Here is a 57,671-nt window from a genome sequence, read left to right on the forward strand (position 1 = left end):
TGCATAAAGCACAATGATAAAAGATGCAAAACAAAACCAGGAAAATGCTTTGAAATAGTTTTTTACTATAACATGGCCAAGATTTTTAAAGGCCTCAGAATAAATTTCTTTAAAAAGTAAAATATGTTTCATAGGTTGGATTTTAGGATCTAAGACTATATTAATAACTAAATTTTATTTTAATACGTATTTTGGGCGGTAGGTTTGTTGTGAAAACGCTACATAGGGTTGTGAAAATCAATAGATTAAAGAAAACTCCTTAAAGAAAATCAACGTGTTTAGGAACTCGAGCGAGTATATAAAAACACAATACTATCGATTAATTGTTCCTATTTGAACTACATCTTTACAATTATGAACTCTGAACGCCTGTTGAGTTGATGTTTGGCTGAACTACACCTCACCGTACCATCACATTCGTTGAGTAATCTTTCTTCTCCATATCCTATAGCGCTTTCTATGCGATCAGGAGAAATTCCCTGGGATATCAGATATTCCCGCGTGGACTTAGCCCTTTTATCTGACAGGTATTTATTATAGGCTCTTTTACCCCTGGAATCTGTGTGAGATTCAATTTTAATAACCATAGTTTTATGCTCATTCATTACCTCAACCAGTTTATCCAGTTCACTGGCAGCATCATTTCTGATATAAAACTTGTCAAAATCAAAGAAGATCATATCTATTTTTAACTTTTTGATCCCATCTTCTATTACAATCAGCTCCTTAAGTTTTTTCATCGATATGTCAGCCTGCACTAACTCATTTTCCTTGGTAATTACAGATTGTTCATCAATAAAATAGGTGTCCTTAACGGCCTTTAGGATGTATTTTGTAGAGCTTTCAAGATCCTCGAACACAAAACTTCCATCTTCACCGGTAACTACTTCTTTTAGCTTAATATTATTTTCATCTAAGAGCATTACCAACGCTTCAGGCATTATTTCTCCTGTCACTAATTCAGTTACCACCCCGGCTATTGCATTTTCGTTTGCTTCTTCTGGTAGTAATCTTTGAAATGAATAAATATCGTCATCCCCTTTGCCTCCCCTTCTGTTTGATGCAAAAAAGCCTTTTTGAGTTTCTTCATCTACAATGTAAGAGAAGTCATCTTTTTTACTATTTACCGGTTGGCCTGCGTTCCTTACTTCCAAAAAACCCGCTTCGCTATCATAAGCCACCTCGTATATGTCCAGTCCCCCTATACCAACATGTCCATCTGAAGAAAAATAAAGCTTTTTATCGCTAATAAACGGAAACATCTCTTTTCGTTCGGTGTTAATTTCCGGGCCAAGATTTCTGGGCTCGGAAAATTGACCATCACCAAGTACATCTACTACAAAAATATCCGTCATGCCAATACTTCCAGGCATATCGGACACAAAATACATTTGTTTTCCATCCGGGCTCAGGGCGGGATGGCCGGTAGAGTAATCGTCGCTATTAAAAGGCAGTTCTTCCCCTTCTGTCCATTCGCCATCTACTTTTTTGGACATGTATATTTTCAAATTATTATTACCGTTTTTGTCTCTTTTTAATTTTTTTCCGTAATTATTGCGGGTGAAATACATGGTTTGATTGTCCGGTGAAAATGTCACAGCCGCTTCATGGTATTTGGTATTTATCTTTTTAGAAAATTTGATAGCATCTCTAACTTCCTGTGATTCCTGATTTATTTTTGCAACATAGAGATCAAGATAGGGTTGGTTGTTATATTTATACCGCCTGGTATTAAAATATGATGAATCGTTGGCTGAAGCAAACACCAACGCGTTATCATTATAGAACATTGGAGAGAAATCTGAATACTTAGAATTTATAGCCAAGTTAAAAAGGTCTATTTTTTCCTCGGCACTAAGTATATTGTCTAAAATTATTTCATCGCGTGTTGCCCTGGATAAATCTTGTAGTTCACGCGTATTTCCTTTTTTCATTTCTCGATCATATAATCGCATCAAACGCTTGGCCCTGGCGTACTTCCCGGTGCCTTTTGAGGAATTGGCATATTTAAAGATATTCTCTGCAGACATCTCATTTTGGTAATTCGTATACAGCTTATCATACCAGTAATAAGCTCTTTCCATATTAGTATTGTAATAATGTGAATCCCCGGCTTTTTCTATTATTTTAAAAGATTGATTATTGGGATTCGATTCCAGTACCTGTTCGTATAATTCCGCAGCTTCTGCGTACCACATCTTACTAAAATATGCATCTGCCTTTTGAAGCAGTTTGTCATTAGGAAAAATGGAGGCATTTTTTTTAAGTATTCGGGAAATAGTAAGTTCTTTAAAATTCTCAGGATTGACTTTATTGGAGGATTCTGAAACAGTTTTCTTATTCTTCTCCAGGGTATTCAAATCTTTCGCAGCTGCCACTTCGTTTGGATCAAAGACATTCATGATCCACAATTTATCATTATAGTTTCCATTTAGATTTGACTTACAGGTATTTATTGCCGCTTCCCAATCCTTAGATTCTTCAATATATACATAGTTTAAACCACTTTCAGGGTGAGTTGCTACTTTGGAAGCCAGATTTTTTTTACTTAGCTTTTCCCGGAAAGATTTAACATTGTCAATGTTCCCAAATACACCTGCAACTATATAATAGCCATTCCTTAAACCCTTGAACCCGGGAACTATCCTGGCCGCAATTTTGTATTCCTTTGCTGCCTTAATAAACTCTTTTGATGTTTTAAGTGAGTTTTCTTTTAATTCGTCGCGATCAATATCTGTCTTCTTATTGACTTGGTCCGATTTACTTCCCTGAACATTCATAATCCAAACCTCTGACCGATATTTCCCATTCATTGCTGTGGAACAAGAGCTAATGGCTTCTTGCCAATTCTCATGCTGAGCAAGGGAAACATAGTTTAGTTTACTAACGGGATGCGTAATAATAATCGGATTTAGTCGCTTAAGTCTCAATTTTTGAGCAAATTTATTCGCGTTCGCTCGATCTCCGTATACCCCGGCAATAATGTAGTAACCATTTTGTGCAACTGTAAAATCTTTGACTAACCTTGTAGGAATGCCGTATTCTCTGGCCATTCGTCTAAAATCAACATCAGTATTGGGTTTTGGAGCCTCAATATCATTATTGGTAACTTCAATGTTTGTATTATGATAAGTTATTTCATCTGAAGATGTCAATTCCTTTATTGATTCACTCCAATGCGCACTTACCCCAATTGTTGTTAGAAATAGTATAGTAAGAAAAAGCTGTATTAATTTTGTATTCATTAGTTCAATGGCTTGGGAAATATTATTATCGGCCTTAGGTATTATTGTTTTAAATGTTTAGGCAGAGTTTCACCAATATGATTGTTTTAACGACGAAATTAGAGGTATTAATACTCCTTGTTTATTTTTTGTTGTGAAAGAGATGTTTTTTGTCGTGTACGATCAACTTATGTATTTCATCGATAAAAAGGAAGGTGGATTGTCTATTATATTCTGTATGGAAAGTACTACAAAATGGCCTGAAGCGTTATTTCAAATTGTCTGTTAGGCCAATAAAAAAGGGAGTATATAAACAAAACGATAGGTATAATATAAAGATATAATCTTTTCATATCCCATAAAAAAAGGCGCCAGTGATGGCGCCTTTTATCTATTAAGAAATTTCTTAATTATTCTTCTTTCTTCTCCTCTAGTTGATCGTCTTCTTTAGAGGCATCTTTAAATTCTTTAATTCCACTCCCCAAACCTCTCATCAATTCAGGTATTTTTTTGCCTCCGAATAAAAGTAGCACGAGTACCACAACTACGGCTATTTGCCAGGGACCTATTACTAAAAAGGTAATTAATGATACCATAATTTTATAATTTAATGGATTACAAAGGTACTAAAAAAGTACTTATATTATTGTTAATAGTAACGGGAAGATCTATTTTAAATTGTAAACGTCAAAAAATGGGTCTTATCCGTAAATTAAAAGTAGGTTAAATTTTTGAATACTATAAATTTAAAAGGTATTTACTGCTTAATTCAAATCGAAGTTTATCTTTGTGTTTTATGGCTAAAAAAGGAAAAAAGAGAAAAGAAATTCGGAGAAAGCTGCTACATAAGTATCGACTGGTGATACTTAACGAAAGTACTTTTGAAGAAAAGATTTCTTTTAAACTTAGCAGACTCAATGTGTTTGTCACCGGATCCCTTTTTATTATCGGACTTATCGGGCTAACAACATTACTTATTGCTTTTACACCTTTAAGAGAATATATACCCGGTTACTCTTCAACTAAGCTTAAAAGACAGGCAACAGAATTAACATATAAGACAGACTCCCTGGTCACGGTCCTAAATTATACCAACAAGTATTTAAATAATATTCGAATGGTCCTGCGAGGTGATATTGAAAACAATCAAATTAATAGAGACTCCCTTTTTGAACAATTTAAAATAGACCCCTCAACCGTAGATCTTTCTCCAATCAGAGAGGACTCCATTCTAAGAGCAGAAGTGGCATTAGAAGATAAGTACAATCTTTTTGAAAATAATAAAGAAGGCGAGGGACTTGTCCTGTTTTCACCCGTAAGCGGCACAATTTCTCAGGAATATGATGCTCAAATCAAACACTATGCGGTAGATATAGTTGCCCTTAAAGATACTCCGGTAAAAGCAGTTGCTGCTGGAACCGTAATTTTTTCTGAATGGACTACTGAAACGGGCTATGTCATAATTATGGAGCATAAAAACGGCATACTTTCAGTCTATAAACACAACGGTTCATTGAACAAGAACCAGGGAGACTTTGTCAGGGCCGGAGAGGTTATTGCCTCGGTGGGAAACACCGGAGAATTAACTACTGGGCCTCATTTGCATTTTGAGTTGTGGAACAATGGTAATCCGGTAAATCCGGCTGATTATATCGACTTTAACTAGAAAGGATGTCTTTAAAATCTTTAGCAGCCAGAATTTTTGCAAAAAACATCGCCCGTAAAACCGCTAAGTGGGCCGGTGAACCTTTAAAAAGTCAGGAAAAGGTTTTCAAACATTTAATACGGTATGCTCAAAACACAAAATTTGGAATTGATCATAATTTTAAACAAATTAAGAGCCACTCAGAATTTGTAAATGAAGTTCCAATAAGAGATTATGAAGCTTTACGCGAGTATGTGGAGCAAGCGGTAGCGGGCAAAGAAGATGTACTTTGGCCCGGAAAACCAATCTATTTTGCAAAAACCTCAGGAACGACCTCAGGGGCCAAATATATTCCCATTACTTCCGAATCTATTAAAGAACAGGTTCTTGCCTCAAGGAATGCAATTCTGAATTATATCCATGAAACGGGTAATTCCGATTTTGTTGACGGGAAGTGGATTTTTCTACAGGGAAGTCCGGAGTTACAAGAAAAAAACGGGATTAAACTAGGTAGATTATCGGGCATTTCGGCACATTATGTGCCCAACTACCTTCAAAAAAACCGCTTGCCCAGTTGGGAAACAAATTGTATTGAAGACTGGGAAACCAAGGTGGAAAAGATTGTAGAGGAGACAATAAAAGAAGATATGACACTGATTGCAGGTATACCTTCATGGGTTCAGATGTATTTTGAAAAATTAAAATCCACGAGCGATAAAAATATAGGGATACTATTCAAAAATTTTAAACTATTTATTTATGGTGGGGTCAATTATGAGCCCTACAGGGCAAAATTTGAAGAACTTATAGGCCGCAGGGTGGATAGCATAGAATTATTTCCGGCAAGTGAAGGATTTTTCGCGTATCAGAACTCTCAAAAGGAAGAGGGCATGTTGTTATTGCTCGCCTCAGGTATTTTCTATGAATTCGTTAAGGCAGATGAATTTTTTGAGGATCAACCCAAACGGCTTACCATTGGAGAAGTAGAACTAAATACAAATTATGTAATGATAATTTCTACCAATGCAGGCCTTTGGGGATACAATCTTGGAGATACCGTTCGGTTTATTTCAACTAATCCATATAAAATAGTAGTTACAGGGCGGATAAAACATTTTATTTCTGCATTTGGAGAACATGTTATTGCAAAAGAGGTTGAGGTTGCAATGCAAAAGGCCGTTGAGGCATGTGATGCTTCTATTAATGAGTTTACGGTAGCACCGCAAATTACACCTGAAGAGGATGAACTGCCATACCATGAGTGGTTTATTGAATTTGAACGAAAACCTTCCGATATGTCTAAGTTTATAGAGATTCTGGATACAACTCTTCAACAACAAAACAGTTATTATTTTGATCTGATTGATGGTAAAATACTACAGCGTTTAAAAATTACCTCAATAAAAAAAGGTGGTTTTCATGAGTATATGAAATCTATTGGAAAATTAGGAGGTCAAAATAAGGTACAACGCCTTTCTAATGACAGGTCAGTTGCGGATAAGTTAGCATTACAGAGAGAATAATAACAGTAATTTTAGTTTTAGGGCGAAGAGTTTTAGCCATCAATCAGTCTTAATTTCATAGACCCAACTAAATCATAAATTTTAAAATGTAATTTTGCTATTGTCTATGGAGATAGTTAAAGATAATACCAGAGCACAGGAGTCTACAAATGCGATTGAGCGGATGTATATTACCATGCGTCATTTATTCAACAGAGGCTTTTATAAGCCAACGGGGATTTCCGGGGAAACTTTAAGAAATGCCCTTTTATCCTTGCATCCCGAAATTTATGGTTCAGTAGCTGAGGATAAGGCCGAACTTAACGGGCTTGTTTATGTATTGGAACGATTACCCTCCGGAATAGAGCAGTGCAGATATATTAATCTTACCTCAGATGAAGGATATGGAAAATCTCACTTTAAGGCAATTATACCACCCAAGAGGAGAAGAAATTGCTATCGAATAGATAGTGAGCAGATGAATATTGAAATCACAAGAGGGCGCTCAGATATTTATGATATACTTACACATCTTACCTTTTTGTATATAGAAGCCGATAAAATATGCCAGCGAGTATTAATTGAGGACTCAAATAAGACTATACGTGATTGGAAAAAACTGGAAAAGGCAGCTACTAAAGCCAGGCTTACAAGGGAGGAAAAGGAAACTGCATTAATCCATACTGCAAACATCCTTGGAAGATCATTTGTTGAGGTGTTAGATGTATATGAAAAACTGGCAACAAAGAAGGAACCTGAACGATTTTTGAAGATTCTGTATTGGTTAGGTAAATTATCGCTTGAGGAGGAAACGGGGGGCGAAAAAAGAGTGATTACGTTTAGCAGTATGTTAAGGGATCGCCTGGGGCATCATGTTCACGGTGAAATATGGGCCGAAACCATAAAGAAAACACTAAAAACGCACAATTTATTAAAAAGGCCAATTCATATTATTAGTGCCAATATGCATAGTGTGGTAAATTCCCTATATGCCAGAAAAGCGCTTAGCAAAGAGTTTCCTTCAAACGGATCCCTTGAGATATATGAGGCTTTAAGTTCCACGGATAATATTGCTTTACGCAATAAAGTGATTGCCACAGCAAAGCGGAACGGCATGATAGCTTTAGAGGACACTTCAGGAACAAATATTGATGTTCAGATATTTGATATGGCTAAATTAGGACAGGACGCCTGTTGTTATGAACTTAATATGGCACTTCCTGATGATAAAAAACCTGTTATATTTGTAATGGACTATGCCTTTGGGGAACAGGCATATGAAACAATAGATGAACTTTTAAAACCCTATGTTCTGGAAAATGGCAAAAATATCTTTTTAGATGTGGCTTCAATTTCAATTATGGGAAAAGCGGGTATTCTTGAAGGTGGTAAAGGAGATTTAATGATCCCGTCTGCGCATATTTTTGAAGGCACAGCTGATAATTATCCTTTTAAGAACGAACTTTGCGCCAAAGATTTTGAGGGGAATGGTTTAAAAGTTCTTGAGGGTACAATGGTCACTGTTTTGGGCACTTCGCTACAGAATAAGGATATTCTGCGATTCTTTCACGAATCTACCTGGCGGGCAATTGGGCTGGAAATGGAGGGGGTACATTATCAGAAAGCAATTCAGGCAGCTTCTAAAATCAGGAAAAGCATAAGGGAGGAAGTTAAGGTAAGATATGCCTATTATGCGTCAGACAATCCATTAGAATCAGGGAGTACACTAGCTTCGGGAGGCCTGGGAACTACAGGTGTAAAGCCTACCTACCTGATAACAGATAAAATACTTAAGCAAATTTTTAATTCCTAAACATGGCAGATCAGCAAACATCGAAAGAAACCACATCAAATGATGAAATAGATTTGGGACAATTATTTAATATGATTGGCAATGGCTTTAATAGGCTATTCAGATGGTTTTTAAGAATTTTCCTTTATTTTAAAAAGAATCTCCTAATTCTACTTGCCCTTGCAGTGGTAGGTGCCTTAATTGCCTTGGGTTTAAATCAAATTGTAACCAAAAAACTTAAAATAGAGGTCATTGTAAAACCGAATTTAGAGAGCAAAGGTTATTTATATGATGTGGTTAATGAGATCGACGCCAATATTAAGGCCAATGACACCACTTTTTTTAGAAAAATTGGTTTAAATATTCCAAATTTAAAAGGTTATGCGATAACAATAAACCAGGCTTTGGATAAAACTAGTTCCGGAGATGATCTTGAGTATTTAGAGCTGTTGGAGAAATTTCAGGAAAACGGATTGGTATCAGACATCATTAGAACCGAAATATTGAATAAAAGTTCACTAGATCATAAAATTACGTTTTCGTTTAAAGAAACTGATAGGGGTCAGGAATTTTCTCGAAAGGTTATGCAATATATTAATTCCAATGACTATTATACGGAATTGACTCAAATCCAAAAGGATAATGCACAGGACCGAATAAAACAAGATGAAGTCCTTCTGGGTCAAATAGACCAATTGATTTCAAGATATTCAGATAAAATGGCAAGTACAGAAGGTCAAATTACTGAACAACGGATCATTTTGGATAATGAGAAACAATTGGATATTGCTGAACTATTTAATTTAAAAAATAATCTGATTCGGGATATTGAAAGAAAAAAAATGGAACTCCAGGAACAAAAAGAACCGATTAGCATTATAAATTTTGGAAGTTCCCAGGAAGTCCAGAAGTCTCTTTTTGGCAAGAATATTGTTCTTATCCCCATGATTCTAATAAGCCTTTTTATTTTAATTGATATTATAAAATACCTTAATCAAAAGGCTAAAGAAATGCAACTCTGATGACTGAGACCGGCAAAGATCGAAATATTTTAATAACCGGAGGCGCAGGATTTATTGGTTCCCATGTTGTACGCAGATTTTTAAAAGAATATCCGGGCTATCATATATATAACCTTGATGTGCTCACTTATGCGGGGAACTTGGAAAATCTGAGGGACGTTGAAGAGTATCCTAATTACTCCTTTTTAAAAGGAGATATATTGGATGAACAATTTCTTAAGCAGATCTTTGAAAAACATCAATTCGATGGGGTCATTCACCTGGCAGCTGAATCCCATGTAGATCGCTCCATAACGGATCCTTTGGCTTTTGTGCGTACCAATATCATAGGAACTGTTAATCTGTTGAATGCATCAAGAGATCTTTGGAAAGAGAATAAGAACAACAAGCGTTTTTATCATATCAGCACAGATGAAGTTTATGGGACATTAGGTGCGGAGGGTTTATTTACCGAAAACACACCATATGATCCGAACTCACCTTATTCTGCCTCAAAGGCCAGTTCAGATCACTTTGTAAGGGCATATGGCGAGACCTATGGGTTACCTTATGTGATTACGAATTGCTCTAACAATTACGGCCCCAATCATTTTCCTGAAAAACTCATTCCTCTTTTCATTAATAATATTATTGAAAACAAGCCTTTACCGGTTTATGGCGATGGAAAATACACCCGTGACTGGTTGTTTGTAAAAGATCACGCCGCTGCCATTGATTTGGTTTTTCATAAGGGGAAAGACTTTGAGACCTATAATATAGGAGGTTTTAACGAATGGCAGAATATTGATTTAGTAAAACTCCTTTGTAAATTGATGGATCAAAAGTTAAATAGGGAGGAAGGCACCTCATCGAAGTTGATAACTTATGTAAAGGACCGCCCGGGACATGATTTGAGATATGCCATAGATGCCGGTAAAATAAATAAAGAATTGGGATGGCGACCTTCCGTCACCTTTGAGGAAGGCCTGGAGCTAACTATTGATTGGTATCTTGAGAATCAGGAATGGTTAGATCATGTTACCTCTGGCAATTATCAGGAATATTATGAAAAAATGTATAAGGAAAGAAATGTCTCCCAACAAAGTATAAGCAAATGAAAGGAATAATTTTAGCTGGGGGTTCTGGAACACGATTACATCCGTTGACTTTATCGGTAAGTAAACAACTTATGCCTATTTATGATAAACCAATGATTTATTACCCTCTTTCTACGCTTATGTATGCGGGGATTCAAGAAATATTGATTATTTCTACACCTAAAGATCTTCCTCTTTTTAAAGAATTATTAGGGGATGGGAAGAAATATGGTTGTAGTTTTTCCTATGCTGTTCAAGACGCTCCAAATGGTTTGGCCGAAGCTTTTATTATAGGTGCGGACTTCATAGGAAAAGATAAAGTCGCTTTGATTCTAGGGGACAATATTTTCTATGGTTCTGGCCTGGCAAAACTCTTGCAGTCGAATAATGACCCGGATGGGGGTGTCATCTATGCATATAGGGTTCATGATCCCGAACGCTATGGGGTTGTAGAGTTTGATAAAGATGGAAAAGCTATAAGTTTAGAGGAAAAGCCATCTGAACCAAAATCCAATTATGCCGTTCCTGGAATTTATTTTTACGATAATGACGTAGTTGAAATCGCCTCAAACATCCCGCTCAGTTCCAGAGGAGAGTTGGAGATAACCGATGTTAATAAGGTATATCTGGATAGAAATAAATTAAGTGTAAGTATTTTGGATAGGGGAACTGCCTGGTTGGATACTGGAACTTTTCAATCTTTAATGCAGGCTTCACAATTTGTAGAGGTATTAGAAGAACGTCAAGGTCTTAAAATTGGGGCAATTGAGGTGGCAGCATATGAAATGGGTTATATTGATAAACAACAATTCAAAAATCTCGCAGAACCCTTAATGAAAAGTGGCTATGGCATTAATTTATTAGGAATTCTTAATGAACCTAAATGATATTTAAAGAGACTAAACTTAAAGGATGTTTTGTTTTAGAACCAAATGTTTTTGAGGATAAGAGGGGATATTTTTTGGAATCTTTTAATAAAGAAATGTTTAACCGTGGAATAGGGAATACCGTTAATTTTGTTCAGGACAATCAATCTTTCTCTTATCAAGGTGTAATAAGAGCACTACATTATCAAATTGGGGATCATGCACAGGCCAAATTGGTAAGGGTGTTATCAGGAACTGTATTGGATGTGGCTGTAGATTTAAGAAAGGACTCTGTTACTTTTGGAGAGCATATTGCTGTTGAACTGAGTCATGAAAACAAAAAACAACTTTTTATACCGAGAGGCTTTGCACATGGTTTTGTGGTTTTGAGTGACTCGGCAGAATTCTTTTATAAATGTGATAATTATTACAACAAGGCCTCTGAAGGAGGTATTATTTTTAATGATCCAACATTAAAAATTGATTGGAAATTACCAGCAGATCAATATAAAGTTTCAGAGAAAGACTTAGTTTTGCCACCTTTAGAAAAGGCCAGATTATGAAGAGCATATTGGTAACCGGTTCTGAAGGGCAATTGGGAAAATGTTTACAGAAAATCGCCTGTAACTATGATTCTTTGGATTTTAAATTCATGGACTCCAAAGGCTTGGATATAACCAATGCAAAAAGTATAAACTCAGTGTTTGAATCTAAGCATTACGATTACTGTATTAACTGTTAGGTTTTTACCAATGTGTAACAGGCTGAAAAAACACCTGAAATAGCTTTTTTGGTGAAAGCAGAAGGAGCGAAGAATTTAGCCCTTATCTGCAAAGAAAAACAAGTAAAACTTATTCATATATCTACAGATTACGTTTTGGATAAGGAAAAGGGATATTTAACTACAGATTTGCCAAATCCCATCAATCAATATGGAATGTCTAAGTTAGCTGGTGAAAACTATATCAAAGACGTATTAGAGAAATATTTCATCATCAGGACTTCCTGGTTGTATTCAGAATTCGGTCATAATTTCTATAGGACTATTCTAAATAAAGCTCAGACTGAAAAGGTATTTTATATTACGGATGAACAAACAGGGTGTCCAACAAATGCCAATAATTTGGCAAAATATATATTAAATTTAATTGCTTCTCAGAACACAGAATACGGTATTTATCATTTTACAGATGGGAAAGCCATGTCCTGGTATGATTTTGCAAAAAAAGATTCTTAAAGAAAACAATCTGCATGAGAAGGTAAGAGTTGAAAAAGCAAAGAATTATCGTACTTTTGCCAAAAGACCAAAGAACAGTGTTATAATTTAAGCGAAAGCTCAAAATCTTCCGACTGTATTTGGAATATACAAGACATGTTGCCCGTAATGGATTGGATACAAAAAAAAAAGATTCCCTATTTTTTTTTATACGTACTGTCATTTTATCCTTTGATGAAGGAGGCGTTAGCTTCTATTACCGCAATTCTATTTTTGGTAACAACGCTTTTTTTTTATTGGGATAACTTTGGAAAGAGATACAAGAAATATGGTATTAAACCTATATTGATTAATTGTGGTTTTTATTTTTTTTTGCTATTCTCTATTTTTTATTCAGATAATATATTTATTGGATTTAAAAAAGTACAATCAAGCTTGTTGCTCTTGTTCTTCCCGATTGTTATTTTTTATTTTTTTCCTAAAGTTAAAAAACAAACCATTAAAATATTTTCCTATGGTTTTATTTTGAGCAATTTTGTGCTATTCCTTTATTTTTTCGATATTCTCGCCCAAGGACTCGCAATAGACAGGTTTGCCGGCTTAATGGATAAAAATATTTTAGAACAGGCATTGGCTATAAATACCTATCCATATGAGTTTGTGCTTTCTAAAGCCGAAAAGCATTTGGATGTCCTTTTTGAGCCCCATAAGGTATATCTTTCCTTGCATTTTTTGACTGCAATATTACTTTCCATTAATTTGATTGCAAACTTTAAGATAGACATATTTAAAAAAATACTTTTAGGGATATTGTCGTTTCTATTTGTGTTGGCCATCGTTTACAGTCAGGCAATTACCACGGTTTTAACCCTGTTAATAATACTGGTTCTTACTCCCTTTTTTTATTTCAAGCGGCGTCTGGAGAAAATTATCTTTGGAATAGTAGTTTTTTCTTTTTTAACACTTGGTTGGATGGGGGGCTTGCTTGACACCTATAAAAACAAGAATACAGACTCAATTGCCATGCTTTTGGATTATGTTATCTCATCTGTACCCATGGAAGAAGGAGTGGATAAGCGGATATATATATATGATTGTTCTATTTACCTTCTTAAAAAGGAAATTTTATTTGGCTATGGCGTTGGAAATGTTCAGCAAAAACTAAATGATTGTTATCAAGAAAAAAATTATGTTGTGGCTGAGTTTAGGTCGTTGGGTTCAGAAATAAATACTCATAACTATTACTTTCATATGTGGTTGTCAGCCGGATTGTTTGCCCTTCTTTTCTTGTTGTATATGTTTGGCCATAATTTTTATATTGCTTTAAAGTTAAGGAACTTTACTTTTCTATTTTTCCTGTTGATGTTTTCCCTAAGCTTATTGACCGAGAATGTTTTGGTGCGAATGTATGGAGTGTTTTTATTTGCGGTCATGAATTCATTGTTTTATTCAAATTGCAAGATAGATGCGGGAAACGGGGAATAAAACAAAAAGTCTGGCAAGGGCTTCGGCTATTTATAGCATAGGCAATATAGGTACTTTGGTCATCAATTTCTTTTTGGTGCCATTTTATACCTTTTACCTCTCTAATGAGGAATTAGGCTATTTTGATTTAGTCGCCTCCGCATCCATTTTACTGGCACCTGTTTTTTTCGGGCATATTGAATTGGCTGTACTTCGCTGGGTACTTGCAAATAATGATCCTAAGAATATTACCCGTGTAGTATCGAGTTGTTTGATGGTTTTTCTAATAGGACTATCCATTTTTAGTGTAGTCTTTTCAGTGGTGTATTTATATACGTCGATAACATTGGCTCCTTATGTTTTTTTATATTTGGTTTCCATTTTTTTCTATGTTATTGCCAAGCAAGTAGTGCGTAGCGTTTATTCTTCTTTGCATTACGTTCTTATAGAGTTGTTCTACATCCTTATCGTGCTTTTATTCAGTGTTTTATTTGTAAGTGAATATGGCTTAAAAGCTATTTTTACCTCATATGGCATCGCTTCAGCTTCCTTCTTGATTTATTTGCTTGCTTTAAAAATAACCAAGCATATTGACTTAAAGGCAGTTCGTGTGAATGCAACCAAGGAATTATTGAATTATTCATTTCCTCTCGTACTCAATGCCATGAGTCTATGGATGAACAATCAGTCAAGTAAATATATTATAGCCTCGTTTTTGACGCTAAGTGCGAACGGTATTTATGCTATTGCCTTTAAAATAGCCTATGTCATTCAAATACTAAATCGAATTTTTTATTATTCCTTTCAAGATAAAATGTTCGTAATATATGGTAAGGACGGATTTAAAGACTATTTTGAAAAAACCTTCAATACCTATTCGGGACTACTTTTCTCAATTTTATATCTTCTAATAAGCACGCAAAAAACACTCTTGCCATTTATTATAGACGCTGATTTTCTTGAAGCTACCAGATATATTCCTATTTTGGCCTTAGGAGTGGTTTTCATGTCGTTAGCATCAATACTTGGCATTATTTATCAATGTGAAAAGAAAAACATGCACGCTTTTAAAACATCTTTGGTCTCAGGTCTTTTGATTGTTGCCACCGGATTTTTATTAATTCCGAAGTATCAACTTTATGGGGCATCAAGTGTTTTCGCTTTTGGAAATTTCGTTTGGCTGCTGTATCGGTACTTTGATGTTCAGAAATTTGTGGCCATAAGAGTTTTCTTCTGGAGGTTAATCTTGTATATTGTTATAGCATTCGGCATTTATAGCATTACACAAAACGAACAGTTATGGGCATCTGTTCTAGCAATTTGCCTGGCAGTTATTATATCACTTTATTTTAGTAGAGATCTTGTTCGAAAATTTTTGACAGTGCTATTAAAAAAATAAAAACATGAACAATCGATTGAATTTAATTAGCCTATAATATTGAGAATACCAGTAGCCATATTACTTTGCTTCCTTAGCATAATTACTCTTGTTTTAGAGTGGTTTACTCTTGGCTTGTCTTTATCTCTTTTGGCCTATGGCATCATTTTATACCACACATTTAAAACAGTTGGCCTTAACTCAGTGCTTTTTCTTTTCATGATATTGTTCGGTTTATATGGCTATAGTGTACCTATTTCTGTTTTTTTTGATGCGGATATTGGGTGGCACAGAGTTGCTAAACTTAGAACATGGCAAAAAGTTGATGATACTTTGTTCTCTTTTTTAATATCTAATCAGTTGGCACTTTTTGCCACAAGTTTCCTTTATCTGGTCTTTGTACGAGAACGAATCATGAGAATTCCGGACAATGCTTCTCAAAAAGGAAGAGCAAATTACTTTAGATTCGCAATTATAGCAGGTATTTTGTCAAGCTTAAGTGAGGCTCTTAATTTTGTTCGAGCAGGAGGGTTTACCACACTACTGCAAGGAAAAGCATTTTATCAAGGTGCAATAAACGATTTGGTCTTAAACATACCATATGAAGGATTTTTTTATATATCCATTGCATTATTCGGTCTGTTCTTTGGTACGATTAAGAATAGTAATGATAAATATTTCACCTATTTACCTCCATTCTTTCTTTCTATTTTTTTTGTGCTCTTTATCAATTTAGTCATTGGAGAAAGGGGAACGCTGTTGGTTGCGATGGTAGTTTTCTTTCTAGCTTACACCATAAAAAGAAGAATTACAAGGATTAATTTCTCTTACGCTTTGCTGATCTTCATTCTTTATGTCTGTTTTAATGCACTCACTTTACTGCGGGAAAAAAGTGTGGAGTATAAAGGAATCAGTAATTTTTTAGAAACGTATGAGGATCGGCTATATCGGTTGATGAATCCGGCAAATACCGAATTTGGCTCTCCAGCCTTAAATTATAGAATATTTATAGATAAAAAGCCCGATAACTATAACTATAAGCTAGGTCAGACCTATACCGAAATTAGTACGGCCTTCATTCCACGGTACATATACCCTAATAAACCAATTGGTATTATATATGAATTTAGAAATCAATATTTTCCTGAACGAAAAGAGATGGGAAGTACTGCCGGCACTGGTTTCTCCTCTTTAATGGAAGCCTATATGAACTTTTGGTATTTCGGGCCATTTTTCATCTATTTGATTTTCTTGTTTTTTCTTATTTATATAGAAAGTCGAAAAGGCCGAAATCAGTTATTTATTGATTTGCTGTACCTCGTATTGTTCAATGTTTTTCTTATTTTTTCAAGATCGGCATCGCAGTATATTTTATACACTCTTTTTCTATACTTGGGTCAAATCATTGTGGTCATATTGGTGTACAAAGTGCTGCCGAAACGGATGTTTAAAATTTCAAAAGCTATAGATGCCTAAAGGTAAAATATGTTTTTTCGTGCCGTTTTATCCTCTTATAAAGGGTGGAGCAGAGTATCAATCTAAGATTATAGCTACTGAACTTCAAAAAGAAAGGTATGAAATTGTTTATATTTCTTATGGTCATGAAACTGAAGATTGTATATACGAGAACGATTTTAAAATACATCGCTTAAAGGTGAAAGCTAGTGTATCAAGCAAAGTACTAATGTATAAAGGTTTCATGAGCAGGGTTTTTAATATTATAAAAGTCGAAAAACCAGATTACATTTACCAGCGAATACTAAATTCCTTTACCTACAGGTTGTCTGGTTTTTCGAAAAAAAACAATATTCCACTAGTCCTCCATATTGCCGATAATTATTCGGTAGAATTTGAACAGGGCAGCAAAAGTGTATTGAAAAGAAAAGTATTCTCGACTATTCTAAAAAATAAACCAAACATCATTTGTCAAACACGCTATCAACAAAATAAGGTTTTAGAATTTGGTTATCGGCCTAAAGCCATAATTTCAAATATGCACCCATTGCTTATTGACGAAGTACCCAAAAAGGATTTAAAAAAAATAGTCTGGATAGGAAATGCTAGGCCGGTTAAACAGTTAGAAATTTTTATAGCCTTGGCAAACTCCTTTCATGATTCAACTTATAATTTTCATATCATCGGAAAATTACCAGAGAACAACTATGGCGCAGGACTTTTGAAAGAAATAAATTCCGCAGTAAATATAACCTATCATGGTTCTCAAACCAATGATTTTATCAATTCGTTTTTGATGCAATCGGCCTTATTGGTCAATACATCAGTTTCAGAAGGGTTCTCTAATACGTTTATTCAAGCGTGGATGTGCGGAACTCCAGTACTGGCATTAAATTCAGATCCGGACGGAGTTATGCAATTAAATTACATAGGAATAGATTGCAAGGGCAATGAAACACTATTATCAAGGGGGTTAGAAAAGATTTTAAAATCGCCCTCCTACGATGAAACGTGTAAAAATGCGTTAGAAATCGCTAAATCGCTTTATTCCACTGATGAAAATATAGCCAAATTTGATGGATTATTAGAAGAAATAGCAAGTGAATAAAAAAGATAAACAGGAACAAAAAAAAATACTTTGGACGCATAATTTTCCAAACAATCCTGGTGCTGGGGGCGTATGGATGTATAATCAATATGAGTTTTTAAAAGACCAGGTAGACCTTTATTATTTAGATCGTCTTAGGAATCCATTTCAGTTTATAAAGCATCTGTATACGCTTATTAAAATATCTCAAAAATATGACATTGTACATGCCCAATACGGTTCTGCCGTAGGATTCTTAACTAGTTTAATGGGGGGTACTAAGATACTTTCTCTAAAAGGCTCCGATTGGTATAACGCACCAAACCCTTCAATTTTTCATAAGGTTAGGATATTCCTTGGTGGTCTGCTGACGAGCTTTTCCATAAAGAGATTTCATCATATCATTGTCATGTCTGACGCTATGAAACAACAAGTACTTGCCAAATTTCCAAATGCAAGGGTGGAGACGATTGTAGATCCTATAGATCTTAAAAAGTTTAAAGCGCAAGCTGTACCAAAAAAGGAAGACACAAAAAAAGTGTTGTTTGCATCTGTAGATATCAACAGCCCTATCAAGCAATTTCCCTTGGCAAAGAAAAGTTTTGAGTTACTCCGGAAACGAATACCGAATACGGAGTTGATTACTATGAGTAACATTCCGCACACTGAAGTATGCGCTTTTATGAACGATATGGATGTTTTATTGTTGACCTCTACCCACGAAGGCTGGCCTAATGTAGTAAAGGAAATGTTAGCCCTGGACAAACCTTTTGTAAGTACTAATGTGAGCGATTTGGAAGCTATAGCTTCCAAAACCAATTCTTGTTTTGTTTGTAAAGACGACGCTGAAGAACTAAGTAAATCCTTATATAAGTCCCTAAATGCTCCAAAAGAGAATTTAAGGCATCTGGTTAAAGACTTTAATATGGAAGAGAGTTTGGCAGTAATTGAAAAAATTTACAAAAGGTATCTTTAAAAAAAGAATATTGGAAAGAGAAGATTACATTTTAAAAGGAACTTGGCTCAACCAAACCCTATAATTACAAGCACCTGCATTTCAAGAAATTAATTGCGGATACAATAGAATGCGAAAAAATTCAATTTAACTTTATTATAAACAGCAGTTATTGCCTAATGAAACAATAAAGTAATGTTTTCTGTTTTAATTTTGGTAAAATATGCTTTACAAAAAGCATCTTATTTTTTTACTATCTTTAAATCAAAATTTATGGGAAGACTATGAAAACCATTGAGAAAAGATTGGAAGACGAGCAAAAATTTCATAATGAGATTTTTGAAACAAACAAAAGAACCAAAGAAGTAGGAAGGTTTTATAGTATTAATGATGCCATTGTTAAAGCCTATGATGATTTTATTTTTGAAAACCCAAAAGGTAAGGTTTTTTTGGAATACGGCTGCGGGATGGCCAAAGGCGGTCGTTCTATCAGGCTGGCAAAGCTGGGCGCCAAGGTGCATGGTATCGACATCTCCAATTATGCCATTGATTTCTTGAATAAGGAGGCTGATGAGGAAGGCCTTGATATCGACTACCAGGTTATGAATGCGGAGGAAATGTCCTTTGAAGACAATTATTTTGATATTATATACGGAACAGGAATACTTCATCACCTCGACCTAAAAAAGGCATTTGAAAGTATTGCCAAAAAACTTAAAAAACAGGGGTCGGCTATTTTTATAGAACCTTTGGGACATAATCTTTTGATAAACGGCTTCCGCAATAAGACTCCAGATATACGTACCGAAGACGAGCACCCACTGCTCATGCCTGATTTTAAACTTGCCAAAGATTATTTTAAAAAGGTGGATGTCCAATATTTTTATTTGACCACCTTAGGGGTGCCTTTTCTTTTTAAAAAGAACCAACCTAAACTTCTTATTAATTTTTGTAATGGTGTAGATCGGGTAATTTTTACTCTTTTACCCTTTTTACGTAGGCATGCTTGGCAGGTGGTGGTAAAATTCTCAGATCCTGTTTAATTTAAAATATGTGGTTATTTTTGCCACTAACTTAAAGGAGGGATACGAAAATTCTTTGTGGTTACGAAGAAAGGAGGAAGATTTGCGATCTTAGTTCAGTTCATCGACCTTATGATTTCTGGATACTTTTAGAGGAGTGTAATTCATTAAACAGAAATGGCTATGAGGTTAACCTCCATGCAGCGGAGGGTAATGGCAATGAAGAAAAGGATGGAGTAAATATTTACGATCTTGGTTTGCCAAAAAAAAGATTTAAAAGGATAAGCTTCTATTTAGGTAACCTTATTAAAAAAGCTATCTTATTTGAGGTGGCTATTTACCATTCACAGACAGGAAAATACGGACTACAAAAAAGGCATTTTTCTTTGCCAAACTATGTAGTACCGTCCGAGAATAAACGGGATGGGTTGAGTTAGTAGAAAACGGGGTAAATATTCTTTTAGGGTCGAATAAAAAACGAATCCTCACTATTTACAAAGAGAACAAAAAGGGTTCAATAAATTTTGACATTGACCAATACTGTTTTGGCTGATTCCGGGCATAGAATCGTAAATGCATGAGCGGTATATATTAAATAATATAAGATTTTTTTATAAACTATAAAATGACCAAGCTCGTATCTATAATTACCCCGGTACACAACTCAGAAAAGTTTCTTAGTCAATGTATGGATTCGGTATTAGCCCAAACATATTCGAATTGGGAGCATATTCTTATCGATGATTGTTCATTCGATGGGAGTGAGGCCTTGATAAGAAAATTTCAAGAAAAAGACCCTAGGATAAAATACCATCGCTTACAAAAAAATAGCGGTGCCGGTATGGCCAGAAATAAGGGGATTGAATTTGCAAAAGGAAAATACATCGCATTTTTGGATAGTGATGATGTCTGGTATCCTGAAAAATTGGAAAAGCAATTGCATTTCATGGAACTCAACAATTATCATTTTACCTTTACTTCCTATGACACTGTGAATGAAGATGGGAATAAACTTTCGAAAATAATTAAAGCAAAAAAAAAGGTTACTTATAAATCGGCATTGTACAAAAACCCTATTGGATGCCTAACGGTTATGTACGACGTTGATTTTTTTGGAAAGCAGTATATGTCTTCTATCAGAAAGCGCCAGGATTACGCCCTCTGGTTGAAACTTTTAAAAAAAACCAATGGGTATGGTTTAAACGAATGTTTGGCTAGTTATCGAGTCGGTATTGAATCTATTTCGGCCAATAAATTAGATTTACTAAAATATGAATGGAAAATTTATAGAGATGAAGAAAACCTGCCTTTCTTGAAATCCACATTTTATCTTATATCAGCTATAGTTTTAAAAATGAAAAGTTATTTTTGAAGCAGACAAACTAAATGGTAAATGCCAAGGCTATCAATTTTAAACACTTTAGAACGAAAATTCATACTGCTTGTAGGGGACTTTATTATTGTATTATCATCACTCAATGTTTTTGTAAACCATGCGATAGATAAGGAATTTATATCTTTTCAACTAAAAATAGGCGTATTTACAATAGGAGTAATCGCTTATATGTCATTATCTTATATTCTAGATTTTTATAACTTAGAAAAGGTTAACAAGAGGAAATATATTTTATCTCAATCTCTTTATATCACTGCGCTTTTTGTCTTTGTTGTTTTTATAGTAACGGTACTAGTCTATGACGTTAGTTTCTGGAGAATTCCCTTGCTATGTTTTTTATTGCTGACGCCCATTTCCATTGGGCTCTGGCGCTTTTTTTTTAGTAATGTTTTCAGAATAATCCCAGTCACAAAAAATGTTTTATATATCTATGATGAAAAAGCGGATGAAAATTTTAGAGAAGATGTAAGTACAATTAATGGCAATGAAATGGAGACATTTTATAAAGTTAAACTCACGTATTCAATTGATAAGAATACTCTTTTAAATAAAAACTTCTTTTTATCGGCCGCTGAAAAAATAGATACATTGATTATTAATACGAAAAGTTACGATAGTTTACCTGAAGATCTGGAGCAAATGATTTTGAGCTCAATAATAAAAGGGAAAGAGGTTATATCCTTCACATCGTTTTATGAGAACACTTATGAAGCTATGCCCATCAGATCACATAACGACAGCTTTTTTGAAATTCTTCAAATTAGGAATAAAAAAATTAGATACTTGCAGCAAATTTTCAGCTTTGGCATTAATTTTTCACTTTCACTTTTTATCGGACTAATTTTTTTACTTTGTGTTCCAATTGTCTTTGTTGGCAACCTATTTTTTAACAGAGGGCCTTTATTTTATAAACAGTATAGAGTTGGCCAACATGGAGAAGAGTTTAAGGTATATAAATTTAGATCAATGATAGTGGATGCTGAAAAAGAAGGCGCTATAATGGCAACAAAAAATGATAAAAGAATTACGCCATTTGGAAGAATATTAAGACTTTTTCGAATTGACGAACTTCCTCAAATAATATCTGTTATTAACGGGCATATGCAGTTTATTGGCCCAAGGCCTGAAAGAAAAATATTTGTAGACCAATTGAACAATATTCTGCCTTTTTACAATGTGAGACATTTAATAAAACCTGGAATTACAGGGTGGGCCCAAGTAAAATATAAATATGGAGAAAATTTGGAGGATTCTGTAAAAAAGTTGGAGTATGATTTATATTATATCAAAAACAGGTCTATAACACTGGATATGAGGATTATTTTTAAAACAGTTACAACTGTTCTTTTCTCCAGAGGAATTTAAAACAACATAACAATTATAATGAAAAAAGTACTCATTACAGGTGCTGCAGGATTTTTAGGATCACATTTATGTGATCGTTTTATCAAAGAAGGATTCCATGTAATAGGCATGGATAATCTTATTACCGGGGACCTAAAAAATATTGAGCATTTGTTTCCTCTCGAACAATTTGAGTTTTACCATCATGATGTCACGACCTTTGTTCATCTTCCAGGAAAGCTGGATTATATTTTACACTTTGCTTCACCCGCCAGCCCAATAGACTACCTCAAAATACCCATAGAAACATTAAAGGTAGGATCATTAGGAACACTTAATCTTCTGGGATTGGCCAAAGAAAAGAATGCAACTATTCTAGTCGCCTCTACCTCTGAAGTATATGGCGATCCATTGGTACATCCACAAAATGAGGATTATTATGGCAATGTTAGTCCCGTTGGTCCCAGAGGTGTTTATGATGAAGCAAAACGGTTTATGGAATCCATCACTATGGCCTACCATCGCTTTCACGGCGTTGATACCAGGATTGTTAGGATATTTAACACCTATGGTTCAAGAATGCGATTAAACGACGGTCGCGTGGTCCCTGCCTTTATGGGACAGGCACTACGGGGTGAGGATCTTACCGTTTTTGGAGACGGCAAACAAACCCGCTCTTTTTGCTACATTGATGATCAAGTCGAGGGAATATATCGCTTGCTAATGAGTGATTATACAGATCCGATGAACATTGGCAACCCCCATGAAACCACTATCTTAGAGTTTGCCGAGGAAATAATAAAATTAACAGGCACCAATCAAAAAATAATATTTAAACCATTACCTCAAGATGATCCCATGCAGCGACAACCAGATATAACACGGGCCAGGGAAATTTTAAACTGGGAACCTAAAGTGGATAGATCAGAAGGCCTAAAAAAAGTGTTTGAATATTTTAAATCGTTGACTCCAGAAGAATTGCTAGATAAAGAGCATAGGGATTTTTCCGGGATTACATAGATTATTATTGCTCAAAACGTATTTTTGCGCAAACTTTAAATTATGAATATCCTTATTCTTGGGTCAGGAGGCCGCGAACATGCAATTGCATGGAAACTCAATCAAAGCCCTAAATTGTCTAAACTTTTTATTGCGCCAGGAAACGCTGGTACAGCTAAAATTGGTAAGAATATACCAATAGGTGTAAATGATTTTGAAAGTGTAAAGAAATCAGTGCTTTCGGAAAGTATTGATATGCTGATTGTAGGCCCTGAAGATCCATTAGTAAATGGAATTCACGACTTTTTCCTTAATGATCCTGAACTCAAAAATATTGCTGTTATTGGACCCCAAAAAGCCGCTGCAACATTGGAAGGCAGTAAAGAATTTGCCAAGGAATTCTTATTCAGACACAATATCCCAACCGCTGCTTATCAAAGTTTCACTTCTGATAATTTAATAGAAGGATATGCGTTTCTAGAAACATTGAAGCCGCCTTATGTTTTAAAGGCAGATGGATTGGCGGCTGGTAAAGGGGTTCTTATTTTGAATGATTTGCAAGAGGCCAAAGATGAACTGAAAACGATGCTGATCGATGCCAAATTTGGCAGTGCAAGTGCCACTGTGGTTATCGAGGAGTTCTTGGCAGGGATTGAGTTAAGTGTTTTTGTATTGACCGATGGTCAAGGATATAAAGTGTTGCCTACAGCCAAAGATTATAAAAGAATTGGAGAAGGAGATACAGGATTGAATACAGGGGGTATGGGAGCCATTTCACCGGTCCCTTTCGTTAACGAAGAATTCTTAGAAAAAGTCCATAAGCGTATTATCAAACCAACCATTGAAGGCTTAAATAAGGATCAACTGCCTTATAAAGGATTTATTTTTATTGGTTTAATAAAAGTAGGGGACGATCCTTTTGTAATTGAGTATAATGTGCGTCTTGGGGATCCTGAGACTGAAGTGGTAATTCCAAGAATTAAAAACGATCTCGTTGAATTATTTACTGCAGTGGCCGCTGGTAAACTGAATTCGATTGAACTGGAAATTGATGAAAGGACAGCAACAACTGTGATGTTGGTTTCCGGAGGTTACCCACAGGCTTATAATAAGGGGATAGAAATTAAAGGTATAGACCAGGTAGATGAGGAGTCCATTGTTTTCCATGCGGGAACCCAACTGAAGGAGCAAAAAATCCTGACTAATGGTGGCCGGGTTATGGCTATTACTTCCTTTGGGAAAAATTTTAGGGAGGGACTTAACAAATCTTATCAAAATATTGATAAAATTCACTTTGATAATATGTACTACAGAAAAGATCTGGGTTTTGATCTATAGTTACTAATTCTTAAGGTTGACGATTCCTATTAAGCTGTATTAAGAAAGCGAAACATCAAATTTTATAAGTACGAATGGGAAGTAATGCTCTTATCTTCTTCTCCGCTATCGTCAAACTTTTTAAGTTGCATCAGCCAGTAAATCATCGCAGTAGCTCCTAGTAATACAAAGATCCAGTTTACAGCATTGGAAGTCCACCAGTTAGACATAAATCGAAAAAAATCATAAGGCCAGAAAAGTCCGTTTACGAATAAATCTTCTATGCCCTCAAAAAATGCTCTCATCTTGGTTATATTTACATTACAAAAATATAAAAACCCGGGATGATTTCAGGCATTTTTGGAAAAACAAAACCAATAAACTTCATTATTCTACTTGGTTTTTTGTTTGTATTCTATTGGTTTGTCCATTTTGTGCTCTATCAGAACCACTATGAACCGGAACAATTTGTAATTAAATTTGTTGTTCTTGGCATTCTATTGTTTAGTGTCTTCATAGTTGATTTTATTGTAAAACGAAATCAAATCACTGCTACAAATTCATATGCCATTCTTTATTTTACTTTGTTAATAATTATTTTCCCTGAAGTTTTACTGGATGATAATGCTGTATTCTGCAGTTTTTTTCTCTTATTGGCAATACGAAGGCTTATTAGCCTGAAATCCTTGAAGAATATTAAACTCAAGGTATTTGATGCTACAATCTGGACCTTAGCTGCAAGCCTTTTCTATGATTGGGCGATTTTATATCTCATTTTGGTCTGTATTGCTATTTATTTCTACGAGCCCAAGAATATTAAAAACTGGTTGGTTCCTCTAACTGGCATTTTGACTATAGGAATTATCGTGTTATGTTTTTTGTTAATAACTGATAATCTCGACTTTTTGAAGAATCATTATCAATTTTCTTTCAAGGGCGACATAATAGCCTATTGGATAAATAGCACCAAACTGGCCATTTATGCTATAATAACTATTATTACCGCGGCTTTGGCATTTATTAAAATGGGCAAATTGGGTATGGGTAAAATAATCACTATGCGTCTTATCGCCATCTCGCTTGCACTAGGTTTGTTAGTCACCTTCTTAAAAACCACAAACGACACCTTTCCTGTATTAATTACTTTTTTTTCGGGAGCTATTTTTCTGGCTAAATATGTAGAATTAATTAAAAGAGCCACCCTTAAGGAAATAGTTCTTATGGTTTCCATAGTAGCTCCTTTTCTAATAGTAATGACAGAAATGATTCTGAAATAATGGGTATATTTGCATCAAATTTAAACCACTATGTTCAGTAATTCAGCCTTTAGGATATTTGAAGAAAGTATTAATAATTATCACATAAAGGATGATGTTAATCAACCATTTACTAACCCATATCCGGAAGCAGATATTGATCATCTCCTATATAGAAAAAATTGGATTGATACGGTTCAATGGCATTATGAGGATATTATAAGAGATCCCGAAATAGATCCTGTAAAAGCATTGGAATTAAAACGAAAAATAGACGCCAGCAATCAGGATAGAACAGATTTAGTGGAATATATTGATAGCTATTTTTTAAATAAATACCAGTCGGTACAAACTAAGGCTGATGCCAGAATCAATACTGAAAGCCCTGCCTGGGCTATTGATCGCCTTTCAATTTTAGCATTAAAAATCTATCATATGAAGGAAGAGGTGGCGCGAACTGATGCATCTGACGAACACCTTAAAAAATGTAGTCAAAAATTAAAAATACTTTTGGAGCAAAAGGAAGATTTATCTTCAGCAATTGATCAATTGCTGACTGATATTGAACAAGGTGCTATTTTTATGAAGACCTACAGGCAAATGAAAATGTACAATGATGAGGAGTTAAATCCGGTTTTGCGTGGGCAAAAATAAATACAATCACCTTTTAGTTATTCGTTTGTCGGCCATGGGCGATGTGGCAATGACTGTTCCGGTTCTAAGTGCACTTACTGCACAATACCCCGATTTAAAAATTACAGTTCTTACAAGAGCCTTTTTTAGGCCTATGTTTATTACATTGTCAAATGTCCATGTCTATGAAGCGCAGGTTGATGGTAAACATAGAGGTATTCCTGGCTTATGGAAATTATTTAAAGAATTAAAAAAACTTGAAATAGATGCTGTAGCGGATCTTCATAATGTGCTTAGAAGTTCTGTATTAAAAGGGTTTTTTGTGTCGGCTAAAATAAAAGTAGTACAGATAGATAAGGGTAGAAGAGAAAAAAGAGCATTGACTGCATATAAAAATAAGGCTTTTAAGCCTTTAAAAACCACGTTTCAACGCTATGCGGATGTTTTTTATAAACTTGGATTCTCAATAAACCTTGAAAGCTCAAGAGCCCTGTCAAAACGGACATTACCCGAAAGAGTACTTGAATTGGTCGGTCCTGATAACCTGAAGTGGTTAGGAATTGCCCCTTTTGCTACTTATCCCGGAAAAACATACCCCTTTGACCTCATGCAAAAAGTTATTTTAGCACTAAATGATACCAATAAGTATAAAATTATTCTTTTTGGAGGCGGGAAGCTTGAAAAGAAACAGCTGCAACAATGGTCTGATTCGTGTCAAAATTGCATAAATACTATTGGCGCACTTTCTTTTGAGGACGAATTGGCCCTAATCTCCAATTTAGACCTTATGGTGTCAATGGATAGCGGCAATGGCCATTTGGCTGCAATATTTAATGTGCCTATCGTAACCTTGTGGGGCGTTACCCATCCTTATGCCGGTTTTTCTCCTTTTCGTCAGCCACCTGAAAACAGTCTTCTATCAGACAGAACAATATATCCTTTAATTCCAACTTCCATATATGGAAACACTATGCCTGAGGGCTATGATACCGTTATGTCTACAATTGCACCTGAGACCATTATTAACCGTATTACCGCCCTGCTTGAGGCTAAGTAGTTTTTTATTATACAGCTTCCTTTTGAGTTAATGAATTAAAATATTGCCTCAATTGTTGCATGTATTTGTATCGCAAATTTCTGCAATTACCCTGCACCATTAATGTTCTTACACCCATGTATGAGGAAATTAAATATGTTGCAACACCTTCACTGTCCACATGTCTATCTACATAACCATCGGACTTTCCTTTTTGAAGGATTGAGATTAAATTAACTTCCCAAACCTTATAGATATCCATTAAATAATTAGATATGACAGTATTTCTTCTGTTGAATTCTGAAATAAAGTTACTTAGGATGAAACCATAATCCATTTCATTATGTTCAGCTGTTTCTAATGCATTTTCAAAACATTTTTCAATAACAAGGAAGGGGTTTTCCTTACCTTCTATTGGTTCAATAAGCATGCTATATACTTTACGAACAATTAAGTTTTGTACAATACTTACGAAAAAATCTTCCTTAGATTGAAAATGATAGTAAAAGGCCCCTTTAGAAAGAGAAAGGGATTTTAAGATATCATCAATACTGGTATTATAATAGCCATTCTTATAAAATAACTCTAATCCAGTAACTTGCATCCGGTGCATGGTAGCCATGCGTTTTAAATTCTTATCCATTAGATTTGGGTTTTGGGGTTAAACAGACCGTTAAGTCTATAAACAAAGAACCCCTGAAACCTCAGGAAGGTGAATATTAAAGGATGTATGACTTTAAAAATTCGTTAAAATGTTGAATTCCCGATAAACTGCACTACCTGCCTTGATTTTTACCGACCACTTAGTCGGTAAATAATATCGACAAACGGTATTTTATTGGTTTTTCCAGGTTGTTTAGACCTTTTCGTTGCCTTAAAAAACTAAAAACAGGACCACCAACAATCATTTATTTACTTTTTTCGCAATGTTTTTTTAAGGAGCTATTCCCGAATAAAGTGTTTTTCGGAGTTAAATTCCTCTTTAGAATTACTTTAGATTACCTGCAGCATAATATGAATAGAACAGACTGTTTAGTTTAAAATAGTCAAAGGATTATAGAGTTGATAATTTATAAAGTTGGATTTGTGGTCTGATCCCGGGGATAAAATGCCATTCTTTTCAATAGTTAATTAAAAACAGCAACAATTACAAACTACATAGTTTCTAAAAAACTAGTTTGTCTAATATCATTTGTAATAAAATAAGAGCCCTTATTGCAGTTGTCAATTATAATATTGAACATTCCCGACACACAATTTCAATAGACCAGCCTATGATTTAATAAAAAGTATGATCGACTGCAATTATTATACATCGTCATAATCTACCTTCAGGGTAGCTGTTACCGGATGAGCCTGGCAGGTAAGAATTAATCCTTCGGCAATTTCGCTATCCGTAAGAATCTGGTTTTTATCCATTTTAGCTTCACCTTCGGTAATTCTTGCAATACATGTACTGCAAACACCTCCCTGACAAGAATAAGGGGCATCTATATCTTCATCAAGGACCGCATCTAAGATTGAAGATTTTTTATCCATACTAAATGAGTATACTTCATCATCTAATAAAACTTCTATCATTGTTTTACCTTCATGAGTATTGGTTTCGGAACCTTCGTTTTCGGTTGTTGTAAAGAGTTCAAAATAAATAGAATCCTCAGGTACTCCATTTGCTTTTAATGTATCGGAGGCAGCATTTATCATAGCCTCAGGACCACATAGGTAGAATGTATTAAAATTGATTTCTTTAAATTTATTTTTAAGAATGAAATTTACAACGGATGTATCAATTCTTCCAAACAGTGAATCCTCTTCACGGGCCCTACTATAAACAAACTGAACCGTAAACCTGTTTTTGTACTCATTTACAAGTTCTAAAATCTCCTGATGGAACATCGTTTCGGATTTATTTTGATTTCCATAAACCAATACAAAGGTGTTTTCAGGATGACTTTCCAATACAGTTCTGGCAATACTCATTATAGGCGTAATTCCACTGCCAGAGGCAAAAGCACATATATTTTCCTGTTTATTAGAAGTTTTATATACGAAGCGCCCCTCAGGAGGCATTATCAGTAATTGGTCTCCTTCTTTGAGCGAAGAATTGGCAAACGCTGAAAAGCGCCCTTCCGGTACTTTTTTGACTCCTATGGTGATATGCTTGTCTTTTGGACTTGAGGAAATTGAATAGGCCCGCCTGATCTCCTCTCCACCTACGTTGTGCTTAACTGTTATATATTGACCCGCCTCAAAGGAAAATTCATTTTCCAGTTCTTTAGGTATAATGAAACTTACAGCAACCGAATTTGGGGTTAATCGGGATATCTTGTCTATAGTCAAGGAATAAAAATCACTCATCAATAAAAAAATTTGTGCAAAATTAAGGAATGCTTTGGATTAATTATGGGAAATTAGCTTCTCTTTGTAACAAAAGATACATTTGATCTACTAATTTTCTGAACAAAAATTACCTGCCTTCATGTTCAAACACTTTTTTAAGCTGCAATGGAAATCATTTTTCAGAGCAGCTTCTTTTAAAACAAACCTGGTATTTAAGATCTTAATGCTTTTTGGGGCCTTGTACTTCATCGCCATATTTTTGGCACTGGGGGTTGGGTCCTATTTTATTATTGAAAAATATGGGTTGGGAGATCCGCTGAAGTTTGTGAATAAATATATCATTTATTACCTCGTAATGGACATCTATATTCGCTATATGCTGCAAAAGATGCCTATTTTGAACATAAAACCTTTGCTTTATCTACCTTTTAAGAAAAGCCAAGTGGTTTCATATTCCCTTGGAAAGACTATTTTTTCCTTTTTTAATTGGGCTCATGCTTTTTTCTTTGTGCCATTTTCCATTGTTCTTATTATTGAAGGATATAACCCTGCAGGGGTCATAGGTTGGCATTTGGGAATCATGGCCTTATTCTATTGTAACAATTTCATCAACATCATGATGAATAATAAGGACAGTATTTTTTATCCCTTGATCGCAATTTTGGCTATTTTGGGTATTTGTCAGTATTATGAATGGTTTGATATAACGGTTTACACTTCACCTATTTTCAATTTGTTTTATGATATTCCTTGGACTTCCTTAATTTCCTGGGTTGCATTAATCAGCCTGTATTTTGCGGCCTTTACATATTTTAAAAGGAATATGTATCTGGATGCCGGTTTGGCGACCAAACACGATATTGCAAAATCTGAAGATTATACCTGGCTAAATCGTTTTGGAAACTTAGGAACTTTCCTTAAAAACGACATCAAACTAATAAAAAGGAATAAACGCTCTAAAACCACTGTAATAATGAGTTTTATATTCCTTTTTTACGGGCTGTTGTTTTTTACCAATAGTATTGAGGTTTATGACAACCCTGTTTGGAAGATTTTTGCAGGCATCTTTGTTTCCGGAGGTTTCCTCTTTAGTTTTGGACAATTCGTACCAAGCTGGGATAGTTCTTATTATCCCCTTATGATGAGTCAAAATATTCAATACAAGGAATATCTTTCTTCCAAATGGTATCTTATCATAATAGCGACTATAATTAGTACAATCCTATCTGTCTTCTATCTTTATTTTGGCTGGGATGCGTATTTGGCGATTATAGTTGGTGCCATATACAATATAGGGGTTAATTCTTATCTTGTATTATGGGGTGGGGCCTATATTAAAACTCCGATTGATTTGACTTCTAACAGGAAAGCCTTTGGAGATAAACAAGCCTTTAATGCAAAAACACTTCTTCTGACATTACCAAAATTAATATTGCCCTTAGCTATTTATGGGTTAGGCCATTACCTGATTAATCCAACGGCCGGTTACATATTTGTGGCCCTTACTGGAATATTGGGTTTTGCCTTTAAAAATGTGGTATTCAGAAAGATTGAAAACATTTACAAAAAAGAAAAATATAAAACCCTTTTGGCTTATAAACAGAAAGCCTGATAAATTATAAATTCAAATGATTTACTCGCAAAACCTTACCAAAATCTATGGAGATCAGACGGTATTAAATATTGAAAGCCTGGATGTACCCAAAGGCCAAAGTTTCGGCCTGGTTGGTAATAATGGTGCAGGAAAAACCACTTTTTTCAGTTTGCTTTTAGACCTAATTCAGCCCACAACCGGTAAAGTAATGAACAATGATATACAGGTCAATAAAAGTGAAGCATGGAAACCATTTACCTCGGCTTTTATAGATGAAACATTTCTGATTGGATACCTTACTCCTGAGGAGTATTTCTATTTCATCGGAGAGTTAAGAGGCCAGTCTAAAACAGATGTTAATGAACTTTTAGCCAACTTTGAGGACTTCTTTCATGGGGAGATTTTGGGCCAGAAAAAGTATTTGCGAGATTTGTCAAAAGGGAATCAAAAAAAGGTGGGGATAGTTGCTACTTTTATTGGAGAACCCCAGGTTATCATATTGGATGAGCCTTTTGCTAATTTAGATCCCACTACGCAAATAAGACTCAAAGCAATTATCAAGAAACTGGGCCAGGATAGGGAAGTTACTGTATTAGTTTCCAGTCATGACCTAATTCATGTAACAGAAGTTTGTGAACGCATTGTAGTATTAAATAAGGGGGAAATTGTTAAAGATATTCAGACCTCAACAGAAACTTTAAACGAACTTGAGTTGTTTTTTGGAGGCTAAGTCTATCACATCTTTTATGATGATTATTTCTTTTCTTTCTGAGATCTTTTTTAATAAAATAGAAATCCGTTGTAACATTTTAGACCAGGATCCAAATTAATCGTGCCTTTTCATGTCGCAAGGCATAATAATATTAGTGTTTTTAAGTTTAGATTACATAGAATACCAACAATTTTGAAGCTTCGTATAAAATTTATTCTGGCTGGTGTTCTTGGGGGCATACTTTTTAACGCTTGTTCTACCAAGAAAGACACTTTTGTAAACCGCAATTGGCATGCGATGAATACCAAGTACAATGTCTTGTACAATGGTAATATTGCATTTGAGGAAGGGCGGGAGGCTCTCAATATTTCATATCTGGATAATTACTGGGAAATTTTACCTGTGGAGCGACTGCAAGTAAAGGATGAAATAAGGCTCGATTCTGAAAACAACAATCCAAATTTTATAATTGCTGAGGAAAAAGCCACGAAGGCTATTCAAAAGCACAGTATGGACATAAAAGATGAAGAGCGCAATCCACAAACAGATGAGGCCTTTCTGCTTTTGGGTAAAGCCAGATACTTTGACCAGCGTTATATACCGGCAATTGAAGCATTTAACTATGTATTAAGGAAATATATAGAAAGTGATAAGTTAAACGAAGCTACAATTTGGAGAGAAAAAACGAATATTAGGCTCAATAACGAAGAACTTGCTTTGAAAAATTTAAAGCGCCTTTTGAAGTTTGAACAACTTAAGGATCAGGAATATGCAGACGCTCATGCAATGATGGCGCAGGCATATATAAACCTGAAAGCTCCGGATACTGCTATCCAAGAACTTAAAATAGCTTCGGCATATACAAAAAAGCTACCTGAGAAAGGCAGGTATTATTTTATAATTGGGCAATTATTTAACCAATTGGGATATCGAGATAGTGCAAATTACGCATTTAGCAAGATCATTGAACTAAACAGGAAATCCCCCAGGGTGTACATGATTAATGCGCATTTGCATCAAATTCAAAATACTGAATTAACCGAGGAGAATAAAGAGGAGTTACTGGAGGAATTGGTTGATCTTGAAGAGAATAGAGAAAATAGACCATTTTTGGATAAGATATACAATCAGAAAGCTGAATATTATATGGCTATTGGGTCAGACAGTCTGGGAATTGTATATTATAATAAGTCTTTAAGAGCAACACAAAATTCCCCACAGTTGAACGCCCTTAATTATGAAAATCTTGCAGAATACAATTTCGATGGAAATGACTATAAAATTGCCGGAAATTATTATGATAGTGTTCTTGCTAACTTACCTGAGAATACCAAAAAATTCAGAACTATAAAGAAAAAGTTGGATAATCTGGAAGATGTTATTAAGTATGAAGATGTTGTTCAATATGCAGATAGCGTAATAACGCTTTATAATCTTCCAAAACTGGAACAAGTAACATTTTTCGAAAATCATATTGCCAAATTGAAGTTGGCTGAGGAAGAAGCGGCATTAAAAAAGGTAAACCAGGCCAATGCAGGTTTTGCGGCATTTGCCGAAACAAAGGGAGGAAAACAAAACAAAGGCAAATTTTACTTTTACAATATTGCAAGCCTGGGATATGGCAAAAACGACTTTAAAACCAAATGGGGAGACCGGGTATTGGAGGATGACTGGCGTTGGAGTAACAAAAACACAACAAAGCTTGTAGAGGGTGCAAGGGATCCTCTCGTTGCTGACGGGGGTCTTGGCGCTGAAGCAGAAATATCGGAAGAACAGAAATATTCAGTGGAATATTATTTGGATCAGATACCCACCGATATTGCTGTTATTGATAGTCTTAAATTAGAAAGAAATTTTGCGAACTACCAGTTGGGAATAATTTATAAGGAGAAATTTAAGGAAAACCTTTTGGCAGCAGGCAAATTGGAGAACGTTTTGAATTCAGAGCCAGAGGAACGCCTGATACTTCCATCCATGTATAACTTGTACAAGATATATGAGGAATCTGGCAGTCCGCTTGCCGAAAATATGAAACAAACTATTATCCAGAGCTATCCTGATTCACGGTATGCGGAAATTTTAGTAAACCCAAAAGCAGTTTTGGCAGGCTCAGCAGACAGTCCTGATGCCAAATACGCCCAACTTTATAAACTATATCAAAATCAGGATTTCTTGACGGTTATAACGGGTGCCGAGGCCAACATAAATTTGTATACCGGAGATCCTATCGTACCCAAATTTGAGATGCTAAAGGCCAATGCCATAGGCAGACTTCAGGGATATGAAGACTTTAAGGAAGCTCTCAATTATGTTGCACTGAATTATCCGAACAATCCAGAAGGTAAAAAGGCACAACAAATGATTGCCGAACAGTTACCAAAATTGGAGCCAAAGGAATTCTCATTAGAAATTGACTCAAAAGGCACGGCTAATTGGAAAGTTATATTTCCATTTAAAAGACAGTATGACGAAAAAGCATTAGAACTTAAAAAAATATTGGAGAAATCTATTATCGATTTAAATTATAGAAACCTCGTTTCAAAAGATATTTATAACCTGGAGATGGAATTTATAGTAGTTCATGGATTTAAATCAAAAGACTACGCTAAAGGCTATGTGGAATTGCTAAATAAAAACAAGGATTATCGAATTGCAAATGAGAATTTCGTAATTTTATCTTCCAACTATAAAATCATTCAAGTACATAAAAACTTACAAGAATATAAAAATCAAGTTTTAACCCCAAAACCATAAACAAGATGTTTTCTGATAACAAAAAACCTAGAACTATGAATGAAATAGGAGGACAACCCAACAGAATTGAAAAGAACACCAAAATCAAAGGTGACATAATATCCGAAGCAGACTTTAGGATAGATGGAAAGCTAGATGGCAATGTAAAAACCTCCGGAAAGGTTGTAATTGGCAAAGATGGCTACATTCACGGCAAGGTAGAATGTGTTAATGCTGATATTGAAGGAAGTTTTAACGGAGAACTGCAAGTATCCAATTTATTAGCACTAAAGGCATCTGCTGTTATTGAAGGTACCGTAACTGTTGCTAAACTGGCAGTTGAACCTGGCGCTACATTTAATGCGTCATGTACAATGAAGGGTAAAGGAGGCATAAGTTCGAATGATACAATTAAGACTGCAACGGGAAGCAACTCGCTGAATTCGGATTCAGGGAGCTATAAATCTGGCGCTGTTAGTGGATCTGGTAGTAAAAATGAACCCGCTAAGGTTTCCTGATCGTACCATTTTTTGTATTTCTTTTGAGTACAGTCTAAGCATATTATTTTTAATGGAGTTCACTCATACTACCAGAAAAGCTTAAGTCTCTTGCATTTGTATGAGTCTTAATAGATAACTCAATCAAAATGGCGAAAGGGAATAAGGAAATTAAGTACTGGCTAAGTCTTACCGGAATAGCCGTTCAAATGGGAGTCATTATCTATTTAGGAGCCAGGTTAGGTCAATGGCTCGATTTAGAGTATCAGAACGAAAAAAACACCTATACCATAATCCTTACTTTATTTGCAGTTGCCATTTCGATGTATTTGGTCATACAGCAAACAAAAAAATTGAACTCCTAATTTGAATAAAAGAATCATTATTTTCACTGGCCTGCTGCTTGGCACGCTTTTGATAGTTGGCTTACTTCACACTGGATTTTTATTTGCCCGCAACCCGGATTTGGATTATCGTATTTTACTCCTGGGCTATTTGATAAACTTTGCAATGGCTTTGGGGATATACTCCGTCCTGCTCTATTTTTCTGAAAAGCAAAATAAGCATCTCGGATTTATGTTTATGTTCGGAAGTACTTTAAAATTCGTTATCTACTTCCTGATTTTTGATCCAATTTTTATGCTGGATGGTAAACTCGTAAAAGTTGAATTTTTCATTTTTTTTGTACCATATTTTAGCTGTCTGCTTATAGAGACTTTTGCGCTAATAAAACTTATGCGGGAAATCGATCAGCAATAGAATCGCTATCACCTATTTTCAGGGGAAAAATAAAATTCTAAATGCTTTTTTCTTTTTAAGAGAATAGCTTACATTTGCACGGATTTTTAGAGACCCATTTTTATAAGTGATATGCGAAATCCTCTTTTGGTAAAATTCTTTCTGGTTTCCACAATATTCTTCAGTGTGACAATATTCGCAAAGGAAGCGGAGATAAGTAGCGAAGAAACCAAAACCGATCTAAAAACAGAAATAGACGAGTATATACAACACCACCTTAAGGATTCTCATGATTTCTCTTTATTTTCCTATAAGGACAGTGAGGGAGCAGAACATCATGTAGGCTTTCCACTGCCGGTTATTCTTTGGGATAATGGTCTGGTGGTTTTTTCATCTTCCAGGTTCCATCATGGTGAAGAGGTTGCCACCTCAGGGGATAGTCATTACAAATTATATCACGGTAAAATTTATAAAACAGACGCTGACGGAACCATAAATTACGATGCCGAACACCATGCTTCCAATATAAAGCCTTTGGATTTTTCAATAACCAAAAGTGTCATGATGATAGTAATTACGGGCTTTTTAATGCTTCTTCTATTTGGAGGATTAGCCAAGTCGTATTCTAAAAATGGAGGCATTGCCAAAGGGGCGGGAAGGTTTTTTGAACCGGTAATTTTATATATACGCGACGATATTGCAATTGCCACAATAGGAGAAAAAAGGTATCAGAAATATATGCCTTTTCTACTTACTATTTTCTTCTTTATTTGGTTTCTAAATATGTTTGGCCTAACACCCTTAGGAGTTAATGTGACGGGTAATATTGCAATAACTACTGCTTTGGCAATTCTAACTTTTTTGATTACCAATTTTACTGGCACAAAAACCTACTGGAAACATTTATTTGATCCACTAGGGGATTCTATGCCATGGTACGCTAAAATTCCCTTATATATTATATTAATTCCAATTGAAGTTTTAGGAATATTTATAAAACCATTTTCACTATTGATTCGTCTGTATGCCAACATGCAGGCAGGACATATTGTTATTATGAGTTTGATTGGACTTATGTTCATTTTCAAAAATTGGATTGGCAGTTCTTTGTCCTTTGGACTTGCATTTGCCATTTCATTAATTGAAATATTGGTAGCCGTATTACAGGCGTATATATTTACAATGCTGTCTGCATTGTATTTTGGTTTTGCTTCTGAAGAACACGAACATGCAGAAGCACATTAATTTGAATGTTTAATTTTTAATTATATATACTATGACAATTCCAAGAATTGTAGGAGCAGGATTAATTGTAATCGGTGTAGGAGTGGGTATCGGAAGAATCGGTGGCCAGGCTATGGAAGCGATTGCGCGTCAACCTGAAGCTTACGGAAAAATTCAAACAGCGATGCTAATTGTTGCAGCGCTTATTGAAGGTATTGGTTTTGCTGCACTTTTTGCAACTGCAGAAAACTAGAAAAATAACTAATGGTAGTAACGGTTGGTTGCTACCATTAGTTTAATGTAAAAATTGAACAATTAAGATTTAATAGGTATGGAGAAATTAATAGAAGATTTTTCGTTAGGCTTGTTCTTTTGGCAAACTTTGCTGTTTCTGGCGTTGGTGTTTTTATTGTGGAAATATGCATGGAAACCAATCCTCAATGCAATAAATGATCGGGAAGAAGGAATTAAAGATGCATTGGCTGCTGCGGAAGAAGCCAAAAAGGAAATGCAAAATGTAACTGCCGACAATGAGAAATTATTAAAGGAAGCAAGGGCAGAACGCGAAATCCTCTTAAAAGAAGCAAGGGAAATAAAAGACAAAATTGTCACTGATGCTAAGGAACTGGCCCAAGTGGAAGGGGATAAATTAATAAAACAGGCAAAGGCCACTATTGAAAGTGAGAAAAAGGCTGCTATAGCAGAAATAAAAAACCAGGTTGCCGAACTCTCTATTGAAATTGCCGAAAAAGTCATCAAAGAACAACTATCCAATAAAGAGAAACAGTTGAAACTGGTTGATGACATGCTGGGTGATATTAAATTGAATTAAGTTAGAATGAACGAATCAAGAGCAGCCCTACGTTACGCAAAAGCTACTTTGAATCTTGCGATTGAGCAAAAAGCTACAGACGCAATTGATGGGGATATGCGCGATATAGTGCAAACCATTTCCGATAGCGATGAGCTAAAAGATATGTTGCAAAGCCCAATTCTTGAAGGCTCATCAAAAAATAAAGTCTTAAAAGTGATTTTTAAGAATATCAATGATGTAACCAAGGAACTCTTTACATTACTTGTCTCTAAAAAACGAATAACCTTATTAAATGAAGTAGCCACTAAATATATTTCCCTTAACGATAATTTAAAGGGAGAAAATGTGGCCATGGTTACTACCGCAGTTCCTTTAACCCCATCTTTGGAAAAAAAGATTCTTGCACAAGTTGAGAAAATCACGAGTAATAAAATAACGCTGGAAAATCAAATTGATGAAAGCATCATAGGAGGTTTTATATTGCGTATTGGAGATCTGCAATACAACGCCAGTATTTCCAATAAATTGAATCATTTAAAAAGAGAGTTTACAAATAGTATTTAAATAGAAATTACGAATGTAAAGGGAGTTAATTCCTTTTTAACATCTTAGATCTGAAATAAAATGGCAGGAGTAAAAGCCGCAGAAGTATCTGCAATCTTAAAAAAACAATTATCTGGATTTGAAGCCAAGGCTTCATTAGATGAAATAGGTACCGTATTACAAGTGGGTGATGGGATAGCCAGGGTATATGGCTTATCTAATGCTGAATATGGTGAATTAGTTGAATTTGAAGGTGGTTTGGAAGGTATTGTTCTGAATCTAGAAGAAGATAATGTTGGCGTAGTACTATTGGCACCCTCAAGAGAAATTAAGGAGGGCGCTATAGTAAAACGTACCCAGCGTATTGCTTCAATAAAAGTGGGAGAAGGAATTGTAGGTCGTGTAGTAAACACTCTCGGTAGCCCCATAGATGGAAAAGGAGCCATTTCTGGAGAACTTTATGAAATGCCATTGGAACGAAAAGCTCCTGGAGTAATTTTCCGCCAACCTGTTTATGAACCATTACAAACTGGTATTAAGGCGGTAGATGCTATGATACCTGTAGGAAGAGGTCAGCGGGAATTGGTTATTGGTGACCGTCAAACGGGTAAAACAACCGTTTGTATTGATACTATAATAAATCAAAAGGAGTTTTATGACGCGGGAGAACCTGTCTATTGCATATATGTAGCAATTGGCCAAAAGGCTTCAACTGTTGCAGCTATAGCAAAAACGCTCGAAGATAAAGGCGCTTTAGCTTATACAACTATTGTTGCAGCTAATGCTTCTGAACCGGCTCCAATGCAGGTTTACGCACCTTTTGCAGGGGCAGCTATTGGCGAATATTTTAGAGATACAGGTCGCCCGGCCTTAATTATTTATGATGATCTTTCTAAACAAGCAGTCGCATATCGTGAAGTATCTCTTTTGTTAAGAAGACCGCCGGGGCGTGAAGCTTATCCTGGTGATGTTTTCTATTTACATTCAAGATTATTAGAGCGTGCTGCGAAAGTTATAGATGTTGATTCTATAGCGCAGAATATGAATGATTTGCCTGAGGTTTTAAAGCCTATGGTGAAAGGTGGGGGCTCTTTAACAGCCTTACCAATTATTGAAACTCAGGCAGGTGATGTATCTGCATATATTCCTACCAATGTTATTTCTATAACAGACGGGCAAATATTTCTGGAGCAGGATTTGTTTAATCAAGGGGTGCGCCCGGCGATTAATGTGGGGATCTCTGTATCCCGGGTTGGGGGGAATGCTCAGATTAAGTCCATGAAAAAAGTAGCAGGGACATTAAAACTGGATCAGGCACAGTTTCGGGAATTGGAAGCATTTTCAAAATTTGGATCTGACCTGGACGCGGCTACTTTGAATGTAATTGAAAAGGGCAGGCGTAATGTGGAAATTTTAAAGCAGGCTCAAGCCGACCCGTTTACGGTTGAAGATCAGGTTGCTATAATTTATGCTGGTTCTAAAAACTTATTAAGAAATGTTCCGGTTAACAAAGTGAAGGAGTTTGAAAAAGACTATTTAGAATTTCTCAATGCTAAGCACAGAGACGTATTGGATACTTTGAAAGCTGGTAAATTATCCGATGAGGTAATTGATATCTTAACCTCTGTATGTAAAGATCTGGCTGCTAAATATCAAAGCTAATCTCTGAATTCACATTTTAAGAAATGGCAAATTTAAAGGAAATACGAAATAGAATAGTATCGGTATCCTCTACCATGCAGATAACCAGCGCCATGAAAATGGTGTCTGCTGCTAAGCTAAAAAAAGCTCAGGATGCCATTACCGCGATGCGTCCTTATGCCGATAAACTTGGGGAATTGCTGCAAAATTTCAGTGGAAGTATAGATGGTGAAACGGGGAGTAAATATACAGCCAAGAGAGAAGTTAAGAACGTTCTGATTGTAGCAATTACATCCAACAGAGGACTGTGTGGGGCATTTAATTCAAATATAATTAAACACTGTCTGTCAATGCAGAAAGACCAATACGCGGGTCAGAAAGTGGATTTTATAACAATAGGAAAGAAGGCGAATGACCTTATTGGAAAAAGACATACTGTTGTTGCTGACCATAGCAAAATCTATGATGAACTTTCTTTTGATAATGCGGCAGAAATTGCAGAAAAATTAATGCAATTATATACTGATGAGTCCTATGACAAAATTGAAGTAGTATATAATAAATTCAAAAATGCGGCTACACAAATAGTTACCACAGAGCAATTCTTGCCAATTGTGCCGATGGAGCAGGATTCAAACACCTCTGCTGCTGACTATATTTTTGAACCTGCAAAAGCAGCTATAGTAGAACAGCTTATTCCTAAGTCGTTAAAAACACAATTATACAAGTCTATAAGAGATTCATTTGCAAGTGAACATGGGGCCAGGATGACTGCAATGCACAAGGCCACCGATAATGCCACTGAATTAAGGGATCAGTTAAAACTGACATATAATCAGGCTCGTCAGGCGGCAATTACCAATGAAATCCTTGAAATAGTTGGTGGAGCTGAGGCATTGAAAAATTAACAATTTTCATTTAGTATTAGTTGAATAAAGAATTTTAATCCCGCCCATCGCGGGATTTTTTTATTAGCAAGATTTTTATAGTTGCTTGCCTAACTTTTTTGGCACCAAATTTGGTTTTATATCTTTACGAAAGCATTACTAAAAGAGAATTATGAAAAATACATCAATTATAATACTTACTGTTTTTAGCTTGTATGGATGCTCCTCCCAAAAGAAGTTAACCACTGCGCCACCTTTCAGCATAAATAACCCTTCCTATCAGCAATATGCCGGTGGCAGGGAAGAAAGTGGCACAGGTTTTATTCTGCAATTACCGGTTGATGTTGAGGCTGGTAATGAAATAGATTTTTTAGAAGTGTTTTTTAAGGGACATGTTTTAGAAGCAGAGATAAAAGAAGATGGGGAAAACCTGCGGATTGTCTGTAATTATAAAGACACAAGTGAGGACAAAAAACCGGATATTATAATGCATTCAGATCCTAAAGAGGAAGTAGGAAATCAACCCCCTGCTTCTATAAATAGGAAAAATGCAGATTTTCCATTTGATTTGGACAAAGATGAAGCGGTTATTAGTTATAAAATTATCACAGGTGATCCCCAAAATAATAAAGTAAGCTATTTCAAAATCATAGGAATAAAGAAAAAGCCTTCGCTTATATATCAGTGAACACCATACAACAGACTTTGTTGCATGGGTTTAAATACCTAATTTTAAGCCCAAATCTAAAAGCCTTTGAGTTTATTTAAAAAACTTTTTAAGCAAACATTCATTTATGGTTTGGCTACTGTGTTGCCTCGCATGCTTTCTTTTATTTTGGTCCCAATTTATACCAAAGTTATGCCACCGGGATCATATGGAGAGGTGACATTGATTTTTTCCTGGTTTGCAATCTTTAATGTGATCTTGGCTTACGGCATGGAAACCGGCTTTTTCAGATTCTTCAATGGAGAAGATGATAAAAATAAAGTAGTTGCTACCTCATTAATTTCTTTAACGGTTAGCACTGTCTTATTTACAATCCTTGCATTGCTGTTTCAATTTCAGATGGCTGAATTACTGAATATTGAACAGCGTTATATAAAGTATGTTATTTTTATTCTCGCCTTAGATGCTCTTGCGATAATCCCTTTCGCATGGCTCCGTGCAAATGAAAGACCCATGCGCTACGCGATGGTGAAAACAGTGAATGTTGCTGTGAATTTGGGGTTGAATATTTTTTTCCTCCTTTTACTGCCCGGTCTCGCGGATCTGAATCCCGAAAGTTTGTTGAACACCATATATATTGCTGACTTTGAAATATCATATATTTTTATATCAAATCTAATCGCAAGTGGCATTACCTTGTTAATGATGGGTGGTCTTTATCTTAAAAGCACTTATACTTTTGATAAGGCCTTATGGCTTAAGATGATAAAATATGGTATGCCGGTAATGATTGCCGGAATAGCTTTTACTATAAATGAAGTTTTTGACAGAATTTTACTTGTTGATCTATTACCACAAGATATTGCCAAAAGCGAAATGGGCAAGTATTCTGCTTGTTATAAACTAGCACTTTTCATGACTCTTTTTGCCACTGCCTTTCGCCTTGGGATAGAGCCTTTTTTCTTTAGCCACTCCTCTTCTGATCATCCTCAGCGTGCTTATGCCCAGATTACAAATTATTTTGTTGTCCTTGGAAGTGTAATATTATTAACGGTTGTGGTATTTGCAGATATATTAAAGGTCATTTTTATTCAGGACCAGGCATATTGGGAGGCCATGCCAATAGTACCTGTGATAGTACTGGCGAGCTTTTGCCTGGGGATTTACCATAATCTTTCAGTTTGGTATAAGGTTACAGACAGAACACAATTTGGAGCTTATATTTCTATTGTAGGGGCATTAATTACAATTGGCATTAATTATTTATTTATTCCAGACTGGGGGTACTATGCTTCTGCATTTGCTACTTTGGCAGCCTATGGCAGTATGATGGTAATCTCTTATCTCTTCGGCAGAAAGTACTATCCTATTCCTTATAACTTTAGAAAAATAACTTTTTATTTAGGATTATCAATCCTGTTTGCCACGCTTTCTTTTTATGTATTTAACAGAAATTTGATAGTAGGTAGTGCCTTGCTTTTAGTATTTTTAATCCTACTCTACAAAATGGAAAATGAAACGCTTAAAAGAATATTTTTAGCAGGGATAATTGGAAAAAAAAACAGCACATAAAATGAAAGTTAAAATTATTAATAAATCAGATCACGCGATCCCCGAATATGAAACACCTGCTTCAGCCGGGATGGATCTACGGGCCAATATATCTGAATCAATTACGTTACAACCACTAGAAAGGGCTGTCGTTAAAACCGGATTATTTTTGGAAATTCCTGTCGGATATGAAGCACAAGTAAGACCGCGAAGCGGATTGGCAGCTAAGAAAGGAATAACGGTACTTAATGCACCAGGGACGGTAGATGCGGATTACAGAGGAGAAATTGGCGTGATTCTTGTGAATTTGTCCAAAGACGAATTTACTATTGTCAACGGGGAGCGCATAGCACAACTAGTGATCTCATCACATGAACGGGCTGAATGGGTAGAAACAGAGATTTTAACTGAAACCACGAGGGGAGAAGGTGGGTTCGGAAGTACTGGAATAAAGTAAAAATTCTTTAATAGTGAGGATTTATGTAGTCTGATTATATGAACTTTAGGCTTAAATGGGTTATTTATATTTTAGGGATATTTATTTTCTCTCAGCTAAGCTATGCTCAGGAAGAAGAAAGCGCTGAGGTATTTTTGGAAGATTATACAGACGAATTTCAAGAGACATTTTTTGAAGCATTAAAGCAAAAAGGGATTGAGAACTATGATAAGGCTATAAACCTTTTCCTCAAATGTAAAAAATTGGATAGCACAAACAATGTGGTAGACTTTGAACTAGCTAAATCCTATTTGGCGAATAAGCAATATATACTAGCTGAACAATACGGGATAGACGCATTAAAGTCGGAACCCGAGAACTTTTGGTATTTAAATGCTGTAGCAGATATCATGCAAAAGCAGGGTAGGCCTATAGAGATGATTAAAGAGCAAATTTCTTTTGATAATAATAAACTCAAAGAAAATCTAGCGCTTATTTACTACCAACAAAAGAATTATCAGGAGTCTTCAAATATTCTTAAGGAGTTGAAGGACTCTTCGTTTAAAGAAGCACTTGCACTTAAGATCAAAGATTCTTTGGATCGCCCTAAGAGTGATGATGAAATAAAATCAGTTCCTACGGTCCAAAACACTAATTTGAACCCACTTTTGAAGTATAAGGAAGAAATTGGTGAATTAATCCTCAATAAGAATTATTCTTCCTTAATTATCAAAGCAGATGAAGCTTTGGAGGAATTTCCGTCTCAACCCTATTTTTATTTTGCCAAGGGGATGGGCCTGAATAGAAGTGGAAAACAAAAAGAAGCAACAGAGGTATTAGAAACTGCTTTGGATTTTCTTATTGATGACATTGAACTTGGTAATAACATATACAGAGAGTTAGCCAATGTGTATACATTTTTGGGAAACTCATCAAAGGCAAATATGTATCTTAGTAAAATCAAATCTGGCTCCTGATCGAATGAAAAGTAATACCTATAGTTGGAATAGATGGATCATAATTACCATTCTGGCAATGCTTTCTTTCTCTTGCAAATCAAGTAAAGTAGTTTCTGCGGGCAAAGTTGATGAAAGGCTTACCACCAAGGCAATAATCAAAAATCATTATAAAAACCAATTAGCATTCAAGACCATAAGTGGTAAGATGAAAGTGGAGTATAATGATGGTGGAGCTGTTCAAAGCTTTAATGTTAGCCTAAGAATTGAAAAGGGGAAAGCCATTTGGATGAGTGCTCCTTTGGGTGTTGTAAAGGCGTTAATCACCCCTAAAAGAGTAACATTCTACAATAAACTTCAAAATGAGTATTTTGATGGAGACTTCACTTATTTAAGCGAGTTATTGGGAACGGAATTAGATTTCAACAAAGTACAGAATCTACTATTAGGAGAGGCACTATTTGATTTACGTACAGAGAAATATATTTCCCTTGTTACGGAAGAATACTACGAACTTAAGCCTAAAAATATAGGTGATCTGTTCAAAACACTATTCTTAATTGAACCAAAGAATTTTAAAATAGCAACACAGCAATTATCTCAGCCATGGAATAAGAGGCTTCTGGAGATTTATTACAAGTCATATCAGGAAAAGAATAGCCAAATTTTACCTGAAGAAATTCTGATTACAGCAATTGATATTGACCAAATCACCAATATTGCCATTCAATTTAAGAACATTGAGTTGAATAGAATATTGAATTTCCCCTATAAAATACCAAAAGGATTTGAAGAAATAGTTTTGAAATAAAATGAGAATTGCAAAGCAATATTCTGCATATATACTTTTTATTATTTTCGTGCTTCTGGGTTCCAATGTACATGGGCAAACCAATGAGCAAAAAGCCTTGGAAACCAGACGAGAACAGCTGCAAAAGGAAATTGAAGACATAAACAGACTGTTATTTGCAGAAAAAAAACAAAAAGGTACCGTTCTGGATCAAATGGAGGTGCTGGATCAGAAGATTAATGTTAGACAGCAATTGATACGTGTTACTAATCAGCAAGCTAACCTTCTTAACAGGCAAATAAATGCTAATATTCGAAATATTTCCAAGCTTCGGGAAGATTTGGACGCCTTGAAGGAAGAGTACGCCACAATGATCCAAAAATCATATCAGAATAGATCTCAACAAAGCAGGCTAATGTTTCTCTTGTCTTCTGAAAATTTTTTTCAGGCCTTCAAAAGATTACAATATATGAAACAATATACTCAGTTTAGAAAAGAGCAGGGAGAGGATATTGTCAAGAAAACGGAAGAACTTATCCAGCTAAACAATGATTTAACGAACCAAAGAAAGGAAAAGGAGGTTTTACTGGCCCAGAATTTAAAGGCCAAAGGTCTATTGCTGAATGAGATAAAGGCTCAAAAAGACTTATTAAAGTCAATTCGACAAAATGAGAGTAATTATGCCTCAGCTATTAAAAAGAAAAAGCAGGAAGCACGAAAAATTGATCAACAAATAGAACGACTAATCAGGAGTGCTATAGCCGCTTCGAATAAGAAAGCCGGGAAAAGTGTAACTTCAAATAAGTTTGTTTTAACCCCGGAAGCGACTCTGGTGGCAAATAACTTTTCTGCTAACAAAGGAAAGCTTATCTGGCCGGTAGAAAAGGGGATTAAACAGCAAGGTTTTGGTATTTATAAAGATGCCGTATATCCTGGGATTAAACACCAAAGTAATGGAGTAATTATTGCAACAGATGAAGGCGCTACGGCCCGTGCTGTTTTTGAAGGGGAAGTAATAGCAATTTTGGCTGTGCCAGGAGGAAATAAAGGCGTTCAGATCAAACACGGAAACTTTATAAGCACCTATTACAACCTTTCTAATTTGTATGTAAAAAAGGGTGATAAAGTAAGCTTGAAAGAAGAGTTAGGAGAAATATATACCAATCGGTACAATGGTTTAACACAACTAAAATTTTACCTCTACGAGGACGCTACAAGATTGAATCCGGAGGAATGGATTTACCGACTTTAATGATAAGTAGAATATGGAATCAATAACTGATATTAAAGGAACTTTTACCTTAAACAATGGGGTTAAAATGCCGTATTTCGGTTTGGGGGTTTATCTTTCTGAAGATGGAAAAGAGGTAATAAACGCGGTTAAGTGGGCATTAGAGGAAGGATATAGACATATAGATACTGCATCTGTCTATAATAATGAAGAAGGAGTAGGCACCGGAATAAAAGAGAGCAATGTTCCAAGGGAAGATATTTTTGTTGTGAGTAAAGTTTGGAATTCAGATCAGGGCTATGACAATACGCTAAAAGCTTTTGACAAAAGCCTTAATAGACTAGGGCTGGAATATTTAGATCTTTATTTGGCGCATTGGCCGGTTGCAGGAAAATATAAGGACACCTGGAAAGCTATGGAATATCTTTATGAGCAGAAAAGAATCAGAGCTATTGGAGTAAGTAACTTCATGCAACATCATCTGGAAGATTTATTGGGTACGGCAAAAATAGTTCCAATGGTAAATCAGATGGAATTTCACCCGTATTTGGTACAACAAAGCCTTTTGGATTTTTGTTTGGATAAAAATATTCAATACGAAGCCTGGTCTCCAATGATGCAGGGCAAAATATTTGGAATAGAAGCCTTTAAAGAACTCGCAAATAAATACAATAAAACGATTGCTCAAATAGTCTTGCGCTGGGATTTGCAAAAAGGAGTTATTACCATTCCTAAATCATCCAAGCGGAAAAGAATTTTAGCAAATGCGGATATTTTCGATTTTGAATTAACCCCGGATGATATGGCTAATTTGGATAGTCTGGATAGAGGGCAGCGTTTTGGGCCGGATCCTGACAATTTCGATTTTGAATTTTTAAATATCTAAATGAATTTATTCTTTCATGAATAATGCACGGAGTTCCGTAGCCTCATTTGGTTTCATTTTACCCGCGAGAACCAGACTAAGTTGTTTTCTCCTCAGTGCGCCCTCAAAACGTTCAGTTTCCAGTGCTGTTTCCGGGATTATTGGCGGGACTTCAGTTGGCTTTCCAGTTTCATCTACTGCAACAAAAGTATAAATGGCTTCATTGGCTTTGGTACTTTCCCCGCTAAATCTATCTTCCATCCAAACATCAATATAAACTTCCATCGAAGTTCTAAAGGTTCGGGATATTTTGGCCTCAACGGTAACCACACTGCCCAAAGGAACAGAACGGTTAAAAGCAACGTGATTAACAGATGCTGTAACTGTAATACACCGGCTGTGTCGCCGTGCAGCTATACTGGCAGCCCTGTCCATGCGCGCCAATAGTTCACCACCAAAAAGATTGTTCAATGGATTAGTTTCGCTTGGCAAAACCATATCCGTCATTATGGTTCTTGAATCACTGGGTGTTTTGGCCTGCATATGAAAAGTTTTTTCAAAGATACGCAGCAAATGCATTGAAGAAAAAGAAAGAAACTATTTTGTAGACAACATCCAGGCGTCTTGTGATTCTGAACGCTTTACTTTCTTTAGAAAGATTAGAGCTTCTTCCGGGTTTTCAAAGCTACCGTAGGTAACCTGGTGTAAGCCATAACTATTAACCCCTAGATAAGTTGCGTCATAACCTTTGTTGCGCAATTGTGTTACTTTCTTATCAGCATTTTCCTGAATCCTAAATGCTCCTGCAATTATGTGGTGATTACCCTTACTTTTCTTTGTTACATTTAGCTCAAGTTCAGGTAATTCAAGTGGCTTTGAGTTAAAGAATGTAGCTTCCTGAATATTTTTAGACACAAGGGTTTGTGCTTCCTCCAGAACGAGTTGTTTTTTGAGAAGAGTTTCGCCATAAAATCGGTAAGCTGTCATTCCCGTCGATAGGGCTAATAATAGTATAGCAGCATATTTCAAATAGGGCCTGAATGAAGTTCTTTCTCGTTGTTCGGGAGTTATAATAAAGGGAATCTTTTCTTCTAATTCGACTACTTGTTCTTTAAGCTTTTCACGGGTAACCCCCGGAGACACAAAGGACGAGAGACCATAAGAAGATGTAAGATAATTTACCTCATTTGAAGGTTGAAATTGTAATTTTCCTTCCCTGTTTAACCATAATTCACCTATAGATGATATTTTTAACCTTTCTCCTGAATGTAATTGTTTTCTCCATGCTTTTGCAACATCAAGGGTTTGTTTCAACATTTCCTCATATGACTTGTTTTCGGCATTGGCCATGTATGAAACCAGTAAACCATCATTTGAGGATAATTGTTCATTAAATGATATTCTTTTTGAAGGAGGGTAAAAGGTATTGGTTGACTTTAGAAGTACGGCAGATTTCATTTGCGTAAGAAAGGCACCAAAATCAGGAACCACAACACAGTTGTAACGATATAAAAGTTGTTGAATGTAGTGCTCAATTCCCATAAATACAAAGATGAAGAAAAATTTGAGGGCTTCAAACTAGAGAAGAGAACTTTTTATTAACATAATATTTTGTGTAATTTGTGAATAACTAAATATATTTTATAAATGACTAAGGATGAGTTAATTGCAGTTCTTAGGTTGCAAAATATCCCTCACATTGGTGATATAACAGCTAAAAAGCTGATAGCTCACTGTGGCGGTCCAATGGCAGTTTTTACGGATAAAAGGAAGCATTTAGAAAAAATTGGTGGAATTGGATCTGCGGTCATAAGCGGCCTGCAAAACAGAAAACACCTTCTTGCTGCTGAAGCAGAATATGAATTTATTCTTAAAAATGGAATATCCTATTCATACTTTATGGATCCTAATTATCCTGCTTATCTGAAACATTGTTTAGATGGCCCTATTTTACTTTTTAAAAAGGGCAACATTAAACTTGAGGATAAAAAAGTGATCAGTATAGTGGGTACCCGCAATAGCACTGGTTATGGCAGGGCTTTCTGTGAAAAATTCATTGAAGATATTGCGCCTTTAGATCCTGTTATAATAAGTGGCTTTGCATATGGGATTGATATTTGTGCACAAAAGGCAGCTTTAAAAATGGGTCTTCAGACCGTAGCTTGTGTGGCGCATGGATTAAATCAAATATATCCAAAAGCACACCTTAAATATGTTGATGAAATTGATAAAAACGGAGGCTTTTTAACTGAATTCTGGAGTACAAGTAACCCCGATCGGGAAAATTTTCTAAAAAGGAATAGAATAATTGCAGGGATAAGTGAAGCGACAATTGTAATAGAATCTGCAGAAAAGGGAGGTAGTCTGGTAACGGCAGATATGGCTAATAGCTATAATAGGGATGTGTTTGCCGTACCTGGGCGGGTAAAAGATAAATATAGTTTAGGCTGTAATAATCTAATTAAGAGCCAAAAGGCTCATATGATTACCTCTGCTGCAGATCTGATCTATTTAATGGATTGGCAATTGGAAGAACATAAAACTGTCGCCGTACAAAAACAACTTTTTGTTGAATTGGATGAGAATGAGAAAACAATCTACACTTTTCTGCAGAAAACAGGGAGACAATTGGTGGACCAAATTGCTTTGGAATGCCAATTACCTGTATTTAAAACGGTGTCCAGTCTTTTGACCATGGAAATGAAAGGAATGATACGTCCTTTACCTGGGAAACAGTATGAAGCTATATAGTTTAAATCAGACCAGGTAGTTTGTTTGTTTTTAATTTAAGATGATAAAACAATCTATTTAGGGTGTTCATCGATAAAATACACTAATAAAACTGCAGACTAACTTTTGATCTTTTCAGTAAAAAGTTTAATTACAAACCGGGTAGTTGGTTAACAAAAATCTAGTACCCTACTTTATTCCTAACTCTTTCGAGCACTGAATCGGCCACTTTTTTAGCTTTTTCTGCACCAATTGATAGTGCATCGTCAACCTCATTTAGATGATTCATATAATAATTGAATTTATCTCGTGGGGATTTAAACTTTTCAAGGATTAATTCATACAAAGCTTGTTTGGCATGCCCATAGCCATAATTTCCATTTAAGTAATTTGACCGCATTTCAGCAATCTGAGAATCAGAAGCTAAAATTCGGTATAATGAAAAAGTGGTATCCGCCTCGGGGTCTTTGGGATCTTCAAGAGATTTACTGTCCGTAACGATACTCATCACCTGTTTACGCAGTTTTTTATCCGGCTGAAAAATATCTATAAGATTGCCCTTACTTTTGCTCATTTTCGCCCCATCTGTGCCAGGAATGTACATGGTATCTTTTTGGACCTGCGCTTCAGGCATTACAAAAGTTTCACCCATTTGTGACTGGAAACGGGATGCAACATCTCGTGTCATTTCGATATGTTGCAACTGATCTTTACCAACCGGAACAATATTAGCATCATATAACAATATATCTGCAGCCATTAGCATGGGATATGTGAATAGCCCCGCATTAACATCTTCTAACCTGTCTGCTTTGTCTTTGAATGAATGGGCCAGGGTTAGTCGTTGATAAGGATAAAAACAGCTTAAATACCACGCCAGTTGCGTTACTTGCGGAACATCGCTCTGTCTGTAAAACACCGTGCTTTCTATATCAAGCCCGAAAGCTAACCAAGTGGCAGCAGTTGCATAGGTGTTATGTCTCAGCTCTTCACCATTTTTTATTTGGGTAAGGGAATGCATATCGGCAATAAACAGGAAAGAATCATTTTCACGATCTTTTGCCATATTGATTGCAGGTATGATCGCTCCCAGGATATTTCCGAGGTGTGGGGTTCCTGTACTTTGTATGCCGGTTAATATTCTTGCCATTTATTTTATATTTCAGAGGCAAAAGTAAAAGAAATACGATTACCCTGCTAAAATTGTTATTTTTGATTTATGCGCTTACCTCTGGAAAAATTAGGTCACGTTCTCTATCGTATTTGGTTTTATATCCTTGTGAGTCTTCCTATTTTTATTTTTTTCCCCTTTCTTCTCTTAACAACCCTTTCAGACAGGACTTATCGGCAATTTTTTTGGCTGGCACGAAATTTATGGGCAAATATTATTATTTACGGGATGTTTTGTTTTCCAAAAATATCTTACGAGCAAAAGTTGGTGAAGGGTCAAAGCTATATGTTGGTTGCAAATCATACCAGTATGCTTGATATTATGATGATGTTAAAAACAAGTAAGAACCCCTTTGTCTTTGTAGGTAAGAAAGAGTTGGTTAATATTCCTGTTTTTGGATTTTTTTATAAACGTGTCTGCATTCTTGTCGACAGAGAAGACAGTCGAAGCAGGACGGCTGTATATAGAAGAGCACAGAAAAGATTAAATCAGGGCCTTAGTATTTGTATTTTTCCGGAAGGTGGCGTACCCGAGGAGGACGTAATACTTGATGAATTTAAGGATGGGGCCTTTAAAATGGCAATAGCACATAATATTCCTGTAGTTCCAATTACCTTTTATGACAACAAAAGCCGTTTTCCGTTTACATTATTCAGCGGAAGCCCGGGTATTGCAAGAGTAAAGGTTCATTCCTTTTTCAAAACAAAAGAACTAATGGAAAATGAAAAATCGGAATTACGTGAACAAGTAAGAACCATTATTTTAAAAGAGCTTCAAAATAGGCCTCTTAATCGGAATTAAAGGATCACTAATATAATATACTAAATGGTATAAAATATATTATATAATTATGCCTGCTATTGAAGTAATAATGCCATTTTAATCAGGGCATAATAAAACATTAAATTTTCAGAGACACTAAAATTTAAAATTTAAACCGGTATAGACTCCTATTGAGTAAGGTTGAAAATTACCAGATGTTTCGCTAAATGTGTTTAATTGGTATTTGAACATAGGTTCCAGGTTAAATTGCAGGGTTGGAGAAAACTTATAATTTAGACCAAAACCAATATTTGTACTTAAATTCACATCATTAATATTATTGGCCTCCCCCATCTCTACAGTGTTTCCATTTGCCTCAAGAACGACTGAATTATCTACCAGAAAAAGCGAGCTCAATCCGCCTATAACGTTTATTCCAAATTTTCGGTCAAGCAGGGCATAATTTATTTCTAAGGGTAATTCCAAATAACCAAAATCTTGAATCATTCTGCCGTCACGGGCAGGGCTTTGAGCCGTAAATTCCATACTGCTTGCCTGTTCTGAAAGTTTACTGTCTTCCATATTCCTGACAACTAAATTTTTTGAAGTAGGCACATAATTTATATTATCAATTTGATCACTAGTGGATGCGGTAAGTGAAGCTGAAAAAGATATTTCATTTGTATCATAACCATAATCTACTTTGTGGAGCCCTGAGCGGATACTCAATTTTTTACTAATATCATACGAAACCATCAATCCGAAACTTAGATTAACGTTACCACTTTTCGAATTCGACACAAAATTTGAATGTATTGGCGAGCCATTCCCAAAAGAATTAAAATAAACCGGTGCAATACTGGGCCCTACAGACCATTTATTACTATTACTTTGGGCCACTTCAGTTTCCTGCGATTTCTCAATTTCTTCAAAAATAGACCTCTTACCCATACCAGACTTCTGATCTTCCTCCTCTTTTTCCTCACTCAAATTACTTACTCCATTGGCGATGGCGGTTTCTTTTAGAGGAGTATCTTTTTGGAGATTATTCTTAGAAATATTATTCTCGCTATCTATAACCCCAGGGTCTTTGACAGTAGTATTGATATTGGCGGCAATTTCAGTATTCCGCTCTTCCTTCATTATTTTGGCATCTACATCTTTCCTAATCTCACTGGGGGTATATTCTGAACGAACAGAGGTAATAGCGGTTTCAGGGTCTGGAGTTGTAGAATTATTGGTATTTTGTTCTGTTTTTGAATTGGTTTTCTCAGATGACGTAACAATGGTGGTCTCAATATCTTGTAATTCATTTGCTGGACGATTAACATCACTGACAGGAATTGGATTTGCCGTATCTTTTTTTGCATCGGAAGAGTTTACCACACTATTCCCATCTTCCTTGTTGTCTGCCGGCAAAATATTTTCAACATCATTTATCCTTGAATTATCCAAAGAAGGGGCACTTTCAACATCTGTAATTATTTGATTCGTATTTTGATCGCTTTCAAAAGGAATAAAAATGGATAACAATATGGCTAAAATTGCCGCTACCCCCCCTAATTTCCACCAAATAGGAATAATTGGGCGAGACTTTTTCTTTTTATCCAGGGAGGTCGAAATTGCCTTCCAAACCCTTTCGTCCGGAACCTCGTTGAAGTTTTTCAACTTCTCCTGGTATAATTTATCAATATTTTCTTTTTTCATGGCTTAGGTAATTAAGCAATATTTATGTTTTCTTTCTTTATTCGTTCTTTTAAAATCATTCTGGCCCTGGCTAGATTTGATTTTGATGTGCCTTCTGATGTACCTAATTGTTCGCTTATCTCTTTATGTGTAAACCCATCAAGAACGTACATATTAAAGGTGAGTCTGTATTTATTAGGAAGTTCCTGTATATAACTCAAGAGGGTGGGGAGTTCAATATCCAAATATTCTGAATGAATCTCGGGTTCTTCAGTTACATTATCTGTTACTACTTTCAGATATTCTTCTTTTCTATATTTCTGAAGTACCGTATTAACGGTAATCCGTTTAATCCAACCTTCAAAAGAGCCTTTAAACTTATATTGACCAATCTTATCATATATGGTCATAAAGCTATCGTGAAGATTATCTTCGGCCTCCGTTTTATTGCGCGAATATTTTAAGCAGATACCGAACAATATTTTTGCATAATTTCTATACAATTGTTCCTGCGCTTTTCTATCTCCTCTTTTACAATTATGTATGAGTTCTTCCAGACTCAAAATATTGGTTAGATTAACAGACCTAAAATAGTGGATTATTGGTTTACAGGAACTTCAATTTCCAAATATTCCTGCTCGCCGTTTTCATCTTCTCCTGTCCAGAACCTAAAGAGGTAGGTATCTGTATAAAGACAGATAAAGTTAAATGAACCTTCTACTTCGGCCATTCCATCTACACATTCGGGATCATCAAACTGTGATCCTATAGGAACTACATTTCTTGTTGTTTCTGCAATGGGACTTACGTCAAAACCTTCAAAAGAGACACATCCATTAGGCAACAGATAAGTTACATTAATTTGATAGGTCTCATGCAAACTGAATGATTCTGGTAATTCAGCACTTACAACTTGTAGTGGAACAAAATAATAATTCGGTTGATCATCGCTCAAACTACAAGAAGATAAAACAAATGCGAATAATACGAAAAATAGGGAAACTACTCTTTTCATAATCATCTATTAAAATCTTTAGTATAAGATGATAAGATCAGGTAATGGTTGCTTAAAAAACCTGGGAATAGAGAAAATGAGCTATTTTAAATTAAGCTTATACGGCACTTATTGCTTCTTTTATTTTGCCTTCTAATTCTTCCAGTAGTTCAGGATTATCTTGCAAAAGCGATTTTACTGCATCTCTTCCCTGCCCGAGCTTTGTGTCTCCGTAACTAAACCAGGATCCACTTTTTTTGATAATTTCATATTGTACTCCGAGATCGAGAATTTCACCCACTTTGGATATTCCTTCACCGTACATTATATCAAATTCTGCAGTTTTAAAAGGGGAAGCTACCTTATTTTTGACAACTTTCACCCTCGTTTTATTACCCAGGACAGCACCTTCAGTATCTTTTATTTGTGTAGATCTGCGAATATCCAACCTAACGGAAGCATAAAACTTCAGCGCGTTACCACCCGTAGTGGTTTCAGGATTTCCAAACATAACACCTATTTTCTCCCTTAACTGATTAATAAAGATTACAGTACAGTGTGTTTTACTTATAGAACCGGTTAATTTTCGAAGTGCCTGTGACATTAATCTGGCATGTAAACCCATTTTAGAGTCTCCCATCTCACCTTCAATTTCACTTTTTGGAGTTAATGCCGCCACCGAATCTATAATCACTATATCTATTGCGCCCGACCGAATTAGGTTATCTGTAATTTCTAATGCCTGTTCCCCATGATCAGGTTGTGATATAATTAGGTTGTCAATATCGACTCCTAAATTTTTTGCGTAAAACCTGTCAAATGCATGCTCTGCATCAATAAACGCAGCTATACCACCATTTTTTTGAGCCTCGGCTATGGCATGTAAAGTGAGCGTGGTTTTTCCGGAAGATTCCGGGCCGTATATTTCAATAACTCTTCCGCGAGGATAACCACCTACACCCAAGGCAATATCCAAGCCAAGAGAACCTGAAGGGATAACTTCTACATCCTCAACAACATAGTCCCCCATTTTCATGACGGCACCCTTACCATAGGTTTTGTCCAATTTATCCAGTGTTAGTTTTAATGCCTTAAGTTTCGCCTCTTTATCGTTAGCCATGTGTATTTTTCTATAAAATTAGGAACGCTAAATTACCATTTCTTTTTTCATATAACAATGTCAAAAGCAACCTTTTTAGTATTCCTGCATCTCCCTGATAAGTGTTCGTATTTAAACACAAAATATTCCAAGTGTCCGAGGAAATTTGGACAACGGAGACCACATCCTTTCAGGTTGATCTATGAAAAAGAAAATTACCAGGGAGTGGTCCTTAAAGGGTCTTGAACTATCAAGACTCTTTTTTTTGTAATGGGCAAAAGGAGGATACTAGATGGGATTATAAGTTTTCTCTTGTGCTATTACGGAATATGTTTAATTTTGTAATCTATTGAATTCTTAAACTTAATAATTAGTATAGTATGCAACTGTACAATACATTAAGTGCTAAAGAAAGAGAAACTCTTATTGAGAAAGCTGGACAGGAGCGTCTGACTATTTCTTTTTACAAGTACGCACATATTGGTAATCCAAAACTATTTAGGAACCATTTATTCATTCACTGGAATGAACTGGATGTTCTGGGAAGAATCTATGTAGCTCCTGAAGGCATTAATGCCCAATTGTCTGTTCCGGCGGATAATTTTTTAAAATTCAAATCGCATATAGACAGTATTTCATTTCTTGAAAATGTTCGATTGAATATTGCAATAGAGCAGGACAACAAATCGTTTTTAAAACTGAAGATTAAGGTGCGGAGGAAAATTGTCGCAGATGGTTTGAATGATGCTACTTTCGATGTAACCAACAAAGGGATACATGTTGATGCCATGCATTTTAATGAATTGATTGACGACCCCAATACACTTTTGGTTGACATGCGAAATCACTATGAAAGTGAAATTGGACATTTTAAAAATGCAATCACACCGGATGTTGATACGTTTAGAGACTCATTGGATATAATAGAAAAGGATTTATCAAACTACAAGGAGAATAGGAACCTTGTAATGTATTGCACGGGAGGTATCCGATGTGAAAAGGCCAGTGCGTACTATAAGCATAAAGGATTTAAAAATGTTTTTCAGCTTGAAGGAGGGATTATAGAATACACGCGTCAGGTTAGACAAAAGAATCTTGAAAATAAATTTCTTGGCAAGAATTTTGTATTTGATCACAGACGAGGTGAGCGTATAACCGAAGATATCATAGCCCAGTGTCATCAATGTGGTGAATCATGTGACACGCATGTTAACTGTGCCAATGAAGCTTGCCATCTGCTTTTCATTCAATGTGAGGCATGTGCAGATAAAATGAACAATTGTTGTTCAAACCATTGCAAAGAAATCCATGAACTTCCTTTTGAG

56 protein-coding genes (2 of these 56 cut by a window edge) are annotated in these 57,671 nt (G+C 35.6%); 43 read left to right on the forward strand and 13 right to left on the reverse strand.

Going from position 1 to position 57,671, the window contains the following annotated elements:
- The 3 genes from Q0874_RS03815 to tatA all read right to left on the reverse strand — a co-directional run.
- On the reverse strand, window positions 1-132 hold the 5' portion of the coding sequence (locus Q0874_RS03815) for a DUF6747 family protein (protein WP_299159587.1). The gene continues 39 nt to the left of window position 1, outside the view; the window shows 132 of its 171 coding nt (coding positions 1-132); its start codon is at window positions 130-132; its stop codon lies beyond the left edge, outside the window.
- 206 nt (window positions 133-338) lie between these two features.
- Window positions 339-3,245, reverse strand: coding sequence for an OmpA family protein (locus tag Q0874_RS03820; protein ID WP_299159590.1), 2,907 nt, complete (start codon window positions 3,243-3,245; stop codon window positions 339-341).
- Window positions 3,246-3,634: 389 nt separating this feature from the next.
- A complete protein-coding gene (gene tatA / locus Q0874_RS03825; protein ID WP_299159592.1) occupies window positions 3,635-3,820 on the reverse strand; it encodes a twin-arginine translocase TatA/TatE family subunit in 186 nt (61 codons plus the stop codon).
- 200 nt (window positions 3,821-4,020) lie between these two features.
- Here tatA and Q0874_RS03830 point away from each other — a divergent pair, with 200 nt between their 5' ends.
- From Q0874_RS03830 to purD, 18 genes are all read left to right on the forward strand, one after another.
- A complete protein-coding gene (locus Q0874_RS03830) occupies window positions 4,021-4,890 on the forward strand; it encodes a M23 family metallopeptidase (RefSeq protein ID WP_299159594.1) in 870 nt (289 codons plus the stop codon).
- Window positions 4,891-4,895: 5 nt separating this feature from the next.
- Window positions 4,896-6,392, forward strand: a complete 1,497-nt coding sequence (locus Q0874_RS03835; RefSeq protein ID WP_299159597.1) for a GH3 auxin-responsive promoter family protein — start codon at window positions 4,896-4,898, stop codon at window positions 6,390-6,392.
- Between the two features lie 106 nt (window positions 6,393-6,498).
- Complete coding sequence (locus Q0874_RS03840) at window positions 6,499-8,184, forward strand: hypothetical protein (RefSeq protein ID WP_299159599.1); 1,686 nt, start codon at window positions 6,499-6,501, stop codon at window positions 8,182-8,184.
- Window positions 8,185-8,186: 2 nt separating this feature from the next.
- Window positions 8,187-9,185, forward strand: coding sequence for a hypothetical protein (locus Q0874_RS03845; protein WP_299159602.1), 999 nt, complete (start codon window positions 8,187-8,189; stop codon window positions 9,183-9,185).
- On the forward strand, window positions 9,185-10,282 hold the full coding sequence (gene rfbB / locus Q0874_RS03850; RefSeq protein WP_299159604.1) for a dTDP-glucose 4,6-dehydratase: 1,098 nt from the start codon (window positions 9,185-9,187) through the stop codon (window positions 10,280-10,282). The genes Q0874_RS03845 and rfbB overlap by 1 nt, the downstream gene beginning before the upstream one ends.
- Complete coding sequence (gene rfbA, locus Q0874_RS03855; protein WP_299159606.1) at window positions 10,279-11,148, forward strand: glucose-1-phosphate thymidylyltransferase RfbA; 870 nt, start codon at window positions 10,279-10,281, stop codon at window positions 11,146-11,148. The genes rfbB and rfbA overlap by 4 nt, the downstream gene beginning before the upstream one ends.
- Complete coding sequence (gene rfbC, locus Q0874_RS03860) at window positions 11,145-11,690, forward strand: dTDP-4-dehydrorhamnose 3,5-epimerase (protein ID WP_299159608.1); 546 nt, start codon at window positions 11,145-11,147, stop codon at window positions 11,688-11,690. The genes rfbA and rfbC overlap by 4 nt, the downstream gene beginning before the upstream one ends.
- A gap of 230 nt (window positions 11,691-11,920) precedes the next feature.
- Window positions 11,921-12,364: an NAD(P)-dependent oxidoreductase gene (locus Q0874_RS03865; RefSeq protein ID WP_367275396.1), complete on the forward strand. Its 444-nt coding sequence runs from the start codon at window positions 11,921-11,923 to the stop codon at window positions 12,362-12,364.
- Between the two features lie 504 nt (window positions 12,365-12,868).
- Entirely contained in the window at window positions 12,869-13,828 is a 960-nt protein-coding gene (locus tag Q0874_RS03870; RefSeq protein ID WP_299159611.1) for an O-antigen ligase family protein, read from the forward strand.
- Complete coding sequence (locus tag Q0874_RS03875) at window positions 13,809-15,206, forward strand: lipopolysaccharide biosynthesis protein (RefSeq protein ID WP_299159612.1); 1,398 nt, start codon at window positions 13,809-13,811, stop codon at window positions 15,204-15,206. Before Q0874_RS03870 ends, Q0874_RS03875 begins: the two co-directional genes overlap by 20 nt.
- A gap of 39 nt (window positions 15,207-15,245) precedes the next feature.
- Window positions 15,246-16,661: an O-antigen polymerase gene (locus tag Q0874_RS03880; protein ID WP_299159614.1), complete on the forward strand. Its 1,416-nt coding sequence runs from the start codon at window positions 15,246-15,248 to the stop codon at window positions 16,659-16,661.
- Complete coding sequence (locus Q0874_RS03885) at window positions 16,654-17,748, forward strand: glycosyltransferase family 4 protein (protein ID WP_299159616.1); 1,095 nt, start codon at window positions 16,654-16,656, stop codon at window positions 17,746-17,748. Before Q0874_RS03880 ends, Q0874_RS03885 begins: the two co-directional genes overlap by 8 nt.
- On the forward strand, window positions 17,741-18,703 hold the full coding sequence (locus Q0874_RS03890) for a glycosyltransferase (RefSeq protein ID WP_299159619.1): 963 nt from the start codon (window positions 17,741-17,743) through the stop codon (window positions 18,701-18,703). The genes Q0874_RS03885 and Q0874_RS03890 overlap by 8 nt, the downstream gene beginning before the upstream one ends.
- Window positions 18,704-18,966: 263 nt before the next feature.
- Window positions 18,967-19,725: a bifunctional 2-polyprenyl-6-hydroxyphenol methylase/3-demethylubiquinol 3-O-methyltransferase UbiG gene (locus tag Q0874_RS03895; protein WP_299159621.1), complete on the forward strand. Its 759-nt coding sequence runs from the start codon at window positions 18,967-18,969 to the stop codon at window positions 19,723-19,725.
- Between the two features lie 604 nt (window positions 19,726-20,329).
- Entirely contained in the window at window positions 20,330-21,076 is a 747-nt protein-coding gene (locus tag Q0874_RS03900) for a glycosyltransferase family 2 protein (RefSeq protein WP_299159623.1), read from the forward strand.
- 21 nt (window positions 21,077-21,097) lie between these two features.
- Complete coding sequence (locus tag Q0874_RS03905) at window positions 21,098-22,465, forward strand: sugar transferase (RefSeq protein ID WP_299159625.1); 1,368 nt, start codon at window positions 21,098-21,100, stop codon at window positions 22,463-22,465.
- Between the two features lie 18 nt (window positions 22,466-22,483).
- On the forward strand, window positions 22,484-23,464 hold the full coding sequence (locus Q0874_RS03910) for a UDP-glucuronic acid decarboxylase family protein (RefSeq protein ID WP_299159628.1): 981 nt from the start codon (window positions 22,484-22,486) through the stop codon (window positions 23,462-23,464).
- A gap of 42 nt (window positions 23,465-23,506) precedes the next feature.
- A complete protein-coding gene (gene purD, locus Q0874_RS03915; protein WP_299159630.1) occupies window positions 23,507-24,781 on the forward strand; it encodes a phosphoribosylamine--glycine ligase in 1,275 nt (424 codons plus the stop codon).
- 62 nt (window positions 24,782-24,843) lie between these two features.
- Here purD and Q0874_RS03920 read toward each other — a convergent pair whose 3' ends face one another.
- Window positions 24,844-25,065 carry a uracil phosphoribosyltransferase gene (locus Q0874_RS03920; RefSeq protein ID WP_299159632.1) on the reverse strand — a complete coding sequence of 74 codons (222 nt, stop codon included), beginning with the start codon at window positions 25,063-25,065 and terminating at the stop codon, window positions 24,844-24,846.
- Window positions 25,066-25,104: 39 nt separating this feature from the next.
- Here Q0874_RS03920 and Q0874_RS03925 point away from each other — a divergent pair, with 39 nt between their 5' ends.
- From Q0874_RS03925 to Q0874_RS03935, 3 genes are read left to right on the forward strand one after another with little or no spacing between them, the layout of a single operon-like run.
- Window positions 25,105-26,037, forward strand: a complete 933-nt coding sequence (locus Q0874_RS03925) for a DUF6427 family protein (RefSeq protein ID WP_299159634.1) — start codon at window positions 25,105-25,107, stop codon at window positions 26,035-26,037.
- 30 nt (window positions 26,038-26,067) lie between these two features.
- Entirely contained in the window at window positions 26,068-26,670 is a 603-nt protein-coding gene (locus tag Q0874_RS03930) for a DUF4254 domain-containing protein (RefSeq protein ID WP_299159637.1), read from the forward strand.
- Complete coding sequence (locus Q0874_RS03935; RefSeq protein ID WP_299159638.1) at window positions 26,657-27,706, forward strand: glycosyltransferase family 9 protein; 1,050 nt, start codon at window positions 26,657-26,659, stop codon at window positions 27,704-27,706. The genes Q0874_RS03930 and Q0874_RS03935 overlap by 14 nt, the downstream gene beginning before the upstream one ends.
- A 7-nt stretch (window positions 27,707-27,713) precedes the next feature.
- Here the strand turns inward: Q0874_RS03935 and Q0874_RS03940 are convergent, their stop codons facing one another.
- Together Q0874_RS03940 and Q0874_RS03945 are read right to left on the reverse strand one after the other, a co-directional pair.
- Window positions 27,714-28,328: a TetR/AcrR family transcriptional regulator gene (locus Q0874_RS03940; RefSeq protein ID WP_299159640.1), complete on the reverse strand. Its 615-nt coding sequence runs from the start codon at window positions 28,326-28,328 to the stop codon at window positions 27,714-27,716.
- A gap of 665 nt (window positions 28,329-28,993) precedes the next feature.
- Window positions 28,994-30,043, reverse strand: a complete 1,050-nt coding sequence (locus Q0874_RS03945; RefSeq protein ID WP_299159642.1) for a ferredoxin--NADP reductase — start codon at window positions 30,041-30,043, stop codon at window positions 28,994-28,996.
- A gap of 121 nt (window positions 30,044-30,164) precedes the next feature.
- Between Q0874_RS03945 and Q0874_RS03950 the strand changes: the two genes are divergently transcribed.
- The 19 genes from Q0874_RS03950 (at window position 30,165) to Q0874_RS04040 (ending at window position 47,925) form a co-directional block, all read left to right on the forward strand.
- Entirely contained in the window at window positions 30,165-31,637 is a 1,473-nt protein-coding gene (locus Q0874_RS03950; RefSeq protein ID WP_299159644.1) for a DUF5687 family protein, read from the forward strand.
- Window positions 31,638-31,653: 16 nt separating this feature from the next.
- On the forward strand, window positions 31,654-32,349 hold the full coding sequence (locus Q0874_RS03955; RefSeq protein WP_299159646.1) for an ABC transporter ATP-binding protein: 696 nt from the start codon (window positions 31,654-31,656) through the stop codon (window positions 32,347-32,349).
- 174 nt (window positions 32,350-32,523) lie between these two features.
- Complete coding sequence (locus Q0874_RS03960; protein WP_299159649.1) at window positions 32,524-35,085, forward strand: hypothetical protein; 2,562 nt, start codon at window positions 32,524-32,526, stop codon at window positions 35,083-35,085.
- Between the two features lie 5 nt (window positions 35,086-35,090).
- Window positions 35,091-35,582 (forward strand): polymer-forming cytoskeletal protein, encoded by a 492-nt coding sequence (locus Q0874_RS03965; RefSeq protein ID WP_299159651.1) that lies wholly within the window; start codon window positions 35,091-35,093, stop codon window positions 35,580-35,582.
- A gap of 128 nt (window positions 35,583-35,710) precedes the next feature.
- Complete coding sequence (locus tag Q0874_RS03970) at window positions 35,711-35,926, forward strand: AtpZ/AtpI family protein (RefSeq protein WP_299159654.1); 216 nt, start codon at window positions 35,711-35,713, stop codon at window positions 35,924-35,926.
- 1 nt (window position 35,927) lies between these two features.
- A complete protein-coding gene (locus Q0874_RS03975; protein ID WP_299159657.1) occupies window positions 35,928-36,320 on the forward strand; it encodes a hypothetical protein in 393 nt (130 codons plus the stop codon).
- 111 nt (window positions 36,321-36,431) lie between these two features.
- Entirely contained in the window at window positions 36,432-37,544 is a 1,113-nt protein-coding gene (gene atpB / locus Q0874_RS03980; protein ID WP_299159660.1) for a F0F1 ATP synthase subunit A, read from the forward strand.
- A 31-nt stretch (window positions 37,545-37,575) separates the two neighbouring features.
- Window positions 37,576-37,776 (forward strand): ATP synthase F0 subunit C, encoded by a 201-nt coding sequence (gene atpE / locus Q0874_RS03985; RefSeq protein WP_019670925.1) that lies wholly within the window; start codon window positions 37,576-37,578, stop codon window positions 37,774-37,776.
- A 78-nt stretch (window positions 37,777-37,854) separates the two neighbouring features.
- Window positions 37,855-38,355 (forward strand): F0F1 ATP synthase subunit B, encoded by a 501-nt coding sequence (locus tag Q0874_RS03990; protein ID WP_299159663.1) that lies wholly within the window; start codon window positions 37,855-37,857, stop codon window positions 38,353-38,355.
- 6 nt (window positions 38,356-38,361) lie between these two features.
- Window positions 38,362-38,901, forward strand: a complete 540-nt coding sequence (gene atpH / locus Q0874_RS03995) for an ATP synthase F1 subunit delta (RefSeq protein ID WP_299159666.1) — start codon at window positions 38,362-38,364, stop codon at window positions 38,899-38,901.
- Window positions 38,902-38,961: 60 nt separating this feature from the next.
- Window positions 38,962-40,542, forward strand: coding sequence for a F0F1 ATP synthase subunit alpha (atpA, locus tag Q0874_RS04000; protein ID WP_299159669.1), 1,581 nt, complete (start codon window positions 38,962-38,964; stop codon window positions 40,540-40,542).
- A 23-nt stretch (window positions 40,543-40,565) separates the two neighbouring features.
- On the forward strand, window positions 40,566-41,429 hold the full coding sequence (gene atpG / locus Q0874_RS04005; protein ID WP_299159672.1) for an ATP synthase F1 subunit gamma: 864 nt from the start codon (window positions 40,566-40,568) through the stop codon (window positions 41,427-41,429).
- A gap of 151 nt (window positions 41,430-41,580) precedes the next feature.
- A complete protein-coding gene (locus tag Q0874_RS04010) occupies window positions 41,581-42,096 on the forward strand; it encodes a hypothetical protein (protein WP_299159674.1) in 516 nt (171 codons plus the stop codon).
- A gap of 66 nt (window positions 42,097-42,162) precedes the next feature.
- Window positions 42,163-43,647, forward strand: a complete 1,485-nt coding sequence (locus Q0874_RS04015) for an oligosaccharide flippase family protein (RefSeq protein WP_299159677.1) — start codon at window positions 42,163-42,165, stop codon at window positions 43,645-43,647.
- A gap of 1 nt (window position 43,648) precedes the next feature.
- Window positions 43,649-44,083, forward strand: a complete 435-nt coding sequence (gene dut / locus Q0874_RS04020) for a dUTP diphosphatase (RefSeq protein WP_299159680.1) — start codon at window positions 43,649-43,651, stop codon at window positions 44,081-44,083.
- 38 nt (window positions 44,084-44,121) lie between these two features.
- Entirely contained in the window at window positions 44,122-45,039 is a 918-nt protein-coding gene (locus Q0874_RS04025) for a hypothetical protein (RefSeq protein ID WP_299159683.1), read from the forward strand.
- A gap of 4 nt (window positions 45,040-45,043) precedes the next feature.
- Complete coding sequence (locus Q0874_RS04030) at window positions 45,044-45,829, forward strand: DUF4292 domain-containing protein (protein WP_299159686.1); 786 nt, start codon at window positions 45,044-45,046, stop codon at window positions 45,827-45,829.
- A gap of 1 nt (window position 45,830) precedes the next feature.
- The gene (locus Q0874_RS04035) at window positions 45,831-47,060 is read left to right on the forward strand and encodes a peptidoglycan DD-metalloendopeptidase family protein (protein WP_299159688.1); all 1,230 of its coding nucleotides are present in this window, start codon (window positions 45,831-45,833) and stop codon (window positions 47,058-47,060) included.
- 13 nt (window positions 47,061-47,073) lie between these two features.
- On the forward strand, window positions 47,074-47,925 hold the full coding sequence (locus tag Q0874_RS04040; protein WP_299159691.1) for an aldo/keto reductase: 852 nt from the start codon (window positions 47,074-47,076) through the stop codon (window positions 47,923-47,925).
- 6 nt (window positions 47,926-47,931) lie between these two features.
- Here the strand turns inward: Q0874_RS04040 and Q0874_RS04045 are convergent, their stop codons facing one another.
- Together Q0874_RS04045 and Q0874_RS04050 are read right to left on the reverse strand one after the other, a co-directional pair.
- The gene (locus Q0874_RS04045; RefSeq protein ID WP_299159694.1) at window positions 47,932-48,447 is read right to left on the reverse strand and encodes an acyl-CoA thioesterase; all 516 of its coding nucleotides are present in this window, start codon (window positions 48,445-48,447) and stop codon (window positions 47,932-47,934) included.
- 54 nt (window positions 48,448-48,501) lie between these two features.
- Window positions 48,502-49,446, reverse strand: coding sequence for an SPOR domain-containing protein (locus Q0874_RS04050; protein WP_299159697.1), 945 nt, complete (start codon window positions 49,444-49,446; stop codon window positions 48,502-48,504).
- Between the two features lie 105 nt (window positions 49,447-49,551).
- Between Q0874_RS04050 and dprA the strand changes: the two genes are divergently transcribed.
- Window positions 49,552-50,655, forward strand: coding sequence for a DNA-processing protein DprA (gene dprA, locus Q0874_RS04055; protein WP_299159700.1), 1,104 nt, complete (start codon window positions 49,552-49,554; stop codon window positions 50,653-50,655).
- A gap of 160 nt (window positions 50,656-50,815) precedes the next feature.
- On the opposite strand, the gene trpS is transcribed toward dprA, so the two are convergent.
- Window positions 50,816-51,784 (reverse strand): tryptophan--tRNA ligase, encoded by a 969-nt coding sequence (gene trpS / locus Q0874_RS04060; protein ID WP_299159702.1) that lies wholly within the window; start codon window positions 51,782-51,784, stop codon window positions 50,816-50,818.
- Between the two features lie 69 nt (window positions 51,785-51,853).
- Here trpS and Q0874_RS04065 point away from each other — a divergent pair, with 69 nt between their 5' ends.
- Window positions 51,854-52,606: a 1-acyl-sn-glycerol-3-phosphate acyltransferase gene (locus tag Q0874_RS04065; protein ID WP_299159705.1), complete on the forward strand. Its 753-nt coding sequence runs from the start codon at window positions 51,854-51,856 to the stop codon at window positions 52,604-52,606.
- A gap of 117 nt (window positions 52,607-52,723) precedes the next feature.
- Here the strand turns inward: Q0874_RS04065 and Q0874_RS04070 are convergent, their stop codons facing one another.
- The 4 genes from Q0874_RS04070 to recA all read right to left on the reverse strand — a co-directional run bounded on the left by Q0874_RS04070 (window position 52,724) and on the right by recA (window position 56,367).
- Complete coding sequence (locus Q0874_RS04070; protein ID WP_299159707.1) at window positions 52,724-54,274, reverse strand: outer membrane beta-barrel protein; 1,551 nt, start codon at window positions 54,272-54,274, stop codon at window positions 52,724-52,726.
- Window positions 54,275-54,285: 11 nt separating this feature from the next.
- Complete coding sequence (locus Q0874_RS04075) at window positions 54,286-54,816, reverse strand: sigma-70 family RNA polymerase sigma factor (RefSeq protein WP_299159712.1); 531 nt, start codon at window positions 54,814-54,816, stop codon at window positions 54,286-54,288.
- Window positions 54,817-54,851: 35 nt separating this feature from the next.
- Window positions 54,852-55,268 carry a hypothetical protein gene (locus Q0874_RS04080; RefSeq protein WP_299159714.1) on the reverse strand — a complete coding sequence of 139 codons (417 nt, stop codon included), beginning with the start codon at window positions 55,266-55,268 and terminating at the stop codon, window positions 54,852-54,854.
- A gap of 97 nt (window positions 55,269-55,365) precedes the next feature.
- Entirely contained in the window at window positions 55,366-56,367 is a 1,002-nt protein-coding gene (gene recA, locus Q0874_RS04085) for a recombinase RecA (protein WP_299159716.1), read from the reverse strand.
- A gap of 359 nt (window positions 56,368-56,726) precedes the next feature.
- Between recA and Q0874_RS04090 the strand changes: the two genes are divergently transcribed.
- A protein-coding gene (locus Q0874_RS04090) for a rhodanese-related sulfurtransferase (protein WP_299159718.1) crosses the window boundary here: on the forward strand, window positions 56,727-57,671 show its 5' portion. Its footprint extends 87 nt past the window's final position; only the first 945 of its 1,032 coding nucleotides appear in the window; the start codon lies at window positions 56,727-56,729; the stop codon falls past the right edge of the window.

Origin of the sequence: uncultured Eudoraea sp. (assembly GCF_947490415.1) — a bacterium.
In the GTDB taxonomy this organism is placed as follows: domain Bacteria; phylum Bacteroidota; class Bacteroidia; order Flavobacteriales; family Flavobacteriaceae; genus Eudoraea.

Excerpts from the sequence above, each read along its gene's own strand:
- Q0874_RS03885 (WP_299159616.1), top strand. The coding sequence starts at position 16,654 with ATGCCTAAAGGTAAAATATGTTTTTTCGTGCCGTTTTATCCTCTTATA.
- Q0874_RS03910 (WP_299159628.1), top strand. The coding sequence starts at position 22,484 with ATGAAAAAAGTACTCATTACAGGTGCTGCAGGATTTTTAGGATCACAT.
- Q0874_RS03955 (WP_299159646.1), top strand. The coding sequence starts at position 31,654 with ATGATTTACTCGCAAAACCTTACCAAAATCTATGGAGATCAGACGGTA.
- atpE (WP_019670925.1), top strand. The coding sequence starts at position 37,576 with ATGACAATTCCAAGAATTGTAGGAGCAGGATTAATTGTAATCGGTGTA.
- Q0874_RS04040 (WP_299159691.1), top strand. The coding sequence starts at position 47,074 with ATGGAATCAATAACTGATATTAAAGGAACTTTTACCTTAAACAATGGG.
- Q0874_RS03925 (WP_299159634.1), top strand. The coding sequence starts at position 25,105 with ATGATTTCAGGCATTTTTGGAAAAACAAAACCAATAAACTTCATTATT.
- Q0874_RS03970 (WP_299159654.1), top strand. The coding sequence starts at position 35,711 with ATGGCGAAAGGGAATAAGGAAATTAAGTACTGGCTAAGTCTTACCGGA.
- Q0874_RS03895 (WP_299159621.1), top strand. The coding sequence starts at position 18,967 with ATGAAAACCATTGAGAAAAGATTGGAAGACGAGCAAAAATTTCATAAT.
- atpG (WP_299159672.1), top strand. The coding sequence starts at position 40,566 with ATGGCAAATTTAAAGGAAATACGAAATAGAATAGTATCGGTATCCTCT.
- atpB (WP_299159660.1), top strand. The coding sequence starts at position 36,432 with ATGCGAAATCCTCTTTTGGTAAAATTCTTTCTGGTTTCCACAATATTC.
- Q0874_RS03930 (WP_299159637.1), top strand. The coding sequence starts at position 26,068 with ATGTTCAGTAATTCAGCCTTTAGGATATTTGAAGAAAGTATTAATAAT.
- Q0874_RS03840 (WP_299159599.1), top strand. The coding sequence starts at position 6,499 with ATGGAGATAGTTAAAGATAATACCAGAGCACAGGAGTCTACAAATGCG.
- atpH (WP_299159666.1), top strand. The coding sequence starts at position 38,362 with ATGAACGAATCAAGAGCAGCCCTACGTTACGCAAAAGCTACTTTGAAT.
- Q0874_RS04045 (WP_299159694.1), bottom strand. The coding sequence starts at position 48,447 with ATGCAGGCCAAAACACCCAGTGATTCAAGAACCATAATGACGGATATG.
- Q0874_RS04025 (WP_299159683.1), top strand. The coding sequence starts at position 44,122 with ATGAACTTTAGGCTTAAATGGGTTATTTATATTTTAGGGATATTTATT.
- Q0874_RS03905 (WP_299159625.1), top strand. The coding sequence starts at position 21,098 with ATGCCAAGGCTATCAATTTTAAACACTTTAGAACGAAAATTCATACTG.
- Q0874_RS03950 (WP_299159644.1), top strand. The coding sequence starts at position 30,165 with ATGTTCAAACACTTTTTTAAGCTGCAATGGAAATCATTTTTCAGAGCA.
- purD (WP_299159630.1), top strand. The coding sequence starts at position 23,507 with ATGAATATCCTTATTCTTGGGTCAGGAGGCCGCGAACATGCAATTGCA.
- Q0874_RS03990 (WP_299159663.1), top strand. The coding sequence starts at position 37,855 with ATGGAGAAATTAATAGAAGATTTTTCGTTAGGCTTGTTCTTTTGGCAA.
- Q0874_RS03835 (WP_299159597.1), top strand. The coding sequence starts at position 4,896 with ATGTCTTTAAAATCTTTAGCAGCCAGAATTTTTGCAAAAAACATCGCC.
- Q0874_RS03920 (WP_299159632.1), bottom strand. The coding sequence starts at position 25,065 with ATGAGAGCATTTTTTGAGGGCATAGAAGATTTATTCGTAAACGGACTT.
- dut (WP_299159680.1), top strand. The coding sequence starts at position 43,649 with ATGAAAGTTAAAATTATTAATAAATCAGATCACGCGATCCCCGAATAT.
- Q0874_RS03845 (WP_299159602.1), top strand. The coding sequence starts at position 8,187 with ATGGCAGATCAGCAAACATCGAAAGAAACCACATCAAATGATGAAATA.
- Q0874_RS04010 (WP_299159674.1), top strand. The coding sequence starts at position 41,581 with ATGAAAAATACATCAATTATAATACTTACTGTTTTTAGCTTGTATGGA.
- tatA (WP_299159592.1), bottom strand. The coding sequence starts at position 3,820 with ATGGTATCATTAATTACCTTTTTAGTAATAGGTCCCTGGCAAATAGCC.
- Q0874_RS03940 (WP_299159640.1), bottom strand. The coding sequence starts at position 28,328 with ATGGATAAGAATTTAAAACGCATGGCTACCATGCACCGGATGCAAGTT.
- atpA (WP_299159669.1), top strand. The coding sequence starts at position 38,962 with ATGGCAGGAGTAAAAGCCGCAGAAGTATCTGCAATCTTAAAAAAACAA.
- Q0874_RS04035 (WP_299159688.1), top strand. The coding sequence starts at position 45,831 with ATGAGAATTGCAAAGCAATATTCTGCATATATACTTTTTATTATTTTC.
- Q0874_RS04065 (WP_299159705.1), top strand. The coding sequence starts at position 51,854 with ATGCGCTTACCTCTGGAAAAATTAGGTCACGTTCTCTATCGTATTTGG.
- Q0874_RS03900 (WP_299159623.1), top strand. The coding sequence starts at position 20,330 with ATGACCAAGCTCGTATCTATAATTACCCCGGTACACAACTCAGAAAAG.
- Q0874_RS04050 (WP_299159697.1), bottom strand. The coding sequence starts at position 49,446 with ATGGGAATTGAGCACTACATTCAACAACTTTTATATCGTTACAACTGT.
- Q0874_RS04030 (WP_299159686.1), top strand. The coding sequence starts at position 45,044 with ATGAAAAGTAATACCTATAGTTGGAATAGATGGATCATAATTACCATT.
- Q0874_RS03945 (WP_299159642.1), bottom strand. The coding sequence starts at position 30,043 with ATGAGTGATTTTTATTCCTTGACTATAGACAAGATATCCCGATTAACC.
- Q0874_RS03820 (WP_299159590.1), bottom strand. The coding sequence starts at position 3,245 with ATGAATACAAAATTAATACAGCTTTTTCTTACTATACTATTTCTAACA.
- trpS (WP_299159702.1), bottom strand. The coding sequence starts at position 51,784 with ATGGCAAGAATATTAACCGGCATACAAAGTACAGGAACCCCACACCTC.
- rfbB (WP_299159604.1), top strand. The coding sequence starts at position 9,185 with ATGACTGAGACCGGCAAAGATCGAAATATTTTAATAACCGGAGGCGCA.
- dprA (WP_299159700.1), top strand. The coding sequence starts at position 49,552 with ATGACTAAGGATGAGTTAATTGCAGTTCTTAGGTTGCAAAATATCCCT.
- Q0874_RS04080 (WP_299159714.1), bottom strand. The coding sequence starts at position 55,268 with ATGAAAAGAGTAGTTTCCCTATTTTTCGTATTATTCGCATTTGTTTTA.
- Q0874_RS04070 (WP_299159707.1), bottom strand. The coding sequence starts at position 54,274 with ATGAAAAAAGAAAATATTGATAAATTATACCAGGAGAAGTTGAAAAAC.
- Q0874_RS03965 (WP_299159651.1), top strand. The coding sequence starts at position 35,091 with ATGTTTTCTGATAACAAAAAACCTAGAACTATGAATGAAATAGGAGGA.
- rfbA (WP_299159606.1), top strand. The coding sequence starts at position 10,279 with ATGAAAGGAATAATTTTAGCTGGGGGTTCTGGAACACGATTACATCCG.
- Q0874_RS03875 (WP_299159612.1), top strand. The coding sequence starts at position 13,809 with ATGCGGGAAACGGGGAATAAAACAAAAAGTCTGGCAAGGGCTTCGGCT.
- rfbC (WP_299159608.1), top strand. The coding sequence starts at position 11,145 with ATGATATTTAAAGAGACTAAACTTAAAGGATGTTTTGTTTTAGAACCA.
- recA (WP_299159716.1), bottom strand. The coding sequence starts at position 56,367 with ATGGCTAACGATAAAGAGGCGAAACTTAAGGCATTAAAACTAACACTG.
- Q0874_RS03830 (WP_299159594.1), top strand. The coding sequence starts at position 4,021 with ATGGCTAAAAAAGGAAAAAAGAGAAAAGAAATTCGGAGAAAGCTGCTA.